This window comes from Burkholderia sp. APQ4-4ca (assembly GCF_057837105.1).
Genome location: NZ_JBYQCG010000061.1, coordinates 1 through 55,259, shown reverse-complemented (window position 1 = coordinate 55,259; position 55,259 = coordinate 1). Strand labels below are relative to the sequence as shown.

56 protein-coding genes, 1 tRNA gene, 1 rRNA gene and 1 pseudogene (1 of these 59 running past the window's edge) are annotated in these 55,259 nt (G+C 65.2%); 38 read left to right on the top strand and 21 right to left on the bottom strand.

Annotation, left to right across the window (positions count from 1 at the left end):
- From AC3IFE_RS03735 to AC3IFE_RS03690, 10 genes are all read right to left on the bottom strand, one after another.
- Positions 1-582, bottom strand: partial view of an SDR family oxidoreductase gene (locus AC3IFE_RS03735; RefSeq protein WP_489189627.1) — the 5' portion only. 180 nt of this gene lie to the left of the window's left edge; only the first 582 of its 762 coding nucleotides appear in the window; its start codon is at positions 580-582; the stop codon falls past the left edge of the window.
- Between the two features lie 22 nt (positions 583-604).
- Complete coding sequence (locus tag AC3IFE_RS03730; protein WP_089468035.1) at positions 605-1,186, bottom strand: LOG family protein; 582 nt, start codon at positions 1,184-1,186, stop codon at positions 605-607.
- A complete protein-coding gene (locus AC3IFE_RS03725) occupies positions 1,183-1,941 on the bottom strand; it encodes a TetR/AcrR family transcriptional regulator (RefSeq protein WP_050016436.1) in 759 nt (252 codons plus the stop codon). Before AC3IFE_RS03725 ends, AC3IFE_RS03730 begins: the two co-directional genes overlap by 4 nt.
- A 202-nt stretch (positions 1,942-2,143) precedes the next feature.
- Positions 2,144-2,680: a diacylglycerol kinase gene (locus AC3IFE_RS03720; protein WP_089468034.1), complete on the bottom strand. Its 537-nt coding sequence runs from the start codon at positions 2,678-2,680 to the stop codon at positions 2,144-2,146.
- A complete protein-coding gene (locus tag AC3IFE_RS03715; RefSeq protein WP_089468033.1) occupies positions 2,677-3,711 on the bottom strand; it encodes a glycosyltransferase family 4 protein in 1,035 nt (344 codons plus the stop codon). Before AC3IFE_RS03715 ends, AC3IFE_RS03720 begins: the two co-directional genes overlap by 4 nt.
- Before the next feature lie 28 nt (positions 3,712-3,739).
- Positions 3,740-4,678: a UDP-2,3-diacylglucosamine diphosphatase gene (locus tag AC3IFE_RS03710; protein WP_089468032.1), complete on the bottom strand. Its 939-nt coding sequence runs from the start codon at positions 4,676-4,678 to the stop codon at positions 3,740-3,742.
- 227 nt (positions 4,679-4,905) lie between these two features.
- Positions 4,906-5,412, bottom strand: coding sequence for an RDD family protein (locus AC3IFE_RS03705; protein ID WP_489189626.1), 507 nt, complete (start codon positions 5,410-5,412; stop codon positions 4,906-4,908).
- Between the two features lie 6 nt (positions 5,413-5,418).
- Positions 5,419-6,186, bottom strand: a complete 768-nt coding sequence (locus tag AC3IFE_RS03700) for a DUF3106 domain-containing protein (protein WP_489189625.1) — start codon at positions 6,184-6,186, stop codon at positions 5,419-5,421.
- A gap of 26 nt (positions 6,187-6,212) precedes the next feature.
- A complete protein-coding gene (locus AC3IFE_RS03695; protein ID WP_489189624.1) occupies positions 6,213-6,632 on the bottom strand; it encodes a DUF3619 family protein in 420 nt (139 codons plus the stop codon).
- A complete protein-coding gene (locus tag AC3IFE_RS03690) occupies positions 6,629-7,192 on the bottom strand; it encodes an RNA polymerase sigma factor (protein ID WP_027784998.1) in 564 nt (187 codons plus the stop codon). The genes AC3IFE_RS03695 and AC3IFE_RS03690 overlap by 4 nt, the downstream gene beginning before the upstream one ends.
- A gap of 355 nt (positions 7,193-7,547) precedes the next feature.
- Here AC3IFE_RS03690 and AC3IFE_RS03685 point away from each other — a divergent pair, with 355 nt between their 5' ends.
- The 6 genes from AC3IFE_RS03685 (at position 7,548) to AC3IFE_RS03660 (ending at position 14,581) form a co-directional block, all read left to right on the top strand.
- Positions 7,548-9,311 (top strand): acetolactate synthase 3 catalytic subunit, encoded by a 1,764-nt coding sequence (locus AC3IFE_RS03685; RefSeq protein ID WP_089468028.1) that lies wholly within the window; start codon positions 7,548-7,550, stop codon positions 9,309-9,311.
- Between the two features lie 111 nt (positions 9,312-9,422).
- The gene (ilvN, locus tag AC3IFE_RS03680) at positions 9,423-9,914 is read left to right on the top strand and encodes an acetolactate synthase small subunit (RefSeq protein WP_006398781.1); all 492 of its coding nucleotides are present in this window, start codon (positions 9,423-9,425) and stop codon (positions 9,912-9,914) included.
- Between the two features lie 106 nt (positions 9,915-10,020).
- A complete protein-coding gene (gene ilvC / locus AC3IFE_RS03675) occupies positions 10,021-11,037 on the top strand; it encodes a ketol-acid reductoisomerase (RefSeq protein WP_034190794.1) in 1,017 nt (338 codons plus the stop codon).
- 139 nt (positions 11,038-11,176) lie between these two features.
- Complete coding sequence (locus tag AC3IFE_RS03670) at positions 11,177-11,821, top strand: phosphatidylserine decarboxylase (RefSeq protein WP_006491035.1); 645 nt, start codon at positions 11,177-11,179, stop codon at positions 11,819-11,821.
- A 15-nt stretch (positions 11,822-11,836) separates the two neighbouring features.
- Positions 11,837-12,709, top strand: coding sequence for a CDP-diacylglycerol--serine O-phosphatidyltransferase (pssA, locus tag AC3IFE_RS03665; RefSeq protein ID WP_089468027.1), 873 nt, complete (start codon positions 11,837-11,839; stop codon positions 12,707-12,709).
- A gap of 327 nt (positions 12,710-13,036) precedes the next feature.
- Positions 13,037-14,581, top strand: a complete 1,545-nt coding sequence (locus AC3IFE_RS03660; protein WP_489189623.1) for a 2-isopropylmalate synthase — start codon at positions 13,037-13,039, stop codon at positions 14,579-14,581.
- Positions 14,582-14,668: 87 nt separating this feature from the next.
- On the opposite strand, the gene AC3IFE_RS03655 is transcribed toward AC3IFE_RS03660, so the two are convergent.
- From AC3IFE_RS03655 to AC3IFE_RS03645, 3 genes are all read right to left on the bottom strand, one after another.
- Complete coding sequence (locus AC3IFE_RS03655; protein ID WP_089468025.1) at positions 14,669-16,219, bottom strand: SulP family inorganic anion transporter; 1,551 nt, start codon at positions 16,217-16,219, stop codon at positions 14,669-14,671.
- Positions 16,220-16,257: 38 nt separating this feature from the next.
- Entirely contained in the window at positions 16,258-16,917 is a 660-nt protein-coding gene (locus AC3IFE_RS03650; RefSeq protein WP_301739754.1) for a carbonic anhydrase, read from the bottom strand.
- Positions 16,918-17,300: 383 nt separating this feature from the next.
- Positions 17,301-17,813, bottom strand: a complete 513-nt coding sequence (locus AC3IFE_RS03645; RefSeq protein ID WP_089468023.1) for a hypothetical protein — start codon at positions 17,811-17,813, stop codon at positions 17,301-17,303.
- A gap of 166 nt (positions 17,814-17,979) precedes the next feature.
- On the opposite strand from AC3IFE_RS03645, the gene AC3IFE_RS03640 reads away from it, so the two are divergent.
- From AC3IFE_RS03640 to AC3IFE_RS03505, 28 genes are all read left to right on the top strand, one after another.
- Positions 17,980-19,239: a branched-chain amino acid ABC transporter substrate-binding protein gene (locus AC3IFE_RS03640; RefSeq protein WP_301739755.1), complete on the top strand. Its 1,260-nt coding sequence runs from the start codon at positions 17,980-17,982 to the stop codon at positions 19,237-19,239.
- A gap of 107 nt (positions 19,240-19,346) precedes the next feature.
- Positions 19,347-19,616 carry a 30S ribosomal protein S15 gene (rpsO, locus tag AC3IFE_RS03635; RefSeq protein WP_006398792.1) on the top strand — a complete coding sequence of 90 codons (270 nt, stop codon included), beginning with the start codon at positions 19,347-19,349 and terminating at the stop codon, positions 19,614-19,616.
- Positions 19,617-19,906: 290 nt separating this feature from the next.
- Positions 19,907-22,054, top strand: coding sequence for a polyribonucleotide nucleotidyltransferase (pnp, locus tag AC3IFE_RS03630; protein ID WP_050016459.1), 2,148 nt, complete (start codon positions 19,907-19,909; stop codon positions 22,052-22,054).
- A gap of 149 nt (positions 22,055-22,203) precedes the next feature.
- Positions 22,204-23,223 (top strand): NAD(P)H-quinone oxidoreductase, encoded by a 1,020-nt coding sequence (locus tag AC3IFE_RS03625; protein WP_089468255.1) that lies wholly within the window; start codon positions 22,204-22,206, stop codon positions 23,221-23,223.
- A 140-nt stretch (positions 23,224-23,363) separates the two neighbouring features.
- On the top strand, positions 23,364-24,119 hold the full coding sequence (gene tpiA, locus AC3IFE_RS03620; protein ID WP_489189622.1) for a triose-phosphate isomerase: 756 nt from the start codon (positions 23,364-23,366) through the stop codon (positions 24,117-24,119).
- Positions 24,120-24,191: 72 nt separating this feature from the next.
- A complete protein-coding gene (gene secG / locus AC3IFE_RS03615) occupies positions 24,192-24,569 on the top strand; it encodes a preprotein translocase subunit SecG (RefSeq protein WP_089468018.1) in 378 nt (125 codons plus the stop codon).
- Between the two features lie 110 nt (positions 24,570-24,679).
- Positions 24,680-24,764, top strand: a tRNA-Leu gene (locus AC3IFE_RS03610).
- Between the two features lie 153 nt (positions 24,765-24,917).
- Positions 24,918-25,277, top strand: a complete 360-nt coding sequence (locus tag AC3IFE_RS03605) for an NADH-quinone oxidoreductase subunit A (protein ID WP_006398798.1) — start codon at positions 24,918-24,920, stop codon at positions 25,275-25,277.
- Between the two features lie 62 nt (positions 25,278-25,339).
- Positions 25,340-25,819, top strand: a complete 480-nt coding sequence (locus AC3IFE_RS03600) for a NuoB/complex I 20 kDa subunit family protein (protein WP_006398799.1) — start codon at positions 25,340-25,342, stop codon at positions 25,817-25,819.
- Positions 25,820-25,840: 21 nt separating this feature from the next.
- Positions 25,841-26,443, top strand: a complete 603-nt coding sequence (locus tag AC3IFE_RS03595; RefSeq protein WP_006478264.1) for an NADH-quinone oxidoreductase subunit C — start codon at positions 25,841-25,843, stop codon at positions 26,441-26,443.
- 9 nt (positions 26,444-26,452) lie between these two features.
- Positions 26,453-27,706 (top strand): NADH-quinone oxidoreductase subunit D, encoded by a 1,254-nt coding sequence (locus AC3IFE_RS03590; protein ID WP_489189621.1) that lies wholly within the window; start codon positions 26,453-26,455, stop codon positions 27,704-27,706.
- A 184-nt stretch (positions 27,707-27,890) separates the two neighbouring features.
- Complete coding sequence (gene nuoE, locus AC3IFE_RS03585) at positions 27,891-28,376, top strand: NADH-quinone oxidoreductase subunit NuoE (RefSeq protein ID WP_006478266.1); 486 nt, start codon at positions 27,891-27,893, stop codon at positions 28,374-28,376.
- Complete coding sequence (gene nuoF, locus AC3IFE_RS03580; RefSeq protein WP_017331620.1) at positions 28,373-29,695, top strand: NADH-quinone oxidoreductase subunit NuoF; 1,323 nt, start codon at positions 28,373-28,375, stop codon at positions 29,693-29,695. Before nuoE ends, nuoF begins: the two co-directional genes overlap by 4 nt.
- An 85-nt stretch (positions 29,696-29,780) precedes the next feature.
- On the top strand, positions 29,781-32,111 hold the full coding sequence (gene nuoG / locus AC3IFE_RS03575; protein ID WP_489189620.1) for an NADH-quinone oxidoreductase subunit NuoG: 2,331 nt from the start codon (positions 29,781-29,783) through the stop codon (positions 32,109-32,111).
- Positions 32,112-33,179, top strand: coding sequence for an NADH-quinone oxidoreductase subunit NuoH (gene nuoH, locus AC3IFE_RS03570; protein ID WP_089468016.1), 1,068 nt, complete (start codon positions 32,112-32,114; stop codon positions 33,177-33,179).
- Positions 33,180-33,189: 10 nt separating this feature from the next.
- Positions 33,190-33,678 (top strand): NADH-quinone oxidoreductase subunit NuoI, encoded by a 489-nt coding sequence (nuoI, locus tag AC3IFE_RS03565; protein WP_006484869.1) that lies wholly within the window; start codon positions 33,190-33,192, stop codon positions 33,676-33,678.
- A 112-nt stretch (positions 33,679-33,790) separates the two neighbouring features.
- Complete coding sequence (locus AC3IFE_RS03560; RefSeq protein WP_489189619.1) at positions 33,791-34,441, top strand: NADH-quinone oxidoreductase subunit J; 651 nt, start codon at positions 33,791-33,793, stop codon at positions 34,439-34,441.
- 18 nt (positions 34,442-34,459) lie between these two features.
- Complete coding sequence (gene nuoK / locus AC3IFE_RS03555; protein WP_006478272.1) at positions 34,460-34,765, top strand: NADH-quinone oxidoreductase subunit NuoK; 306 nt, start codon at positions 34,460-34,462, stop codon at positions 34,763-34,765.
- A gap of 17 nt (positions 34,766-34,782) precedes the next feature.
- On the top strand, positions 34,783-36,843 hold the full coding sequence (nuoL, locus tag AC3IFE_RS03550) for an NADH-quinone oxidoreductase subunit L (RefSeq protein ID WP_089468014.1): 2,061 nt from the start codon (positions 34,783-34,785) through the stop codon (positions 36,841-36,843).
- An 18-nt stretch (positions 36,844-36,861) separates the two neighbouring features.
- Positions 36,862-38,352, top strand: coding sequence for an NADH-quinone oxidoreductase subunit M (locus AC3IFE_RS03545; protein WP_050016477.1), 1,491 nt, complete (start codon positions 36,862-36,864; stop codon positions 38,350-38,352).
- Positions 38,353-38,391: 39 nt separating this feature from the next.
- On the top strand, positions 38,392-39,846 hold the full coding sequence (gene nuoN, locus AC3IFE_RS03540) for an NADH-quinone oxidoreductase subunit NuoN (RefSeq protein WP_179233427.1): 1,455 nt from the start codon (positions 38,392-38,394) through the stop codon (positions 39,844-39,846).
- Entirely contained in the window at positions 39,846-40,142 is a 297-nt protein-coding gene (locus tag AC3IFE_RS03535) for a DUF2818 family protein (protein ID WP_006484867.1), read from the top strand. Before nuoN ends, AC3IFE_RS03535 begins: the two co-directional genes overlap by 1 nt.
- Positions 40,143-40,181: 39 nt before the next feature.
- Positions 40,182-40,772 carry an NUDIX domain-containing protein gene (locus AC3IFE_RS03530; RefSeq protein ID WP_489189618.1) on the top strand — a complete coding sequence of 197 codons (591 nt, stop codon included), beginning with the start codon at positions 40,182-40,184 and terminating at the stop codon, positions 40,770-40,772.
- Positions 40,773-40,908: 136 nt separating this feature from the next.
- Positions 40,909-41,331, top strand: a complete 423-nt coding sequence (locus AC3IFE_RS03525) for a DUF1178 family protein (RefSeq protein WP_006750470.1) — start codon at positions 40,909-40,911, stop codon at positions 41,329-41,331.
- A 55-nt stretch (positions 41,332-41,386) separates the two neighbouring features.
- On the top strand, positions 41,387-42,583 hold the full coding sequence (locus AC3IFE_RS03520; RefSeq protein ID WP_489189617.1) for an acyl-CoA dehydrogenase family protein: 1,197 nt from the start codon (positions 41,387-41,389) through the stop codon (positions 42,581-42,583).
- A 19-nt stretch (positions 42,584-42,602) separates the two neighbouring features.
- Positions 42,603-43,736, top strand: coding sequence for an acyl-CoA dehydrogenase family protein (locus AC3IFE_RS03515; protein ID WP_489189616.1), 1,134 nt, complete (start codon positions 42,603-42,605; stop codon positions 43,734-43,736).
- 38 nt (positions 43,737-43,774) lie between these two features.
- Positions 43,775-44,236 (top strand): MaoC family dehydratase, encoded by a 462-nt coding sequence (locus AC3IFE_RS03510; RefSeq protein WP_089468009.1) that lies wholly within the window; start codon positions 43,775-43,777, stop codon positions 44,234-44,236.
- Positions 44,233-44,709: a MaoC family dehydratase gene (locus AC3IFE_RS03505; protein WP_489189615.1), complete on the top strand. Its 477-nt coding sequence runs from the start codon at positions 44,233-44,235 to the stop codon at positions 44,707-44,709. Before AC3IFE_RS03510 ends, AC3IFE_RS03505 begins: the two co-directional genes overlap by 4 nt.
- Positions 44,710-44,756: 47 nt before the next feature.
- Here AC3IFE_RS03505 and AC3IFE_RS03500 read toward each other — a convergent pair.
- Positions 44,757-44,999: pseudogene (locus tag AC3IFE_RS03500) on the bottom strand (glutathione binding-like protein); the annotation flags it as partial.
- 44 nt (positions 45,000-45,043) lie between these two features.
- On the bottom strand, positions 45,044-45,835 hold the full coding sequence (locus tag AC3IFE_RS03495; RefSeq protein WP_489189614.1) for an oxepin-CoA hydrolase, alternative type: 792 nt from the start codon (positions 45,833-45,835) through the stop codon (positions 45,044-45,046).
- A 202-nt stretch (positions 45,836-46,037) separates the two neighbouring features.
- On the opposite strand from AC3IFE_RS03495, the gene AC3IFE_RS03490 reads away from it, so the two are divergent.
- Positions 46,038-46,694 carry a glutathione S-transferase family protein gene (locus AC3IFE_RS03490; protein WP_489189613.1) on the top strand — a complete coding sequence of 219 codons (657 nt, stop codon included), beginning with the start codon at positions 46,038-46,040 and terminating at the stop codon, positions 46,692-46,694.
- A 39-nt stretch (positions 46,695-46,733) separates the two neighbouring features.
- Here AC3IFE_RS03490 and AC3IFE_RS03485 read toward each other — a convergent pair whose 3' ends face one another.
- Together AC3IFE_RS03485 and AC3IFE_RS03480 are read right to left on the bottom strand one after the other, a co-directional pair.
- Positions 46,734-47,906, bottom strand: a complete 1,173-nt coding sequence (locus tag AC3IFE_RS03485; protein ID WP_489189612.1) for a pyridoxal phosphate-dependent aminotransferase — start codon at positions 47,904-47,906, stop codon at positions 46,734-46,736.
- A 27-nt stretch (positions 47,907-47,933) separates the two neighbouring features.
- Positions 47,934-48,431 carry a putative toxin-antitoxin system toxin component, PIN family gene (locus AC3IFE_RS03480; protein WP_089468004.1) on the bottom strand — a complete coding sequence of 166 codons (498 nt, stop codon included), beginning with the start codon at positions 48,429-48,431 and terminating at the stop codon, positions 47,934-47,936.
- 57 nt (positions 48,432-48,488) lie between these two features.
- On the opposite strand from AC3IFE_RS03480, the gene yaaA reads away from it, so the two are divergent.
- Positions 48,489-49,271 carry a peroxide stress protein YaaA gene (yaaA, locus tag AC3IFE_RS03475; protein WP_489189611.1) on the top strand — a complete coding sequence of 261 codons (783 nt, stop codon included), beginning with the start codon at positions 48,489-48,491 and terminating at the stop codon, positions 49,269-49,271.
- 187 nt (positions 49,272-49,458) lie between these two features.
- Positions 49,459-50,613: a M14 family metallopeptidase gene (locus AC3IFE_RS03470; protein WP_489189610.1), complete on the top strand. Its 1,155-nt coding sequence runs from the start codon at positions 49,459-49,461 to the stop codon at positions 50,611-50,613.
- Between the two features lie 84 nt (positions 50,614-50,697).
- Here AC3IFE_RS03470 and AC3IFE_RS03465 read toward each other — a convergent pair whose 3' ends face one another.
- The 4 genes from AC3IFE_RS03465 to AC3IFE_RS03450 form a co-directional block, all read right to left on the bottom strand.
- On the bottom strand, positions 50,698-51,324 hold the full coding sequence (locus AC3IFE_RS03465) for a BspC domain-containing protein (protein WP_489189609.1): 627 nt from the start codon (positions 51,322-51,324) through the stop codon (positions 50,698-50,700).
- A gap of 169 nt (positions 51,325-51,493) precedes the next feature.
- Positions 51,494-52,168, bottom strand: a complete 675-nt coding sequence (locus AC3IFE_RS03460) for an energy-coupling factor ABC transporter permease (RefSeq protein WP_089468000.1) — start codon at positions 52,166-52,168, stop codon at positions 51,494-51,496.
- A 76-nt stretch (positions 52,169-52,244) separates the two neighbouring features.
- Positions 52,245-53,087 (bottom strand): response regulator transcription factor, encoded by an 843-nt coding sequence (locus AC3IFE_RS03455; protein WP_089467999.1) that lies wholly within the window; start codon positions 53,085-53,087, stop codon positions 52,245-52,247.
- Between the two features lie 210 nt (positions 53,088-53,297).
- Positions 53,298-54,515, bottom strand: coding sequence for a DUF2863 family protein (locus tag AC3IFE_RS03450; protein WP_489189608.1), 1,218 nt, complete (start codon positions 54,513-54,515; stop codon positions 53,298-53,300).
- Positions 54,516-55,082: 567 nt separating this feature from the next.
- On the opposite strand from AC3IFE_RS03450, the gene AC3IFE_RS03445 reads away from it, so the two are divergent.
- Positions 55,083-55,259, top strand: a 16S ribosomal RNA gene (locus AC3IFE_RS03445); the annotation flags it as partial.

Genomic DNA, 55,259 nt, shown 5'->3' with positions numbered 1-55,259 from the left:
CAGGCCGGGGCGCACCGCGTTGACGCGCACGCCGTGCGGGCCGAGTTCCTTGGCCAGGCCGATCGTCAGCGAATCGACCGCGCCTTTCGAGCCCGCGTAATCGACGTACTCGTTCGGCGAGCCGAGCCGCGACGCGATCGACGACACGTTGACGATCGCGCCGCCGCGGCCGCCGCGGTCGGTGGACAGCCGACGCGCGGCTTCGCGCGCGCACAGGTAGGCGCCGAGCACGTTGGTATCGAACATCCGCCGCAGGCGGTCGGCGGGCATGTCGGCGAGCGGCATCGACGGCGCGACGATGCCGGCATTGTTGACGAGCGCGTCGAGGCGCCCGAACGCGGCCGCAACGGTGTCGAACATCGCGACGACGTCCGCCTCGTTCGCGACATCCCCCGCGACGATGCACGCGCGGCCGCCCGCGTCGCGCACGGCCTGCGCGGTCAGTTCGGCCGCGGCTGCGTCGCGTGCATAGTTGATGCCGACGTCCCAGCCGCGTTCGGCCGCGAGCACGGCGGTCGCACGGCCGATGCCGCGGCTCGCGCCGGTGATGAGGACAGCCTTGCGGTCGGACGGTGCGGTCATCGCGTGCGGTTTCCGGCGACGGTTACTTCGCGGCGTCGGGCGCCCACTTGTCGCGGGCGGGCGGCTGGTAGCGGCGCAGCCGCTCGATCAGCGCGACGGGTTCCGGTTCGACGCACAGCGCGTCGAAATAGGCCGGCCGCATGAAGCCTTCGTCGACCGTATGACGCAGCAGCGCGATCAGCGGATCGTAGAACGAATCGATGTTGTAGAGCGCGACGGGCTTGCGGTGATAGCCGAGCTGGGCCCACGTGTAGACCTCGAAGAGCTCCTCGAGCGTGCCGGCGCCGCCGGGCATCGCGACGAACGCGTCGGAGAGGTCGGCCATCATTTTCTTGCGATGGTGCATGTCGGGCACGACGTGCAGTTCCGACAGCCCCGTATGGCCGACTTCCTTGTCGACCAGCAACTCGGGGATCACGCCGACCGCACGGCCGCCGGCGGCCATCACTTCGTCGGCGATCACGCCCATCAGGCCGACGCGGCCGCCGCCGTATACGAGCGTGAGGCCCGCATCGACGAGCGCGCGGCCGAACGCGCGCGCGGCGTCGGCATAGACGGGCCGCACGCCGGACGACGAGCCGCAGTAAACGCAGACCGCCTTCATTGCTTCGCGTCCTTGGCGGGGGCCTGGCCGGTGGCGACGGGGCCGCCCGCCGGGCGCGGCGAACCGTCGCGCGGCGGCAGGTAATCGGTGAACTGGCGCTTCGGCAGCTTGCCGGACACGAGATCGTCGAACAGCTGGCGCGAACGGCCGCGCAGGTACGGCGCCATGATCGAGATCACGTGCATGCTGACCTGGTGCAGCTCTTCGCGGATCGCGTCCTGATCGTTGTATTTGCGCGGATGCATCACGTACTGGTACGACAGCCAGTACGTCGAGATCACCGCCATGTTGGTGGCGATGACCTCGATCTCCGCGGGCGTCGCGACCATTTCGGCATCGGAGACGAGCAGCTCGCACATGTCGTGCGCGAAGCGCACCTTGTGGCTGATGATCTGCTTGAAGTGCGTTTCGAGCGTGCGGTTGCGGGCGAGCAGGTCGTTGAGGTCGCGATACAGGAACCGGTAGGTCCACATGAAATCGGCCATGTACTGCAGGTACGACCAGGTTTCGTCGATCGTCGGACGGTGATCTTCGGGAAAGCGCAGCCGCCGTTCGATCTGCTGCTCGAACTGCGCGAAGATGCTGTTGATGATGTCGTCCTTGTTGCGGAAATGGTAGTACAGGTTGCCTGGACTGATTTCCATTTCCTCGGCGATCGTCGTGGTGGTGACGTTCGGCTCGCCGATCTCGTTGAAGAGTTTCAACGACAACTCGAGAATCCGTTCGCGGGTGCGGCGGGGAGGTTTCGCTTCCATGTCGTCCGGCCCTGTGTGTGCCGGACTGGCGGGCGCTGCAATCGATGCTGCGTGATTCGTCCGGCGCGGGTTGCTGTTCTATGTCTGGCGGACGATTATAAACCGGGGTTTCGCCACGTCGGGGCATTTCGTGATCGCGGCCTCCGCGCGGCGCATGGTGCGGCGCCGCATGCAGGCGTGGCGAAAGGCGCCCGGCGCTTGCCTAGAAGCCGAGCCAGCGTGCGACGACCGGCCCGAGCACGAAGCCCCACGTCGTCACGCACGCGAACAGCGCGACCGTCACGGCCGCGCTGCCGAGGTCCTTCGCGCGCTTCGACAGTTCGTGGCGCTCGAGCGAGATGCGGTCGATCGCCGCTTCGACGCTCGAGTTCAGCAGCTCGACGATCAGCACCAGCAGCACCGAGCCGATCAGCAGCGCGCGCGACGCGGCCGGCACCGGCGCGAAGGCGCCGATCGGCAGCATCAGCGCGGCGAGCGTGAGTTCCTGGCGAAACGCGCTTTCCTCGCGGATCGCGACGCGAAAGCCGTTCAGCGAATGCTTGAGCGCGAACCACGCACGCGTGATGCCGCGGTGGCGCTTGTACGGATTCGGCGGCAGCGCCGCGAGCCGGTCGTCGGGGCCGAGCGGCTCGTGCGGTTGCACGTCCGCGTCGGCATGCGGCTCTTCCTCGTCGAACGGGCGGTGCCGCGACGGCGTCGCGGCGGGGGGCGGGATCTTGTCGTTCAGGTCTCGTTTCAAACGGCTGCACCTTCGGCTGGCGAGTACGCGGTCTTCGGCAGCGGCTTCAGATGCGACGCGAATTGCTCGGATGCGGCGCGCCACGAGAAGCGTTCCGCCCACGCGCGCGCAGTCGTGCGTTCGATCTTCAGCGCCTCGAGGCAGGCTTCCTGCAGGTCCTCGTGCATCGCGCCGGCATCGCCCCCGCCGAGCACGTCGATCGGGCCCGTGACGGGATACGCGGCCACCGGCGTGCCGCAGGCGAGGGCTTCGAGCAGCACGAGGCCGAACGTGTCGGTGCGACTCGGGAATACGAACACGTCGGCCGCAGCATACACCTTCGCGAGCTCCGTCTGTGACAGCACGCCGAGATAGTTCGCCTCCGGGTAGCGCGACTTCAGCTCCGCGAGGGCGGGGCCTTCGCCCGCGACCCACTTCGAGCCGGGCAGGTCGAGGCGCAGGAACGCCTCGACGTTCTTCTCGATCGCGACGCGGCCCACGTACAGGAAGATCGGCCGCGCCGTGTTGAGCACCTTCGACTCCATCGGCCGGAAGATGTCGAGGTCGACGCCGCGGGTCCACAGCACGACGTTCGTGAAGCCGAATTTCTCGAGGTCCTGCTTGACGACCGGCGTCGGCGCCATCACCGCGAGCGACGGGCCGTGGAACCAGTGCAGGAACTTGTAGGTCGCCGCCAGCGGAATGCCGAAGCGCGCCTGCACGTATTCCGGGAAGCGCGTGTGGTACGCGGTCGTGTACGGCAGCTTGCGGGCGCGCGCATAGCGCCGCGCGGCGAGGCCGAGCGGGCCTTCGGTCGCGATGTGCAGCGCGTCGGGTGCGAACGCATCGATCCGTGCGCGCAGCTTGCGGTACGGCAGGATCGACAGGCGGATTTCCGGGTAGGTCGGGCAGGGCACCGTGCGGAATTCCAGCGGCGTCAGCATTTCGACGCGGTGGCCGAGCGCGGTGAGTTCGCGGGAGGTGCTCTTCAGCGTGCGCACGACGCCGTTGACCTGCGGTTCCCACGCGTCGGTGACGATCATGATCTTCATCGCGGCATGTCCTGTAAGTAGGGTTGTGTCAGGCAGCGGCCTTGGCCTTGCGCGACGTGGTCTCCGACGGCGCGCTGCGCATCACCGTCCAGTAGACGATCTTCAATTCGCCTTCCATCGTTTCGACGAGCGCGGACAGGCTTTCGACCCAGTCGCCGTCGTTGCAGTACATCACGCCGTCGATGTCGCGAATCTCGGCCTTGTGGATGTGGCCGCACACGACGCCGTCGCAGCCGCGGCGGCGCGCCTCGTCGGTCATCACGGTCTCGAACTGCGAGATGAAGTTGACCGCGTTCTTGACCTGGTGCTTCAGGTACTGCGACAGCGACCAGTACTGGAAGCCGAGCCGGCTGCGGATCCGGTTGAACCAGCGGTTCAGCACGAGGATCAGCGTGTAGAGCGTGTCGCCGAGGTACGCGAGCCATTTCGCGTGCTGGATCACGCCGTCGAACAGGTCGCCGTGCACGATCCACAAACGTTTGCCCGCGAGTGTCGTGTGGAACGCCTCGCCGCGCACCTGGATGTCGCCGAACGCGAGATCGCAGAACTGCCGCGCGCCTTCGTCGTGGTTGCCGGGGATGTAGACGACCTGCGTGCCCTTGCGCGCCTTGCGCAGGATCTTCTGCACGACGTCGTTGTGCGCCTGCGGCCAGTACCAGCCTTTTTTCAGTTGCCAGCCGTCGATGATGTCGCCGACGAGGTACAGGTATTCCGAGTCGTTGTGACGCAGGAAATCCAGCAGGTACGGCGCCTGACAGCCGCTCGAGCCGAGGTGGATGTCGGACAGCCAGATGGTGCGGTAGCGATGGGCCGACGGCTCGGGGTCGTCGTGCTGCGTGGTGTGCGCGACCGGCGGCTGGTGCGACACCACGCCGTCGGTTGCCCCCGAACCGGACAGGAACGCGGTGGCGGCGCGGGCGCCGATGGGATGACGAAACAATGAAGTCGCGGACGTTTTCTGGCCCATGCATGACTCGCGCCGGTTGACATTACCCGGCATTCCGCCATGCGGGCGTGACTGTGCCGTGACAGTCACGAGACGTTCTTATTACGACCGTTGAAGGGTGTTTAGCCGTGAACGAGCGGGCGTTGCGTTAGCTGCCGCACCGAACGGCCGGCGCTTGTCCGGCAAGGCCGTCCGGCTCGATCGGGGGCGGGATGGATGACCGGCTTTCGTCTGGCGAATGCGGCGCGTCAGCGCGGTATCGCGACGACGCGGGTGCGTGCGAGCCGGTCGTGCGGGAACTGGCGGCCGGCGTGCAAGCGGGCGGCGCCGGCCCACACGACGATCCATGCGGCGGCGAGCGCGAGCGTGACGGGTACCGACAGGCCGAGCAGCGGGTGCAGCGCGAGCGGCGGCAGGAACCACAGCCAGCCGAGCGCGTAGCGGACGATCGCGTGGCCGGCGCTCAGCGGCCGGCCGCTCGACGATTCGAGCCGCAGCCGCCAGGTTTTCATCGGCAGCGTCTGGCCGCCGTGCGTCCAGAACCACACGAAATACGCGCCGACGACGAGCGCGATCCACGCGGCAAGCAGATTGTGATGAACGAGGCCGTTGCGTTGTTGCGTCGCCAGGCTGAACGCGAGCCCGGCGAAGAACACGACGCCGAACAGCAGCACGCCTTCGTAGAGCAGCGCGGCGAGGCGCCGCCGTACGGACGGCGCGGCGGCCGGGGTCTCGGGCGCGCGGGCGTTCGCCACGGCCGCTCAGGAGCCCTTGAACAGCGAAGGCGCGTCGGCGGGCGACACCGGCACGACCGCGGCCGGTGCCGATGCGGTGCCGGACGTCGACGATGCCGGCACCGGCTGCGCGGCGGCACCGGCCGACGCGGGCGCCGGGGCGGCAGCCGCGCCGCTCGCCGGGTGTTCGTGGGAGTTGACGAGGCGGCGGACGTCACGGTCGGCGACGGTCGGCGGCGCGCTGACGACGCTCGGCCGGCGGCGGCGCTCGGCGGCGGCAAGCCGTTCCTTCTGCTCCTCGGGGAGTTGCTGGTAGGCCTTCCACGCGCGCTCGCGCGCCTGCGCGGACAGCTCCTTCGCGCTCTGGTAGTTCTCGCGCGCGACGCGGCGCTGTTCGGGCGTCATCTTCGCCCATTCGGTCATCCGCTCCTGCAGGCGCTTCTGGTTATCCACCGACAACTTCGCGAAACGCGATGCGATCTTCAGCCATTTACGCTTGCGGGCGTCGCTGAAGCCGTCCCACTGGTCGGCGAACGGCGCGAGGGCCGCGTGCTGCGCCGGCGTGAGGCGTGCCCACGACAGCGGGCCGGTGGCGGCCGGCAACGGCAGCGGAAGGGGCAGCGGCGGGAGTTCGGCGGTCAGCCCGGTCGCGGTCGACGCGGGCGCGGCGGGGCTGGTGGTCGCGACGGGCGCCGTCGCGGGGGCCGGGTGGAATCGGGGATACGTGGCGACGTAGGAAACGGCGATCGCGATCACGCATCCGAAAAATACGGCCAGGCCGCGCTTCTGACTCACCCGTGCGATCCCCTCGTTATTGTCTGTTAGTGAGCGCGCGAAAGATACGCGTTGAACCCGTGATCGAGATACGCATTGAGCGGCAGGTCGTCGCTGAGCATCGCCGCGTCGATGTCGGCGAGTTCGGCGGTGCGCTGCATGTCTTCCCAGTACGCGATGCCGACGAGCCCCGCGAGCAGCAACGCGAGCGGCCACGCGCGCAGCAGGCGGCGGGCGAACGACGTCGGCACGCGGTTCGCGGGCGTCGGGCCGTAGGCGCCGGCCGCGCCGGCGAAGGCCGGCACGAACACCGGCGCGCTCGCGGGTTCGGGCTTCTTGCGCGCGAGCGCGGCCCGGCGGGCCACGGCCAGCCGATCGGTGGTCGCGGCAGGCAGCGCGGCCGCGCGCTCGTCCAGCGCGCGACGCACCTTCAGCGCGAATTCGTGTTCTCGGTTTGCGGAGCTCATAGCGTGATTCCTTTGGCCTTGAGCGCTTGCGCCAGGGTGTGAGTGGCTCGCGAGCAGTGCGTCTTCACGCTGCCCTCGGAGCACCCCATTGCGGCGGCAGTCTCGGCGACATCCATATCTTCCCAATAACGCATCAGGAACGCTTCCCGTTGACGCGTCGGAAGCTTCTGGATTTCTTCGTCGATCAGGGCCAGGACCTGCTCTCTTTCGAGGCGGTGCTCGCTGCTCTCGACGCCCGCGTTGTCGTCCGCGGATTCAAGCGTTTCGAGCGGGTCGAAGTCGTCGTCGTCGGTGTTGTTCAGCGACGAGAAGAGCGTCACCCACGTGTTGCGGACCTTCTGCCGGCGGAACCAGTCGTGGATCGCGTTCTGCAGGATCCGCTGAAAAAGCAGCGGCAGCTCGGCCGCTGGCCGGTCGCCGTACTTTTCCGCGAGCTTGATCATCGCGTCCTGCACGATGTCGAGCGATGCATCGTCGTCACGTACGGCGTACGCAGCCTGCTTGAACGCGCGCCTTTCGACGCCCGCCAGAAAGTCGGCGAGTTCCTTGTCTGATGCCATTCCGTGAAGGTATGCGCTGCGGCCCGCTGCGTGGTGTAAAAGGTCGAAAAATTTCGTAAAACCCGCGGATGCTATCAAATTTTCGCGCGGCTTGGCACCGGGTCGGGCGCCGCACGTTGCGCGCGAGCCGCGCCGGGCGGGCGCCGGGCGGCGCGCATGATGCGCTGCGGGATATTTTGCTTGACGGCCCCATCGCGACCGGCTATCGTCAGCGATTCGCAACATGAAGTGATGGTCTCATTTGAGGCTGGCCCAAGAAGCCCGCCCTTCAAACTGGACGCGCCGCTTGAACCCGAGCCACAAGCCCGGCAGAGAGCACCCGATCAATTTTTTGCCGAAAATTCGAAAGGTCAAAATGAACATGCCCAGCGCGGAATTCTCCACGTCGGAACCCCTTTCCCCTCCCGATAGCGACTCCATCGGCGGCACCGTGCTCATGAAGGCACTGGCCGACGAAAACGTCGAATTCATCTGGGGCTACCCCGGCGGCTCGGTTCTCTACATCTACGACGAGCTGTACAAGCAGGACAAGATTCAGCACGTGCTGGTGCGCCATGAACAGGCGGCCGTGCACGCAGCCGATGCGTATGCGCGCTCCACCGGCAACGTCGGCGTCTGTCTCGTGACGTCCGGCCCCGGTGTCACCAACGCGGTGACCGGCATCGCAACGGCATACATGGATTCGATCCCGATGGTCGTGATCAGCGGCCAGGTGCCGACTGCCGCGATCGGTCAGGATGCGTTCCAGGAATGCGACACCGTCGGCATCACGCGTCCGTGCGTGAAGCACAACTTCCTCGTGAAGGACGTGCGCGACCTCGCGGCAACCGTCAAGAAGGCGTTCTACATCGCCCGCACCGGCCGTCCGGGCCCGGTGCTGATCGACATCCCGAAAGACATCTCGAAGACGCCGTGCCAGTACGAGCCGATCAAGAGCGTGTCGCTGCGTTCGTACAACCCCGTCACGAAGGGCCATTCGGGCCAGATCCGCAAGGCCGTGTCGCTGCTGCTGACGGCCAAGCGTCCGTACATCTACACGGGTGGCGGCATCATCCTCGCCGATGCGTCGCGTGAACTGAATCAGTTCGCGGATCTGCTCGGCTACCCGGTCACGAACACGCTGATGGGCCTCGGCGGCTATCGTGCGTCGGACAGGAAATTCCTCGGCATGCTCGGCATGCACGGCACCTACGAAGCGAACATGGCGATGCAGCACTGCGACGTGCTGATCGCGATCGGCGCGCGCTTCGACGACCGCGTGATCGGCGACCCGGCGCACTTCGCGTCGCGCCCGCGCAAGATCATTCACATCGACATCGACCCGTCGTCGATCTCGAAGCGCGTGAAGGTCGACATTCCGATCGTCGGCGACGTGAAGGAGGTGCTGAAGGAACTGATCGAGCAGCTGCAGACGGCCGAGCATGGCCCCGACACCGAGGCGCTCGCGCAATGGTGGAAGGACATCGAGGGCTGGCGCGCGAAGGACTGTCTGAAGTTCGACCGCGAAAGCGAGATCATCAAGCCGCAGTACGTGGTCGAGAAGGCGTGGGAGCTGACGGACGGCAATGCGTTCGTGTGCTCGGACGTCGGCCAGCACCAGATGTGGGCCGCGCAGTTCTACCGTTTCAACAAGCCGCGTCGCTGGATCAACTCTGGCGGCCTCGGCACGATGGGCTTCGGCCTGCCGGCGGCGATGGGCGTGAAGATGGCCCATCCGGACGACGACGTGCTGTGCATCACGGGCGAAGGCTCGATCCAGATGTGCATCCAGGAACTGTCGACCTGCCTGCAGTACGACACGCCCGTGAAGATCATTTCGCTGAACAACCGCTATCTCGGCATGGTCCGCCAGTGGCAGCAGATCGAATACAGCAAGCGCTATTCGCATTCGTACATGGATGCGCTGCCCGATTTCGTGAAGCTCGCCGAAGCGTACGGCCACGTCGGCATGCGGATCGAAAAGACTTCGGATGTGGAGCCGGCGCTGAAGGAAGCATTGCGCCTGAAGGACCGCACCGTGTTTCTCGACTTCCAGACCGATCCGACCGAAAACGTCTGGCCGATGGTACAGGCCGGCAAGGGCATCACCGAGATGCTGCTCGGATCGGAAGATCTGTAACGGCGCGACGCGCGCCCGGCCCGATGCGGCCGCCTTCACGAAGGGCGGTGCGGCACGCGGCGGCGCGCGGCGCGAGTGAATCGACACGGACACATTCTGGAAGAAGCGAACATGAGACACATCATTTCCGTCCTGCTGGAGAACGAACCGGGCGCGCTGTCGCGCGTGGTCGGCCTGTTCTCCGCACGCGGCTACAACATCGAAACCTTGACGGTGGCGCCGACCGAAGACCAATCGCTGTCGCGGCTCACCATCGTTTCCATTGGCTCCGACGACGTGATCGAACAGATCACGAAGCATCTGAACCGCCTGATCGAGGTGGTGAAAGTGGTGGACCTGACCGACGGTGCACACATCGAACGCGAGCTGATGCTGATCAAGGTACGTGCAGTGGGCAAGGAGCGCGAAGAAATGAAGCGGATGTCGGATATTTTCCGCGGCCGCATCATCGACGTGACCGAAAAGACCTACACGATCGAATTGACGGGCGCGAGCGACAAGCTCGACGCATTCATTCAGGGGCTGGACGCGGGCGCGATCCTCGAGACCGTGCGCACCGGCAGCTCCGGCATCGGACGCGGCGAGCGCATCCTGAAGGTGTGATGCCGACATAGCCAAAAATGGCACGCCGGGTGCGCCGTCATGTCCCGGCCCGCAGTACTCCATCCGAACGAATTATTGAATTTTTTGAATTAGCGAAGGAACCATCATGAACGTTTTCTACGACAAAGACGCCGACCTCTCCCTCATCAAGGGCAAGCAAGTCACGATCATCGGCTACGGCTCGCAAGGCCATGCACACGCGCTGAACCTGAAGGAAAGCGGCGTGAACGTGACGGTCGGCCTGCGCAAGGACGGCGCGTCGTGGAGCAAGGCCGAAAACGCCGGCCTGTCGGTCAAGGAAGTCGCGGAAGCGGTGAAGGGCGCGGACGTCGTCATGATGCTGCTGCCGGACGAGCAGATCGCCGACGTGTACGCGAAGGAAGTGCACGCGAACATCAAGCAAGGCGCGGCGCTCGCGTTCGCGCACGGTTTCAACGTCCACTACGGCCAGGTGATTCCGCGCGCCGACCTCGACGTGATCATGATCGCGCCGAAGGCGCCGGGCCACACCGTGCGCGGCACGTACTCGCAAGGTGGCGGCGTGCCGCACCTGATCGCTGTGGCACAGAACAAGTCGGGCGCGGCACGCGACATCGCGTTGTCGTACGCGGCGGCGAACGGCGGCGGCCGTGCCGGCATCATCGAGACGAACTTCCGTGAAGAAACCGAAACCGACCTGTTCGGCGAGCAGGCCGTGCTGTGCGGCGGTACCGTCGAGCTGATCAAGGCAGGTTTCGAGACGCTGGTCGAAGCCGGCTACGCGCCGGAAATGGCGTACTTCGAGTGCCTGCATGAACTGAAGCTGATCGTCGACCTGATCTACGAAGGCGGCATCGCGAACATGAACTACTCGATCTCGAACAACGCCGAGTACGGCGAATACGTGACCGGGCCGCGCGTCGTCACGGAAGAGACGAAGAAGGCGATGAAGCAGTGCCTGACCGACATCCAGACGGGCGAGTACGCGAAGAGCTTCATTCTCGAGAACAAGGCAGGCGCGCCGACGCTGCAGTCGCGCCGCCGCCTGACGGCCGAGCACCAGATCGAGCAGGTCGGCGCGAAGCTGCGCGCGATGATGCCGTGGATCGCGAAGAACAAGCTCGTCGACCAGACGAAGAACTAAACACCGTCAGCAGCAAAAGGTGCTGTTCCGGCCCTTCAAGCGAAGGGCCGGCATCAAAAAGCCGTCCGAAGGCAGCAGTGCCCCGGGCGGCTTTTGTTATGCTACGGGCTTTGCAATTCACCGAACACAGAACGAATCCATGAACTATCCTCATCCGATCATCGCGCGCGAAGGCTGGCCGTTCATCGCGATTGCAGCCGTCATCGCGCTGTTGATCCATGCCGTCGGGGGCTTCGGCTTCGCGTGGCCGTTCTGGCTGCTGCTCGTCTTCGTCGTCCAGTTCTTCCGCGATCCGCAGCGCCCGATCCCGGCGCAGCCGAACGCGGTGCTGTGCCCGGCGGACGGCCGCATCGTCGCGGTCGAGACCGCGCAGGATCCGTACGCGAACCGCGAAGCGCTGAAGATCAGCGTGTTCATGAATGTCTTCAATGTCCATTCGCAGCGTTCGCCGGTCGATGGCGCAATCTCGAAGGTCGAGTACTTCCCCGGCGCGTTCCTGAACGCGGCGATCGACAAGGCGTCGACCGAGAACGAGCGCAACGCGGTCGTGATCCAGACGGCGAGCGGCAAGACCGTCACGTCCGTGCAGATCGCCGGCCTGATCGCGCGCCGGATCCTCTGCTACGTGCGCGCCGGCGAGCCGCTGTCGCGCGGCCAGCGCTACGGTTTCATCCGCTTCGGTTCGCGCGTCGACGTGTACCTGCCGCTCGGCAGCCGCGCGAAGGTGTCGATCGGCGAGAAGGTCTACGCGTCGTCGACGATCCTCGCCGAGCTCGAACAGTAAGGGGCGGGGCGCACGATGGCCGCATTCAAACCGCGTCGGCCGCGCAACGGCTCCGGCCAGACGCCACGCCCGTTCCGCCGCAACAAGGTGATGGCGCCCGATGCGGCGCCGCTCGAAAGCCGCCGCGCCGCGCGCCAGCGGTTCCTGAAGACGCGCGGCATCTATCTGCTGCCGAACGCGTTCACGACCGCCGCGCTGTTCTGCGGCTTCTTCGCGGTCGTGCAGGCGATGAACGTGCGCTTCGAGATCGCCGCGATCGCGATTTTCGTCGCAATGGTGCTCGACGGGATGGACGGGCGCGTCGCGCGCATGACGCATACGCAGAGCGCGTTCGGCGAGCAGTTCGACAGCCTGTCGGACATGGTGTCGTTCGGCGTCGCGCCCGCGCTCGTGATGTACGAGTGGGTGCTGAAGGATCTCGGCCGCTGGGGCTGGCTCGCCGCGTTCGTCTATTGCTCGGGCGCCGCGCTGCGCCTCGCGCGCTTCAACACGAACATCGGCAGCGTCGACAAGCGCTTCTTCCAGGGGCTGCCGAGCCCGGCCGCCGCCGCGCTGATCGCGGGCTTCGTGTGGCTCGCGACCGACAACCGCGTGCCGATGAAGCTCGGCTGGCTGCCGTGGGTCGCGTTCGCACTGACGATCTACGCGGGCGTGACGATGGTGTCGAACGCGCCGTTCTACAGCGGCAAGGCGCTCGACGTGCGGCACCGCGTGCCGTTCGCGGCGATCCTGCTCGTCGTCGTCGCGTTCGTGCTCGTGTCGTCGGATCCGCCGCTGATGCTGTTCTGCCTGTTCGTGTTGTACGGGCTGTCCGGCTACGTGTTCTGGGCCTACATGGCCATTCGTGGGCGGGCGAATCCGGCGCGGTCGTCGCAGCGCGATCACTGACGCCGCGCACGATCGTTGATCTGCCCGGAAACGGCGGCCTCGGAGCCGCCGTTTTCATTTGCCCCTTTTTCGAGCCGGGCCGCGTCGATTCCCGGGTGCCGTCCGATTGCGCGGCCAGCGGAATGTCGCTATAGTCTCCGCCATGACCGCATTTCCCCGCTTCTCCCTCCTTCTAGCCGGTGCGCCGCTACGCGCGCTAGCTTTGGCGCGCCTGCCGCGCTGACCGTTCTCGCCCCCCGTCTCAAGCCTCGTCTGTTGTTGAGCGTCGCCAGCGGTGGCGCGATCTCATTACGTTTGACTTCCGTATAAAGAGCCCTGGAGCCCCCCATGACAGACAAGCTGATCATTTTCGATACGACGTTGCGTGACGGCGAGCAATCGCCCGGTGCGTCGATGACGAAGGAAGAGAAAATCCGCATTGCGAAGCACCTCGAGCGGATGAAGGTCGACGTGATCGAGGCCGGCTTCGCGGCCAGCTCGAACGGCGATTTCGACGCGATCCACACGATCGCCGGTCTCGTGAAGGACAGCACGATCTGCTCGCTGGCGCGGGCCAACGACAAGGACATCCAGCGCGCCGCCGACGCACTGAAGCCGGCCAACAGCGCGCGGATCCACACGTTCATCGCGACGTCGTCGCTGCACATGGAGAAGAAGCTGCGGATGACGCCGGACCAGGTGTTCGAGCAGGCGCGTCTCGCGGTGCGTTTCGCGCGCAAGTTCACCGACAACGTCGAATTCTCGCCGGAAGACGGCAGCCGCTCGGATCTCGACTTCCTGTGCCGCGTGCTGGAAGCCGTGATCGCCGAAGGCGCGACGACGATCAACATCGCCGACACGGTCGGCTACGGCGTGCCGGAACTCTACGGCAACCTCGTGAAGACGCTGCGCGAGCGCATTCCGAACTCGGACAAGGCGATCTTCTCGGTGCATTGCCACAACGACCTCGGGATGGCGGTCGCGAACTCGCTCGCCGGCGTGAAGATCGGCGGTGCGCGCCAGATCGAGTGCACGATCAACGGCCTCGGCGAGCGCGCGGGCAACACGTCGCTCGAAGAGATCGTGATGGCCGTGAAGACGCGCAGGGACTACTTCGGCCTCGATGTCGGCATCGACACCACGCAGATCGTGCCGACGTCGAAGCTCGTGTCGCAGATCACCGGCTTCGTCGTGCAGCCGAACAAGGCGGTGGTCGGCGCGAACGCGTTCGCGCACGCGTCGGGCATCCACCAGGACGGCGTGCTGAAGGCGCGCGACACCTACGAGATCATGCGCGCGGAAGACGTGGGCTGGACCGCGAACAAGATCGTGCTCGGCAAGCTGTCGGGCCGCAACGCGTTCAAACAGCGCCTGCAGGAACTCGGCGTATCGCTCGACAGCGAAGCCGAATTGAATGCCGCGTTCATGCGCTTCAAGGATCTGGCCGACCGCAAGGCGGAGATCTTCGACGAGGACATCATCGCGATCGTGTCCGAGGAATCGGCGCTCGCGCAGGAGCAGGAGCACTTCAAGTTCGTGTCGCTGTCGCAGCGTTCGGAAACGGGCGAGCAGCCGCAGGCGAAGGTCGTGTTCGCGGTCGAGGGCAAGGAAGTGACCGGCGAGGCGCGCGGCAACGGCCCGGTCGACGCGACGTTCAATGCGATCGAGGGCGAAGTCGGTAGCGGCTCCGAGCTGCTGTTGTACTCGGTGAACGCGATCACGACCGGCACGCAGGCGCAGGGCGAGGTGACGGTCCGGCTGTCGAAGAGCGGGCGGATCGTCAACGGCGTCGGCACCGATCCGGACATCGTCGCCGCATCCGCGAAGGCGTACATTTCCGCGCTGAACAAGCTGCACTCGAAGGACGACAAGGTCAACCCGCAGCGCTCGTAAGCGTCGCGCGCCGCCGCGCGCGCGTTACACGGCTCCGAAACGCCCCGTGCGGCCCTGCGCCGCCCGGGGCGTTTTTTCATTGGCCGCTCATTCGGCGGCCGGCGCGCGGAACAGCCAGCGGCGCGCAGCCGTGCGTGCCGCCGGCTGACGCCGGCGGAACTCGACCGCGATCCCGCGCCGCGGCGCATCGGCGACGAACCCATCGAGCAGTTCGAGCACGTCGTGGTCGATGTAGTCGGCACGCGTCGCGTCGATGATCACCGCCGCCCGGTCCGGAATGTGCCGCAGGTGGTGCTTGACCTGCACCTTGCCCAGAAACGACACGTCCTTGCGGAACGACAGCAGGAAGTGGTCGTCATGCTGCGCGAGCGTGACGGGGCTCTTCAGATTCGCGACGGCGACGGCCAGCACGCTGCACGCAAGGCCGAGCGCGATGCCGAACAGCAGGTCCACTGCGAGCACGCCGACGATCGTCGCGGCGAACGGCGCGAACGCGGCCGGGCCTTGCTTCATCACCGAGCGGAACAGCGCCGGTTTCGCGAGCTTCATACCGGTGTGGATCAGGATCGCGGCCAGGCTCGCGAGCGGGATCAGGTTGATCAGGCCGGTGAGCGCGAATACGCTCGCGAGCAGCAGGATCCCGTGCACGATCGCGGACATCCGGCTTTGCGCGCCGGCGTTGACGTTGGCCGAACTGCGCACGATCACCGACGTGATCGGCAGGCCGCCGACCGCGCCCGCGACCAGATTGCCGACGCCCTGGGCCTTCAGCTCCCGATCGGGTTGCGTCGGCCGCCGCTTCGGATCGATCTGTTCGACCGCTTCGAGGCACAGCAGCGTCTCGAGGCTCGCGACGACCGCGAGCGTGATCGCAACCCGCCAGACGTCCGGATTGACCAGGTGCGCGAAGTTCGGGCCGAGTTCCGCATGCTTGAGCGATGCCGCGAGCGCCGCGAACGAGTCGAATTCGGGCAGCGTGACGCGATGCGCGGCGCCCGGCGCGGCTGCCGGTGCGACCATGCCGAGCACGAGCGTCGCGCCGATGCCGAGCACGACGACCGCGAGCGGAGCCGGTACCGAACGCACCCACGCGAAGCGCTTGAGTGCCGGCGTGTCCCATGCGATCAGCAGCGCCAGCGACGCAAGCGCGATCGCCGTGGCGGCCCATGCGGTCGGCAGCGCCAGCCAGCTCGCAAACGATTGCGCGGGCTGGCCGCCGATGCCGAATGCGAACGGAATCTGCTTCACGATCAGCAGCAGGCCGATCGCGGCGAGCATGCCCTTGATGACGGGCGACGGCACGTAGGCGGCGAAACGGCCGGCGCGCAACATGCCGAAGCCGAACTGCAGCACGCCGGACAGCAGCACCGCGAGCAGGAACGCGGAGAAGCTGCCGAGTTGCGCGATGCCTTCGACGACGATCACGACGAGGCCGGCGGCCGGCCCGCTGACGGACAGCGACGAGCCGCTCAGCAGCGCGACGACGATGCCGCCGACGATGCCGGACACGAGCCCGGCGAACGGTTCGACGCCGGAGGCATTGGCGATGCCGAGACAGAGCGGCAGCGCGACGAGAAAAACGACGATGCCGGCGACGATGTCGCGCGGCAGGGTGGACAGGCGCTCGTTCAGTTTCATGGTTGGGGTGGTGTCGTTGGCGTGGAGGGCGGCGCGGGTCAACCGAGCGCGGCGGCGGTCGCAACAGGCTCGGGCTCGGCTTCGGCTTCGGCGTCGGCTTCGGCCGGCGGTGCTGCATAGCCGGAATCGAGCTCCTTCAGGCGGCCGTCGGCGAGCGAAAAGATCCAGCCGTGCACGAGCGGCGGCCGTTCGCGGCCGCGCACGATCGGCGACGCGCGCAGCAGCCGCACCTGTTCGAGCACGTTCAGCTCGGCGAGGCGATCGGCGGCGGCCAGGTCGTCGAGCCCGTCGAGCGCGTCGCGATGGCGCCGCGCGAGCGCGCAGAGCGGCGCGATGCGGCGCGCGACGTGCGGCAGGTCGGCGGGTGGCGGCAGCAGCGATGCGCGCACGCCGCCGCACCCGTAGTGACCGCACACGATCACGTGGTCGACCTTCAGCACCCGCACCGCGTACTCGAGCACGCTGGCGGAATTGTCGTCGTCCGGCTGGAACAGGTTCGCGATGTTGCGATGGACGAACAGCTCGCCGGGCGCGCAGTGCGTGATGGTTTCGGCCGGCACGCGGCTGTCGGCGCAGCCGATCCACAGGACGCGCGGGTTCTGGCCGCGCGCGAGCGCGTCGAAGAAGCCCGGCGTGTGTTCGCGCGTCTCGCGGGCCCAGGCAATGTTGGCAACCAGCATGCTCTTGGGGCGGTTCATGAGGACTCCTTTGTGATCAAGGCGAATAAATATCGCTCGAAACGACGGAACGACATTCTTTCTAAGTTGAAAGGTTCGATTTCGACTGATATTAGGGGTATGCCCTAGCAGTCCGGGTGGGTTGAAACAAATTGTTTCAAATTGATTGGGCGTAGTGCATTGCATGCACCAGTGAGACGCATGATATGCGTCAGATATGCCTGTTTATGCGCGGGCGCCCGCATGACGGGGCGTTCAGCGTATTGTCATCGAAATGTTAACGATCGGAAAAGTTTTCCGTGTAATTCGCGAAATTAAATAAGGCAGCGGAAAAAAAGAAATGGCCATTCACGCAATCATTCGTAAATGGCCATTGCGACAATTGCGCGTCAATGCGCAATCGATCAGAACAGAGTGCGGCGATCGGGATCGTGCAGCGGGTCCGGCGTTTTCTGCGTGGTGCGCAGGATGCCCTGCGGATCGAAGTAGAAGCTGTACATCATGTACCAGACGTTGTCCTCGAGATACCGGTACGTCCACACCTCGCGCTTCATCAGCGGGAAGTAGGACGTCTCGACCGGGCGTCCGAAATTGACGAGGACGTCGGTCTTCGTCCACTTGCCGATCTCCGCGCGATAGAACTCGCTCGGCTGCAGCACCTGGCGCACGTTGACGATCCGGTGGGCCGCGTCGACGTCGGCCGCGACCGTGATCTCGCCCATCGGCTGGGTCGGCCACATCAGGCGCTTGCCGCCGCCCGGCAGGTCGTAGATCTCGCGCGGCGGCCCCATGCGCGCGACGATCGCCGACTCGTCCTGGCCGGCCTGGTATTGCTGCCACGGTTGCGCGCAACCGGCCAGCAGCGCGGCCGTGCAAGCGACCAGTACCGGCAGGCGCACGGGAATGCGAGAGCGCATCGGATTCTCCTGAACACGGAAACAAGTCCCGTTTTATCACGGACGGCGCGCGATCGCGCATCGCGCGGAAAAAATCGGTGCGGATCGCCGCCCGTCGCGCTTGCGGGCGGCGGGCGCCGCGGCCTATGATCCGCGCTTCTCGGGCAGATTGAAGGGCAGGTGGCCGATGCAGGGATGGAAGCGGTGCGCGCTCGCGTGGGGCGCGGGGTGGATGCTGGCGGCGTCCGCGTTTGCCGGCGGGGAGCCGGTGCGGATCGCGCTGATCGAAGGGATGTCGGGCCCGTTCGCGAACGCGGGCGCGGCGGTCGAGCGCAACCTGCGTTTCGGCGTCGAGCAGGTCAACGCGGCGGGCGGCGTGAAGCTGCGCGATGGCGCGCACCCGCTCGAGCTCGTCGTGCTCGACAGCAAGGGCAGCCCCGAGGAGGCGCTCGTGCAGTTGCGCGCGGCCGCCGATCGCCATGTCGGCTTCGTCGCGCAGGGCAACAGCTCCGCCGTCGCGGCCGCGCTCGTCGCGGCGCTCGACAAGCTGAACGCACGCGATCCGGACAACCGGATGCTGTTCCTGAACTACTCGGCCGACGATCCCGCGCTGACCGGCGCGCGCTGCAGTTTCTGGCATTTCCGCTTCGATGCGCATGCCGGCATGCGGATGGCGGCGCTCGCGGACGTGATGGCGCGCGATCGTGCGCTGCGCAAGGTCTATCTGTTGAACCAGGACTACAGCTTCGGCCACGACGTCAGCACCCTCGCGCGGCAGGCGCTGGCCGCGCGGCGCCCGGACGTGACGATCGCCGGCGACGAATTCCATCCGATCGGCCGGATCAAGGATTTCTCGCCGTATATCGCGAAGATCCGCGCGAGCGGCGCGGACGCCGTCGTGACCGGCAACTGGGGCAACGACCTCACGCTGCTCGTGAAGGCGGCGCGCGAACAGGGGCTGAACGCGAAGTTCTATACGTTCTACGGCAACAGCCTCGGCGCGCCGGCGGCCCTCGGCGACGCGGGTGTCGGCCGCGTCGTGGCGGTGGCCGACTGGCACCCGAACGCGGGCGGCGCTGCGTCCGATGCGTTCTACCGCGCGTTCCGGACCCGTTTCCCGGCCGCCCAGGACGATTACCCGGTACGACGGATGAGCCAGATGATCCAGATCCTGGCCGCCGCGATGACCCGCGCGGGTTCGGCCGACCCCGTCGCGGTCGCGCACGCGCTCGAGGGGCTGTCGTTCGACGACGGCTTCCACGCGTCGCGGATGCGCGCGCAGGATCACCAGTTGATCCAGCCCCTTTACGTGATGGAAATGGACAAGGCGGGCACGCCGGGCGTGCGCTTCGACAACGAGGGGTCGGGCTATGGCTTCCGGACGGTGCTCGCGGTGCCGGCGCAACGCACGGAGATGCCGTCGACGTGTTCAATGACGCGCCCGTGACGGGAAGCGGTAAGAACGGCACCGAGTTGTGCTACAATGCGCGCCGGTTGTAAGTCACGGCACGGCCATTCTTCCGTGTCCGCCTGTTCAGTTAGAAAGGAAATCACATGTCTGTTGCAGATATCAAGAAGTCGGAAGTCGTTGCTCAGTTCGCCCGCGGTACCAACGACACGGGGTCGCCCGAAGTCCAGGTCGCACTGCTGACCGCACGTATCGTCGAACTGACGGGTCACTTCAAGACCCACGCGAAGGATCACCACAGCCGCCGCGGCCTGCTGCGCATGGTGAGCCGCCGCCGCAAGCTGCTCGACTACCTCAAGGGCAAGGATGCCGACCGTTACCGCGCACTGATCGAGAAGCTGGGTCTGCGTAAGTAATCGAGGCGATTGCCGCCAGCAAGATGCCTGTGTCAGTCCGCTGATGCAGGCATTTTGTTTTTGCGCGGTGCGTAGCGTCACACGCATCGCAGGCTGTCCCGTACGTTCGTGCGGGGCCGCCGCCGCGATCGATACCGGGGCAGGATTTGTGTCATTCCAGCGCGTCGCTGCCTGAGCGCCGCGCTGGAATGGCATAAAAAACACACCTTGCTCCGGGTGATTCGGTCGGGACGCCGCCGCGCGGGATGGCCGGCGCGGCGAATGAAATGCATGAATACAAAGGAGCAACCATGTCCATGTTCAACAAGGTCGTGAAGGAATTCCAATGGGGCCAGCACAAGGTGCGCCTCGAAACCGGTGAAGTCGCCCGCCAGGCGAGCGGCGCCGTGATCGTCGACGTCGAGGACACCGTCGTGCTGGCAACCGTCGTCGGCGCGAAGTCGGCGAAGCCGGGCCAGGATTTCTTCCCGCTGACCGTCGACTACCTCGAGAAGACCTACTCGGCCGGCAAGATCCCGGGTGGCTTCTTCCGCCGCGAAGGCCGTCCGTCGGAGCATGAAACGCTGACGTCGCGCCTGATCGACCGTCCGCTGCGCCCGCTGTTCCCGGAAGGCTTCTACAACGAAGTCCAGGTCGTGATCCACGTGCTGTCCGTGAACCCGGAAATCCCGGCGGACATCCCCGCGCTGATCGGCGCATCGGCCGCGCTCGCCGTGTCGGGCCTGCCGTTCAACGGCCCGGTCGGCGCCGCGCGCGTCGCGTACATCGACAACGCGTACGTGCTGAACCCGACGCGCGACCAGCTCAAGGCATCGAGCCTCGACCTCGTCGTCGCGGGTACCGAGCGCGCCGTGCTGATGGTCGAGTCGGAAGCCGATCAACTGTCGGAAGAAGTGATGCTGGGCGCCGTGGTGTTCGGCCACGAGCAGATGCAGATCGCGATCGACGCGATCCACGAACTGGTGCGCGACGGCGGCAAGCCCGAGTGGGACTGGCAGCCGGCGCCGAAGAACGAGGCGCTGATCGCACGCGTGACCGAGCTGGCGCAGAACGATCTGCTCGCCGCTTATCAGTTGCGCGACAAGCAGGCGCGTTCGGCGAAGCTGAAGGAAGTCTACGCGGCGACGTCGGCGAAGCTCGAGGAAGACGCGCTGGCGGCCGGTACGGTCGCGGCCGACAAGGCAACGGTCGGCAACGTGCTGTTCGACATCGAGGCGAAGATCGTCCGTTCGCAGATCCTGAACGGCGAGCCGCGCATCGACGGCCGCGACACGCGCACCGTGCGCCCGATCGAGATCCGCACCGGCGTGCTGCCGCGTACCCACGGCTCGGCGCTGTTCACGCGCGGCGAGACGCAGGCGCTGGTCGTCGCGACGCTCGGCACGAAGGGTGACGAGCAGATCATCGATGCGCTCGAAGGCGAATACCGCGAGCGCTTCATGCTCCACTACAACATGCCCCCGTTCGCGACCGGCGAAACGGGCCGCGTCGGCTCGCCGAAGCGCCGCGAAATCGGCCACGGCCGTCTGGCTAAGCGCGCGCTGGTCAAGTGCCTGCCGAGCGCCGACGAATTCGGCTACTCGATCCGCGTCGTGTCGGAAATCACCGAATCGAACGGTTCGTCGTCGATGGCGTCGGTGTGCGGCGGCTGCCTCGCGCTGATGGACGCCGGCGTGCCGATGAAGGCGCACGTCGCGGGTATCGCGATGGGCCTGATCCTCGAAGGCAACAAGTTCGCGGTGCTGACCGACATCCTCGGCGACGAAGATCACCTCGGCGACATGGACTTCAAGGTCGCGGGCACGGAGCAAGGCGTCACCGCGCTGCAGATGGACATCAAGATCCAGGGCATCACGAAGGAAATCATGCAGGTCGCGCTCGCGCAGGCGAAGGAAGGCCGCATGCACATCCTCGGCAAGATGACGTCGGCGGTGTCCGGCGCGAACACGCAATTGTCGGAATTCGCGCCGCGCATGATCACGGTCAAGATCAACCCGGAAAAGATCCGCGACGTGATCGGCAAGGGCGGTTCGGTGATCCGCGCGCTGACCGAGGAAACGGGCACGACGATCGACATCTCGGACGACGGCGTCGTGACGATCGCGAGCACGAGCAGCGAAGGCATGGCCGAAGCGAAGAAGCGCATCGAGCAGATCACGGCCGAAATCGAAGTCGGCCAGGTGTACGAAGGCACGGTGCTCAAGCTGCTCGATTTCGGTGCGATCGTGAACCTGCTGCCGGGCAAGGACGGCCTGCTGCACATCTCGGAAATCGTCAACGAGCGCGTGAAGGACATCAACGACTACCTGAAGGAAGGCCAGCAGGTGAAGGTCAAGGTGATCCAGACGGACGAGAAGGGGCGCGTGCGTCTGTCGGCCAAGGCGCTGCTGAATGAAGCAGCGGCGGCAGCGCAGTCGGATACGCCGCCGCAGCAGTAAGCGGACAGGCGGATCAACGGCCGGCAGTGCGAAAGCGTGCCGGCCGTTTTTTCTGTAGCATCGTTGTGCGGCGCAGCAGCGCCGGCGAGGCGCCCGCCGCCGTGCGCGCGGGCGTGCCATCCGATTCCGATCCTGGAGCGATTCTCACCATGAAAGCCATCGAAATCACCGAATTCGGCGCCCCCGACGTGCTGAAGCTCGCGGAGCGTCCGCGCCCCGAACCGAAGCGCGGCGAGGTGCTGATCAAGGTGGCGGCTTCCGGCGTGAACCGGCCCGACGTGTTCCAGCGCAAGGGCGCCTATGCGCCGCCGCCGGGGGCGTCGGATCTGCCGGGCCTCGAGGTCGCGGGCGAGATCGTCGGCGGGGACGTGTCCGATGCGGCGCTGAATCCGTTCGGCCTGAAGCTCGGCGATCGTGTGTGCGCGCTGCTCGCGGGCGGCGGCTATGCCGAATATGCGGTCGCGCCGCTGCCGCAGTGCCTGCCGGTGCCGGACGGCCTCACCGATATCGAGGCCGCCTCGCTGCCCGAAACGTTTTTCACCGTGTGGAGCAACGTGTTCGACCGTGCGCAGCTCGGCGCGGGCGAGGGCGGCGATCAGGAGACGCTGCTCGTGCAGGGCGGCTCGAGCGGCATCGGCGTGACGGCGATCCAGATCGCGCATGCGCTCGGCTTTCGCGTGTTCGCGACGGCCGGCACCGCCGACAAGTGCCGCGCGTGCGAGGCGCTCGGCGCCGAGCGTGCGATCGACTACAAGACCGAAGACTTCGTCGAGGTCGTGAAGTCGCTGACGCACGATCGCGGCGTCGACGTGATCCTCGACATGGTGGCGGGCTCGTACGTGCCGCGCGAGCTGTCCGCGCTCGCGGACGGCGGTCGTCTCGTGCTGATCGCGCTGCTCGGCGGCGCGAAGGCCGAGGTCAACCTGAACGAGATCCTGCGCCGCCGGCTGACGGTGACGGGCTCGACGCTGCGCCCGCGCCCGGTCGAGTTCAAGGCCCGCATCGCCGCGCAGCTGAAGGCGCGCGTATGGCCGCTGCTCGCCGACGGGCGCATCAAACCCGTGATCTACCGTGTGCTGCCGGCCGGCGAGGCCGCGCAGGCGCATGCGCTGATGGAGAGCGGCGAGCACATCGGCAAGATCGTGCTCGATTGGGGCGCGAACGCATGACGGCCCGCGCGGCGGACTTGACATACGCGGTTTGACCGGTTCAAGCCGCGCGCAGTAAAATCGCGGGTTTGCTTCGCCAGATCCAACCTGACGGCCGGGTTCCGGCACGTTAATGACAAGATAGTGACGAGACGGACACGATGTCGAAACAACGAACAAAGCGAGTGATCGGCAACTGGAAGATGCACGGCCGGCTGGCCGGCAACCAGGCGCTGCTGAACGAAGTGGTGCAGGGTGCGGGCGCGGTGGCGGCTGAAACGTCCATCGGCGTGTGTGTTCCGTTCCCGTATCTCGCGCAGGTTCAGGCGCAGCTCGGCGGTGGCCGTGTCGCGTTCGGTGCGCAGGACGTGTCCGCGCACGAGCAAGGCGCGTTTACCGGCGAGGTGGCGGCCGCGATGGTGGCGGAGTTCGGCGCGCAGTATGCGATCGTCGGCCATTCGGAGCGTCGCGCGTATCACGGCGAAAGCAGCGAGACGGTCGCCGCGAAAGCGCAACGCGCGCTCGCTACGGGCCTCACGCCGGTCGTGTGCGTCGGCGAGACGCTCGACGAGCGCGAGTCGGGTGCGACGGCGCAGGTCGTCGGTGCGCAGCTCGACGCGGTGCTGGCCGTGCTGACGGCCGACGAAGCCGCGCGCATCGTCGTCGCGTACGAGCCGGTCTGGGCGATCGGTACGGGCAAGAGCGCGACGTCGGCGCAGGCGCAGGACGTGCACGCGTTCCTGCGTACGCGTCTCGCGGCGAAGGGGGCGGCGGACGTGTCCGTGCTGTACGGCGGCAGCGTGAAGCCGGACAACGCGGAAGAGCTGTTCGCGCAGCCGGACATCGACGGCGGCCTGATCGGCGGCGCGTCGCTGAAGGCGGAAGATTTCCTGGCGATCTGCCGGGCCGCGCATTGAGCGGTCCGAGATCGAATTGAACCATGACGGCGGCCGGTCGGTCCGGTCGCCCGATCCAATCGGGTGGGTGTGATGCTGTTATTCAAGACGTTGATTATTGTGGTGCAGGTGCTGTCTGCACTCGGTGTGATCGGGCTGGTGCTGCTGCAGCACGGCAAGGGCGCCGACATGGGCGCCGCGTTCGGCAGCGGCGCGTCGGGCAGCCTGTTCGGTGCGACGGGCTCGGCGAACTTCCTGTCGCGCACGACGGGCATTCTCGCGGCGATCTTCTTCGTCTCGACGCTTGCGCTGACGTACCTCGGTTCGTACAAGTCGACGCCGTCGGCAGGCGTGCTCGGCACGGCCGCGACCGCGCCGGCATCGGCGCCCGCGGCATCGGCGCCGGCCGTCGCGGCGTCCGCTGCAGCCGGTTCGGCCGCGAGCGCGCCGGGCCAGGATGTCCCGAAATAAAAAGTTAATTTTTTTGCGGTTGTGCGTTGAACAAATCTGGAACTCGGGTTAGAATTTAATTCTTGAAGCGATTCGCGGGAACAAGCAGCACAACCCGAGTTGCATGCAGTGCCGACGTGGTGAAATTGGTAGACACGCTATCTTGAGGGGGTAGTGGCGAAAGCTGTGCGAGTTCGAGTCTCGCCGTCGGCACCAAAGTTACTCAATGCCAGCCGCTTCTAGTGGCTGGCATTTTTCATTTCTGGGGTGTGCTTGCGGTTGTCTTGCGATCGCCTGTACTCCGAAATGATTCCTTCCGCCGGAAGTGGTATTCTCCGGACGCTCAGAACCAACCGATAGAGGATTGCCTTGAACCTCGCAGCCTATTACCCCGTCTTGTTGTTCCTCCTCGTGGGCACTGGTTTAGGTATAGCGCTGGTCAGCATCGGCAAGCTCCTTGGTCCCAACAAGCCGGACGTCGAGAAGAACGCACCGTACGAGTGCGGCTTCGAAGCCTTTGAAGACGCCCGGATGAAGTTCGACGTTCGGTATTACCTCGTCGCCATCCTGTTCATCATCTTCGATCTCGAAACCGCATTCCTGTTCCCGTGGGGCGTCGCGCTCCGGGACATCGGCTGGCCGGGTTTCATCGCAATGATGATTTTTCTGCTCGAATTCCTGCTGGGCTTTGCCTATATCTGGAAGAAAGGCGGCCTCGACTGGGAGTGATGGGTTAATCGCCGGTTTGCATGGGCGGCCACGCTCGGTCGCTCGTCTGGAGTGGAAAGCAAATGAGTATCGAAGGGGTCTTGAAGGAAGGGTTTGTCACCACGACGGCTGACAAGCTGATCAACTGGACGCGTACCGGCTCGCTGTGGCCGATGACGTTCGGGCTCGCGTGTTGCGCCGTCGAGATGATGCATGCGGGCGCGGCCCGTTACGATCTGGACCGGTTCGGGGTCGTGTTCCGTCCGAGCCCGCGTCAGTCGGACGTGATGATCGTCGCCGGCACGCTGTGCAACAAGATGGCGCCCGCGCTGCGCCGCGTGTACGACCAGATGGCCGAGCCGCGCTGGGTGATCTCGATGGGGTCGTGCGCGAACGGCGGTGGTTATTACCACTACTCGTACTCGGTGGTCCGCGGCTGCGACCGGATCGTGCCGGTCGACGTCTACGTGCCGGGCTGTCCGCCCACGGCCGAGGCGCTGGTCTACGGCGTGATCCAGCTTCAGGCGAAGATCCGCCGCACCAATACCATCGCCCGTCAATAAAGCCCCGAGCGTCCCCTCAATATGGCAAGCAAAATCGAGACTCTCAAGGCAAACCTCGAAGCCGCGCTCGGCGCGCGCGTGGTGAGCCTCACCGAAGCGATCGGTGAACTGACGCTCGTCGTGAAGGCGAGCGATTACCTCGAAGTCGCAAAGACGCTGCGCGACGATCCGAAGCTCCGTTTCGAGCAGCTGATCGACCTCTGCGGCGTCGACTACCAGACCTTCGGCGACGGCGCCTACGACGGCCCGCGCTTCGCGGCCGTGTCGCACCTGCTGTCGGTCACGAACAACTGGCGTCTGCGCCTGCGCGCGTTCGCGCCGGACGACGATCTGCCGATCGTGGCGTCGCTGGTCGACATCTGGACCTCGGCGAACTGGTACGAGCGCGAAGCGTTCGACCTGTACGGCATCGTGTTCGAAGGCCACCCCGACCTGCGCCGCATCCTCACCGACTACGGCTTCATCGGTCACCCGTTCCGCAAGGACTTCCCGGTGTCGGGCTACGTCGAAATGCGTTACGACCCGGAAGAGAAGCGGGTCGTGTACCAGCCGGTGACGATCGAGCCGCGCGAAATCACGCCGCGCGTGATCCGCGAGGATCGCTATGGCGGTCTGAAACATTAAGGGGGCGTCATGGCAGAAATCAAGAACTACACGCTCAACTTCGGCCCGCAGCACCCGGCAGCGCACGGCGTGCTGCGCCTCGTGCTCGAGCTCGACGGCGAAGTCATCCAGCGTGCCGATCCGCACATCGGCCTGCTGCACCGCGCGACGGAAAAGCTCGCGGAATCCAAAACCTTCATCCAGTCCGTGCCGTACATGGACCGTCTCGACTACGTGTCGATGATGGTCAACGAGCACGGCTACGTGCTCGCGATCGAAAAGCTGCTCGGCATCGAAGTGCCGGAGCGCGCGCAGTACATCCGCGTGCTGTTCGACGAAATCACGCGCGTGCTGAACCACCTGATGTGGATCGGCGCGCACGCGCTCGACGTCGGCGCGATGGCGGTGTTCCTGTACGCGTTCCGCGAACGCGAAGACCTGATGGACGTGTACGAAGCGGTGTCCGGCGCCCGGATGCACGCGGCCTACTATCGTCCGGGCGGCGTCTATCGCGATCTGCCTGACGCAATGCCGCAATACAAGGCGTCGAAGATTCGCAACGAGAAGGCGCTCGCGAAGATGAACGAAGCGCGCAGCGGCTCGGTGCTCGACTTCATCGACGATTTCTTCACGCGCTTCCCGAAGTGCGTCGACGAATACGAAACGCTGCTGACCGACAACCGGATCTGGAAACAGCGTCTGGTCGGGATCGGTGTGGTGAGCCCGGAACGTGCGCTGCAGATGGGCCTGACGGGCCCGATGCTGCGCGGCTCGGGCATCGCGCGGGACCTGCGCAAGAAGCAGCCCTACGAAGTGTACGATCGGATGGATTTCGACGTGCCGGTCGGCGTGAATGGCGATTGCTACGACCGCTATCTGGTGCGCGTCGAAGAAATGCGCCAGTCGATCCGCATCGCGAAACAGTGTATTGAGTGGCTCCGCAAGAATCCGGGCCCGGTGATGACGGACAATCACAAGGTTGCGCCGCCGTCGCGCGTCGGCATGAAGACCAACATGGAAGACTTGATTCACCACTTCAAGCTCTTCACCGAAGGTTTCCATGTGCCGGAAGGCGAAGCGTACGCGGCGGTCGAGCATCCGAAGGGCGAGTTCGGCATCTATCTCGTGTCGGACGGCGCCAACAAGCCGTATCGCCTCAAGATTCGCGCGCCGGGTTTCGCGCACCTGGCGTCGCTCGACGAAATGGCGCGCGGTCACATGATCGCCGACGCCGTCACGATCATCGGTACGCAGGACATCGTGTTCGGCGAAATCGATCGCTAAGGGTTGCGCCGCCCGCGCGCGCGGGCGGCGAGCAGTCAGTCACACGTGAAGTCACAAGCGGTATGCGCCGAACCGGCGCGGCTTCGCAAGCTGTCAACAGAGTGAGCGCCAGGTCTGCCGTCCATGCACCCCAGTGTGCGGCAGGTTGTTCGTTCGGTAGGAATTGAAAGAGTCGTGTCTGAAAATGATCTCAGCTGAAGGCCTGAAGGAAATCGATCGAGCGTTGACGAAGTATCCCGCCGATCAGAAACAGTCCGCCGTGATGTCGGCGTTGGCCGTGGCTCAGGAAGAGCATGGCTGGCTGTCGCCCGAACTGATGCAGTTCGTCGCGGACTATCTCGGCATGCCGGCCGTCGCCGTGCAGGAAGTCGCGACGTTCTACACGATGTACGAGCTCAAACCGGTCGGCAAGCACAAGATCACGCTCTGCACGAACCTGCCGTGCCAGCTCGGCCCGCATGGCGGCGCGGAAGCGACTGCCGACTACCTGAAACAGAAGCTGGGCATCGGCTTCGGCGAGACCACGCCCGACGGCAAGTTCACGCTGAAGGAAGGCGAATGCATGGGCTCGTGCGGCGATGCGCCGGTGCTGCTGGTGAACAATCACAGAATGTGCAGCTTCATGAGCCGCGAGAAGATCGACCAGCTGCTTGAGGAGCTCTCGAAATGACGTCCCTCCACGATCGTCACATCAAACCGCTGATCCTCGCTGGTCTGAACGGCGAGAACTGGCATCTCGAAGACTACGTTGCGCGCGGCGGCTACAAGCAGCTGCGCCGCATTCTCGAAGAAAAGATTCCGCCCGAGCAGGTGATCGCCGACGTGAAGGCGTCGGGCCTGCGCGGCCGCGGCGGTGCGGGCTTCCCGACCGGCCTGAAGTGGAGCTTCATGCCGCGTCAGTTCCCGGGGCAGAAGTACCTCGTCTGCAACTCGGACGAAGGCGAGCCGGGCACGTTCAAGGATCGCGACATCCTGCGCTGGAACCCGCACGCGCTGATCGAAGGCATGGCCATCGGCGCATACGCGATGGGCATCACCGTCGGCTACAACTACATCCACGGCGAGATCTTCGAAGTGTATCGACGCTTCGAAGCCGCGCTGGATGAAGCGCGCGCGGCCGGGTTCCTCGGCGACAACATCATGGGCTCGGAATTCTCGTTCCAGCTGCACGCGCACCACGGTTACGGCGCGTACATCTGCGGCGAGGAAACGGCGCTGCTCGAGTCGCTCGAAGGCAAGAAGGGCCAGCCGCGCTTCAAGCCGCCGTTCCCGGCGAGCTTCGGCGTGTACGGCAAGCCGACCACGATCAACAATACCGAGACGTTCGCCGCGGTGCCGTTCCTGCTGTCCATCGGGCCGCAGAATTACCTCGAGATCGGCAAGCCGAACAACGGCGGCACGAAGATTTTCTCGGTGTCGGGCGACGTCGAGCGTCCGGGCAACTACGAAGTGCCGCTCGGCACGCCGTTCGCGACGCTGATGGAGCTCGCCGGCGGGATGCGCGGCGGCAAGAAGATCAAGGCCGTGATTCCGGGCGGTTCGTCGGCGCCGGTGATTCCGGGCGACATCATGATGCAGACGGATCTCGACTACGATTCGATCGCGAAGGCGGGCTCGATGCTCGGTTCCGGCGCGGTGATCGTGATGGACGAGACGCGCTGCATGGTGCGCTCGCTGCTGCGCCTGTCGTACTTCTACTACGAGGAATCGTGCGGCCAGTGCACGCCGTGCCGTGAAGGCACCGGCTGGCTGTATCGCGTCGTGAACCGTATCGAGCACGGCGAAGGGCGCCAGGAAGATCTGGACCTGCTGAACTCGGTGGCCGAGAACATCATGGGCCGCACGATCTGCGCGCTCGGCGATGCGGCGGCGATGCCGGTGCGCGGGATGCTCAAGCACTACTGGGACGAATTCGCGTACCACGTCGAGCACAAGCATTGCATGGTCGGCGGCCACGCGCCGCATGTGGCTTCGGCTGCGGCGGCCTGAAGCGAAATACCCGGTTGCGGAATTTGAGCGCACGGTCGGGCAAACGCGCGAACGGGCGGAAATAGGTTAAGGACCATTCACCATCATGGTTGAACTTGAAATAGACGGCAAGAAGGTCGAGGTGCCCGAAGGCAGCATGGTGATCCAGGCTGCGCACAAGGCGGACACGTACATCCCTCACTTCTGCTATCACAAGAAACTGTCGGTCGCGGCCAACTGCCGGATGTGTCTCGTCGAAGTCGAGAAGATGCCGAAGGCCGTGCCGGCCTGCGCGACCCCCGTGTCGGCCGGCATGATCGTCCATACGCGATCCGACAAGGCCGTGAAGGCGCAGCAGTCGGTGATGGAATTCCTCCTCATCAACCATCCGCTCGACTGCCCGATCTGCGATCAGGGCGGCGAATGCCAGTTGCAGGATCTGGCGGTCGGCTACGGCAAGTCGTCGTCGCGCTACTCGGAAGAAAAGCGCGTGGTGTTCCACAAGAACGTGGGCCCGCTGATCTCGATGGAAGAAATGTCGCGCTGCATCCACTGCACGCGCTGCGTCCGCTTCGGCCAGGAAGTCGCCGGCGTGATGGAGTTCGGCATGCTGGGCCGCGGCGAGCATTCGGAAATCACGACGTTCGTCGGCAAGACGGTCGACTCCGAAATGTCGGGCAACATGATCGACCTGTGCCCGGTCGGCGCGCTGACCAGCAAGCCGTTCCGCTACAGCGCCCGTACGTGGGAACTGTCGCGCCGCAAGTCGGTGAGCCCGCACGATTCCGTCGGCGCGAACCTCGTCGTGCAGGTAAAGAACAACCGCGTGATGCGTGTGCTGCCGTTCGAGAACGAAGCCATCAACGAATGCTGGATCTCGGACAAGGACCGCTTCTCGTATGAAGGCCTCAACGGCGAAGAGCGCCTGACGAAGCCGATGCTGAAGCAGGGCGGCCAGTGGATCGAAACCGACTGGCAGACCGCGCTCGAATACGTCGCGAAGGGCCTGAAGGGCATCGCCGCGGATCACGGCGCGAACGCGCTGGCGATGCTCGCGAGCGCGCACAGCACCGCGGAAGAGCTGTTCCTCGTGAAGCAGCTCGCCAGCGAACTGAAGACGCCGAACGTCGACTTCCGTCTGCGTCAGCAGGATTTCTCGGCGCCGGTTCAGGGCGCACCGTGGCTCGGCATGCCGATCGCCGATCTGTCGAACGTCGACGCCGCGTTCGTCGTCGGTTCGTTCCTGCGCCGCGACCATCCGCTGTTCGCATCGCGCCTGCGTCAGGCGGCGAAGAACGGCGCGAAGCTGCACTTCCTGCACGCGACCGGTGACGATTCGCTGATCCCGACCGCGCAACGCATCGTCGCCGCGCCGTCCGCATGGCTCGACGAGCTGGCCGGCATCGCCGCGGCCGTCGCGCAACTGCGCGGCGTCGCGCTGCCCGACGCGCTGGCTGGCGTCACCGCATCGCCGGCCGCGCAAGCCGTCGCGCAGTCGCTCGCGAACGGCGAACGCCGCGCGGTGCTGCTCGGCAACGTGGCGGTCCGTCATCCGCAATTCGCGAAGCTGCACGCCGTCGCGCAGTGGATCGCCGAGAACACCGGCGCCACGTTCGGCTTCCTGACGGAAGCGGCGAACACGGTCGGCGCACACGTCGTCGGCGCACTGCCGGGCGAAGGCGGCCTGAACGCACGCGAGGCGTTCGCGCAGCCGCGCAAGGGCTACGTGCTGCTGAACGTCGAACCGGAATTCGATACCGCCGATCCGGCGCAGGCACTGGTCGCGCTGAACCAGGCGGAAATGGTCGTCGTGATGTCGCCGTTCAAGCACGGCCTCGACTACGCCGACGTGCTGCTGCCGGTTGCGCCGTTCACCGAAACGGCCGGGACGTTCGTCAACGCGGAAGGCACCGTGCAGAGCTTCAACGGCGTCGTGCGCCCGCTCGGCGACACGCGTCCGGCCTGGAAGGTGCTGCGCGTGCTCGGCAGCCTGCTCGGCCTGCCGAACTTCGAATACGAGACCGCGGAAGAAGTGCGTGTCGCCGCGCTCGGCGAAGCCGGCGTCGCGGGCCGCCTGTCGAACCAGACGTCGGTCGCGCCGGCCCGTGCCGCGGCGAATGCCGCGAACGGCGGTTTCGAGCGCCTGGCCGACGTGCCGATCTATCACGCCGACGCACTCGTGCGCCGCGCAGGTGCGCTGCACCTGACGGCCGCCGCGAAGGCGGCGAACGCCGCGGCCCTGCCGGCCGCGCTGTTCGACAAGCTGGGCTTGAAGGAAGGCGACGCCGTGCGCGTGCGCCAGGGCGAGCGTGCGGTGCAGTTGCCGGCCGTGCGCGACGCGAATCTTGCGGAGACGGTCGTTCGCGTGTCGGCGGCGACGCCTGCCGGCGCGGCGCTCGGCAGCCTGTCCGGTGAACTGGTGGTGGAGAAGGCGTAAATGAGCTTGTTCGATACGATCAACGCGGGCGGGGCCGAGCTTCTCGGCTTCGCGTGGCCGACGGTGTGGGCAGTCGTGCGCATCCTCGTCGTCTCCGTCGTCATCCTGCTGTGCGTCGCGTACCTGATTCTGTGGGAACGCAAGCTGATCGGCTGGATGCACGTGCGTCTCGGCCCGAACCGCGTCGGCCCCGGCGGCCTGCTGCAGCCGATCGCCGACGTGCTGAAGCTGCTGCTGAAGGAAGTCATTCAGCCGAGCGCCGCCAGCCGCTGGCTGTACCTGATCGCACCGGTGATGACCGTCGTGCCGGCGTTCGCCGTGTGGGCCGTGATCCCGTTCCAGGCGGAAGCCGTGCTCGCGAACGTGAACGCGGGCCTGCTGTACGCGATGGCGATCTCGTCGATCGGCGTGTACGCGGTGATTCTCGCCGGCTGGGCGTCGAACTCGAAGTACGCGTTCCTCGGCGCGATGCGCGCCGCGGCGCAGATGGTGTCGTACGAAATCTCGATGGGCTTCGCGCTGGTGCTCGTGCTGATGACGGCCGGCAGCCTGAACCTGTCGGAAATCGTCGGTTCGCAACAGCACGGCTTCTTCGCCGGCCACGGCGTGAACTTCCTGTCGTGGAACTGGCTGCCGCTGCTGCCGGCGTTCGTCGTCTACTTCATCTCGGGCATCGCCGAAACGAACCGTCACCCGTTCGACGTGGTGGAAGGGGAGTCGGAGATCGTCGCGGGTCACATGATCGATTACTCGGGCATGGCGTTCGCGCTGTTCTTCCTCGCCGAGTACATCAACATGATCGTGATCTCGGCGCTGGCTGCGACGCTGTTCCTCGGCGGCTGGGATGCACCGTTCGAATTCCTGTCGTTCATCCCGGGCATCTTCTGGCTCGTGCTGAAGGTCTTCGCGCTGCTGTCGGTGTTCATCTGGGTGCGCGCGACGTTCCCGCGCTACCGTTACGACCAGATCATGCGTCTGGGCTGGAAGGTGTTCCTGCCCGTCACGGTGGTCTGGGTGATCGTGGTCGGCTTCTGGATGATGTCGCCGCTGAACATCTGGGCGAAGTAAGGACGAAATCATGACGGCTATCCAACACTTCTTTAAGACCTTCTTCCTGACCGAGCTGCTGAAGGGGCTCGCGCTGACCGGTCGTTACACGTTCAAGCGCAAGTTCACCGTGCAGTTCCCGGAAGAGAAGACCCCGATTTCGCCGCGTTTCCGCGGGCTGCATGCACTGCGCCGCTATGAAAACGGCGAAGAGCGCTGCATCGCATGCAAGCTGTGCGAGGCCGTGTGCCCCGCGCTCGCGATCACGATCGAATCGGAAACGCGCGCCGACAACACGCGCCGCACGACGCGCTACGACATCGACCTGACGAAGTGCATCTTCTGCGGTTTCTGCGAAGAGAGCTGCCCGGTCGATTCGATCGTCGAGACGCAGATTCTCGAGTACCACGGCGAAAAGCGCGGCGACCTGTATTTCACGAAGGATATGCTGCTCGCGGTGGGCGATCGCTACGAGAAGGACATCGCAGCGGCGAAGGCTGCCGACGCGCCGTATCGTTGATTGTGTTTGCAGTGCCGGCCCGGCATGAACGACGAACGGGCCGAGCCGCCGCGACGGGTGCGGGCGTTCCGCAAGCCGCGCCTGACTATGGCCTAACGATGAACCGGTAATCATGGAATTCACGACCGTACTGTTCTACATCTTCGCGCTGCTCCTGGTGGTATCAGGGCTGAAGGTGATCACTTCGCGCAACCCGGTGGCGTCTGCGCTTTTCCTTGTGCTGGCGTTCTTCAACGCCGCTGCGATCTGGATGCTGCTGGAAGCGGAATTCCTCGCGATCCTGCTGGTTCTGGTCTATGTGGGCGCGGTGATGGTGCTGTTCCTGTTCGTCGTGATGATGCTGGACATCAACATCGACTACCTGCGCCGCGACTTCAAGCGCTTCGTGCCGATGGCGACCGTGGTCGGCGCGATCATCGTGATCGAAACCGCGCTGATCCTGTGGCGCGGCTACGGCGACACGCACACCGTGCATGCGATGGCGACGGGCGAGATGGCCACCTGGTCCAATACGCGCCTGATCGGCAAGGTGATCTACACCGACTACATCTTCGCGTTCGAAATCGCCGGCCTCGTGCTGCTGGTCGCGATCATCGCCGCGATCGGGCTGACCGAGCGCAAGGGCAAGGACAGCAAGCGCCAGCGCGTGTCGGATCAGGTCAAGGTGCGCCGCAACGACCGCGTGCGCCTCGTGAAGATGGAAGCGGACAAGCCGCTGCCGGAAACGGCGCAGAGCGAAGCCGGTTCGAGCACCAACGGCTAAGCGGAGGAAAAGAAAACCATGCTGACCCTTGCTCACTACCTTGTGCTCGGCGCGATCCTGTTCGCGATCGCGATCGTCGGGATCTTCCTGAACCGCCGCAACGTCATCATCATCCTGATGTCGATCGAACTGATGCTGCTGGCGGTGAACACCAACTTCGTCGCGTTTTCGCATTACCTCGGCGACGTGCACGGCCAGATCTTCGTGTTCTTCGTGCTGACCGTCGCCGCAGCGGAAGCGGCGATCGGTCTTGCGATTCTGGTGACCCTGTTCCGTAAGCTCGACACGATCAATGTCGAGGATCTCGATCAGCTCAAAGGTTAATTTCAGGCAACGCTGTTATGTCAACGACACTCAATGAAAACCTGCTGCTGGCGATTCCGCTCGCTCCGCTGGCCGGCTCGCTGATTGCGGGGCTGTTCGGGAACGCAGTCGGGCGCAAGGGCGCACACCGGATCACGATCCTCGGCGTATTGATCGCGTTCCTCCTGTCGGCGAAAGTCTTCTTCGACGTGATGGGCGGCGCAAGCTTCAACGCGACCGTCTACGAATGGATGAACGTCGGTTCGCTGAAGCTCGAAGTCGGCTTCCTCGTCGATTCGCTGACCGCGATGATGATGGTCGTCGTGACCTTCGTCTCGCTGATGGTGCACGTGTACACGATCGGCTACATGGCGGAAGAAGACGGTTACCAGCGCTTCTTCTCGTACATCTCGCTGTTCACGTTCTCGATGCTGATGCTCGTGATGAGCAACAACTTCCTGCAGCTGTTCTTCGGCTGGGAAGCGGTGGGTCTGGTGTCGTACCTGCTGATCGGCTTCTACTTCACGCGTGAGAGCGCGATCTACGCGAACATGAAGGCGTTCCTCGTGAACCGCGTGGGCGACTTCGGCTTCCTGCTCGGCATCGGCCTGCTGCTCGCGTTCGCCGGCTCGATGAACTACGGCGAAGTGTTCGCGAAGCGCGCGGAACTCGCGAGCCTGCACTTCCCGGGCACCGACTGGGGCCTGCTGACCGTCGCCTGTATCTGCCTGTTCATCGGCGCGATGGGTAAATCGGCGCAGTTCCCGCTGCACGTGTGGCTGCCGGACTCGATGGAAGGCCCGACCCCAATCTCGGCGCTGATTCACGCGGCGACGATGGTCACGGCCGGCATCTTCATGGTGTCGCGCATGTCGCCGCTGTTCGAGCTGTCGGATACCGCGCTGTCGTTCATCACGGTGATCGGCGCGATCACGGCGCTCTTCATGGGCTTCCTCGGCATCGTCCAGAACGACATCAAGCGCGTGGTCGCGTATTCGACGCTGTCGCAGCTCGGTTACATGACCGTCGCGCTCGGCGTGTCCGCTTACCCGGTCGCCGTGTTCCACCTGATGACGCACGCGTTCTTCAAGGCGCTGCTGTTCCTCGGCGCCGGCTCGGTCATCATGGGCATGCACCACGACCAGGACATGCGCAACATGGGCGGTCTGCGCAAGTACATGCCGATCACGTGGATCACGTCGCTCGTCGGTTCGCTCGCGCTGATCGGCACGCCGTTCTTCTCGGGCTTCTACTCGAAGGACTCGATCATCGACGCGGTGAAGCTGTCGCACCTGCCGGGTTCGGGTTTCGCGTACTTCGCGGTCGTCGCGAGCGTGTTCGTCACGGCGCTGTACTCGTTCCGCATGTACTTCCTGGTGTTCCACGGCGAAGAGCGTTTCCGTCAGCCGAAGCATCCGGAATCGCCGATGGGCATGGCCGCCGCACATGGCCACGACGATCACGGCCATGGCCACGACCACGGTCATGACGACCACGCGCACGAGCCGCACGAGACCCCGTGGGTCGTGTGGGTGCCGCTGGTCCTGCTGGCGATCCCGTCGGTGATCATCGGCGCGATCGCGATCAGCCCGATGCTGTTCGGCGATTTCTTCCAGCACGGCGTCGCATTCGACAAGGTGATCTTCATCGGCGAAAACCACCCGGCGCTGGCCGAGATGGCCGAAGAATTCCACGGCTGGGTCGGCATGGGCCTGCACTCGGTGTCGGGCCTGCCGGTGTGGCTCGCGCTCGCCGGTGTGGTCGTCGCGTGGTTCTTGTACCTGAAGCGTCCGGAGCTGCCGGCATCGATCCGCCGCGCGTTCGGCCCGATCTACACGCTGCTGGACAACAAGTACTACCTGGACAAGATCAACGAAGTGGTGTTCGCCCGCGGTTCGGTGGCGATCGGCCGCGGCCTGTGGAAGGAGGGCGACGTCGTGGTGATCGACGGCCTCGTCAACGGCAGCGCCCGGTTCATCGGCTGGTTTGCCGGCGTGATCCGCTTCCTCCAATCCGGTTACATCTATCACTACGCGTTCGCCATGATCATCGGCATGCTGGGGCTCCTGACCCTGTTTGTAACGCTCGGCGGCAAATAAGGCGGGGAGACAACACTAATGCACGCTTTTCCGATTCTCAGTACCGCGATCTGGCTGCCGATCGTTTTCGGCCTCCTCGTGCTGGCGGTGGGTAACGACAAAAATCCGGGGACGGCCCGCTGGGTCGCGCTGATCGGCGCGCTGCTCGGCCTCGCGGTCACGATCCCGCTGATCACGGGCTTCGACTCGAGCACGGCTGCGCTGCAGTTCGTCGAGAAGTCGACCTGGATCGAACGCTTCGACATCGCGTATCACCTCGGCGTCGACGGCATCTCGATGTGGTTCGTCGTGCTGACCGCGCTGATCACGGTGATCGTCGTGATTGCCGCGTGGGAGGTGATCACCGAAAACGTCGCGCAGTACCTCGCGGCGTTCCTGATCCTGTCCGGGATCATGATCGGCGTGTTCTCGGCGGCCGACGGCCTGCTGTTCTACGTGTTCTTCGAGGCGACCCTGATCCCGATGTACATCATCATCGGCGTGTGGGGCGGCCCGAACCGCGTGTATGCGGCGTTCAAGTTTTTCCTGTACACGCTGGCCGGCTCGCTGCTGATGCTGGTCGCGCTGATCTACCTGTACACGCAGACGCACTCGTTCGACCTCGCGACGTGGCAGAACGCGAAGATCGCGATGACGCCGCAGATCCTGCTGTTCATTGCATTCTTCCTCGCGTTCGCGGTGAAGGTGCCGATGTGGCCGGTGCACACGTGGCTGCCGGACGCGCACGTGGAAGCGCCGACGGGCGGCTCGGTCGTGCTGGCGGCGATCATGCTGAAGCTCGGCGCCTACGGTTTCCTGCGCTTCTCGCTGCCGATCACGCCTGACGCGAGCCACTTCCTGGCGCCCGTCGTGATCACGCTGTCGCTGATCGCGGTGATCTACATCGGCCTCGTCGCTATGGTGCAGGCCGACATGAAGAAGCTGGTCGCGTATTCGTCGATCGCGCACATGGGCTTCGTCACGCTCGGCTTCTTCATCTTCAACCAGCTCGGCGTCGAAGGCGCGATCATCCAGATGATCTCGCACGGCTTCGTGTCGGGCGCGATGTTCCTCTGCATCGGCGTGCTGTACGACCGCGTGCACTCGCGCCAGATCGCCGATTACGGCGGCGTCGTGAACGTGATGCCGAAGTTCGCGGCATTCGCGATGCTGTTCTCGATGGCCAACTGCGGCCTGCCGGGTACGTCGGGTTTCGTCGGCGAGTTCATGGTGATTCTCGCGGCCGTCCAGTACAACTTCTGGATCGCCTTCGGGGCGGCGTTCACGCTGATCCTCGGCGCGGCCTACACGCTGTGGATGTACAAGCGCGTGTACTTCGGCGCGGTCGCGAACGATCACGTCGCCAAGCTGAAGGACATCGGCCGTCGCGAATTCCTGATGCTGGCCGTGCTTGCCGCGTTCACGCTGCTGATGGGCCTGTATCCGAAGCCTTTCACCGACGTGATGCACGTTTCCGTGGAAAACCTCCTCTCCCACGTCGCGCAGTCGAAGCTGCCGCTGGCCCAGTAATCGCGAGCGGAGGAACTCAAGATCATGCAAAACGCCTCTATGAATGTTCTGTTGCCTGACGCGCTGGTGATGGCCGCCATCGTCGTCGCATGGCTGAACGACACCTTTACCGGTGCTTCCGGCCGCCGCCTGACCTATCTGATCGCGGTCGTCTCGTCGGTCGTCGCCGGCGTGTGGTTCTCGGTCCAGGCGCTCGACCCGCAGCAGTACTACTTCTTCTCGAAGATGGTCGTCGTCGACTCGTTCGCGAGCACGATGAAGGCTGTCGTGTCGTTCGGTTTCGCGGTCTCGCTCGTCTATTCGCGCAAGTACCTCGAGGATCGCGACATGTTCCGCGGCGACGTGTTCCTGCTCGGCATGTTCTCGCTGCTCGGTCAACTGGTCATGGTGTCGGGCAATAACTTCCTGACGCTGTACCTCGGCCTCGAACTGATGTCGCTGTCGCTGTACGCGGTCATCGCGCTGCGTCGCGATGCCGCGCAGTCGAGCGAAGCGGCGATGAAGTACTACGTGCTGGGCGCGCTCGCGTCGGGCTTCGTGCTGTACGGCATCTCGATGCTGTATGGCGCGACCGGCTCGCTCGAGCTGGGCGAGGTGTACAAGGCGGTTAGCGGCAACACCGACGCCGCCGTGCTGATGTTCGGCGTGGTCTTCATCGTCGCCGGTATCGCGTTCAAGCTCGGCGCCGTGCCGTTCCACATGTGGGTGCCGGACGTCTACCAGGGCGCACCGACCGCGATGACGCTGTTCGTCGGCGGCGGCCCGAAGGTTGCCGCGTTCGCATGGGGCCTGCGCTTCCTGGTGATGGGCCTGCTGCCGCTCGCGCAGAACTGGCAGACCGCGCTCGTGATCCTCGCCGCGCTGTCGCTGATCGTCGGCAACATCACCGGTATCGTCCAGCGCAACATCAAGCGGATGCTCGCGTACTCGGCGATTTCGAACATGGGCTTCGTGCTGCTCGGCCTGCTCGCGGGCATCGTGAAGGGCGACGCGGCGGCACCGGCGAATGCGTACAGCTCTGCGATGTTCTATGCGATCGTCTACCTGATCACGACGCTCGGCTCGTTCGGCGTGGTGATGCTGCTCGCGCGCCGCGATTTCGAAGCGGAAACGATCGACGACTTCAAGGGCCTCAATAAACGCAGCCCGGTGTTCGCGTTCGTGATGATGGTCATGATGTTCTCGCTGGCCGGCATCCCGCCGACCGTCGGCTTCTACGCGAAGCTCGCCGTGCTCGAGGCGACCGTCAACGCGGGTCTCACGTGGCTGGCCGTGCTGGCCGTGATCACGTCGCTGTTCGGCGCGTTCTACTACCTGCGCATCGTGAAGCTGATGTACTTCGATGCCCCGCAGGATTCGACGCCGATCTCGGGCGATTTCTGCAAGCGCACGATCCTCGTGCTGAACGGCCTGGCGGTCGTCGTGCTCGGCCTGATTCCGAGCCCGCTGCTGACCGCCTGCCTGCAGGCAATCCGTCACACGCTGCCGCTGTAATGTCGGCAGCCGGCTGGTTCATCGTGCTGTTGGCGCTCGTCTGCGCCAACCTGCCGTTCCTGAACCAACGCCTCTTCGCCGTCGTGCCGTTCGGCGCGACGAAGAAGAACGCGTGGGTGCGGATCGGCGAGCTGATCGTGCTGTACTTCATCGTCGGCGCGCTCGGCTTCTGGCTCGAGTCGCGCGCCGGCAACCGCTTCGAACAGGGCTGGCAGTTTTACGCGATCACGTTCAGTCTCTTCGTCGTGTTCGCGTTTCCCGGCTTCACGTTCCAGTATCTCGTCAAACGACGCTGACGGCTTCGGCCGTCCGTCGTGCTCATTCAGGAGCCGCCGATGGCCGAACTACCCAATCACGACGCCGCACTGACCGAAATCTGCCTCGAGAGCGAGGCGATCTTCGAAGGCGCGTTCCTCAAGCTCAAGCGCGACACCGTCCGCCTGCCGGACGGCAAGAAGGCCACGCGCGAATACGTGCAGCACCCGGGCGCGGTGATGGTGATTCCGCTGTTCGACGACGGCCGCGTGCTGATGGAGAGCCAGTTCCGCTATCCGATCGGCAAGGTGATGGCCGAATTCCCGGCCGGCAAGCTCGATCCGAACGAAGGTGCGCTCGCGTGCGCGGCGCGCGAACTGCGCGAGGAGACGGGCTACACGGCGCGCGAATACGTGTTTCTGGCCCGCATTCATCCGATCATTTCCTATTCGACCGAATTCATCGATCTGTACCTCGCGCGCGGGCTCACGGCCGGCGAGCGCAAGCTCGACGAAGGCGAATTTCTCGAAACCTTCACCGCGACGCTGGCCGACCTGCAGGAATGGGTGCGCACCGGCCAGATCTCCGACGTCAAGACGATCATCGGCACGATGTGGCTCGACAAGGTGTTGTCCGGCACTTGGCCGCTCGGGCCGGTCGTCACGCCCTGAGCACGGCGTCAGCGGCGGGCGGGGCGCCGCGTTACAATCCGGTGACGCGGCGCGTTCGTGCTGCGCGATCGGGATTTAGCACGACCGTTCACAAAACCGCTTTTTGCGCTACACTCGTCACACGCCCTGATTCAGCATGAAGGTCCTCGATTTACAGTGCCCGCACGGTCATCGGTTCGAAGGCTGGTTCGCTTCCGCCGATGAATTCGAAGCGCAGTTGTCCCGCAAGCTGGTCGAATGCCCGGTGTGCGGAACGACGGAGATCAACCGGATGCCGTCCGCGCCGCGCCTGAACCTGTCGGGCGCGACGCAGGCGCAGCCGGCCGATCCCCGTGCGCTGCAGGCGCAGGTGATGCGCGCGCTGCGCGAGGTGCTGGAGAAGACCGAGAACGTGGGCGAGCGCTTCGCCGAGGAAGCGCGGCGCATCCATTACAACGAGGCGCCCGCACGCAGCATTCGCGGCGTCACGACGCCGGAGGATGCGCAGTCCTTGGTCGAAGAAGGCATCGACGTGATGCCGCTGCCGATTCCTGCCGCGCTGAAAGAACCGCTGCAATGACGTACGCAGTGTGTCCTTGGCCGGGCCGGACGGCCGCGGCGAGGAGACACTGCGCATGGATCTGGATTATTCCCCCGCCGACGACGCGTTCCGCGCCGACGTTCGCGCCTGGCTCGAGGCCAACCTGCCTCATGCACTGCGCGCCAAGGTACTCGATCACAAACGACTCGACCGCGAGGATTTTGCGAGCTGGCACCGGATTCTGGGCCAGCGCGGCTGGTCCGCGCCCGCCTGGCCGGTCGAATACGGCGGCCCGGGCTGGAACGCGACGCAGCGGCACATCTGGGACGAGGAGTGCGCGCGGATCGGTGCGCCGACCGTGCTGCCGTTCGGGGTGTCGATGGTCGCGCCGGTCCTGATGAAATACGGCAGCGAAGCGCAGAAGCGCCACTATCTTCCGCGTATTCTCGACGGCTCGGACTGGTGGTGCCAGGGTTACTCGGAGCCGGGTTCCGGGTCCGACCTCGCGTCGCTGCGCACGCGCGCCGAGCGCCACGGCGATCACTACGTCGTGAACGGCCAGAAGACCTGGACCACGCTCGGCCAGTACGCCGACATGATGTTCTGTCTCGTGCGCACCGATCCGGCCGCGAAGAAGCAGGAGGGCATCTCGTTCCTGCTGATCGACATGAAGTCGCCCGGCATCACGGTGCGTCCGATCGTGATGCTCGACGAGGACCACGAGGTCAACGAGGTGTTCTTCGAGGACGTGAAGGTGCCGGTGGAGAACCTCGTCGGCGACGAGAACCGCGGCTGGACCTACGCGAAATACCTGCTCGGCCACGAGCGCACCGGCATCGCGCGCGTCGGCGCGTCGAAGCGGGAGCTCGCATTCCTGAAGCGCGTCGCATCGAACCAGCGCAAGAACGGCAAGCCGTTGCTCGCCGATCCCGTGTTCGCCGCGAAGGTCGCGGCGCTCGAAGTCGAGCTGATGGCGCTGGAAGTGACGGTGCTGCGCGTCGTCAGCCGCGAGACGAGCGGCAAGGGGCCCGGCCCCGAGGCGTCGATGCTGAAGATCAAGGGCACCGAGGTGCAGCAGGCGCTCACCGAGCTGATGGTCGAAGCGATCGGCCCGCTGGCCGCCCCGTTCGACGTGCCGTTCCTCGACGGCGAGCGCGAGCACAGCATCGCGGGCGACGACGATGCGGCGCCGCTTGCCGCGTACTACTTCAATTACCGGAAGACGTCGATCTACGGCGGTTCGAACGAGATCCAGAAGAACATCATCGCGCAGATGATTCTGGGGCTGTGATCAGGGAACGGAGACAACCATGGATTTCAGCTTTACCGATGAGCAGCAGCAGTTCGCCGACGCGCTGCGCCGGTATCTCGGCGAGCAATACGGCTTCGAAGCGCGTCAGGCGATCGTGCACAGCGATACCGGTGTGTCGGACGCGCAGTGGAGCGCATTCACCGAACTGGGCTTGACCGCGTTGCCCGTGCCGGACGCACAGGGCGGCTTCGGCGGTGGGCCGGTCGACATGCTGGTCGTGATGCAGGCGCTCGGCCGCGCGCTAGTGATCGAGCCGTACTGGGCCACGGCGGTTGGCGTCGAGGCGTTGCGGATCGCCGGCTCCGGCACGGGTGACGATGCCGCGCTGCTGGAGGCGGTCGCGCAGGGGCACAAGCGCGTGGCGGTCGCGTTCCACGAACCGCACGCGCGCTACGATCTGTACGAACTCGACACGCACGCGCGCGAGCAGGGCGGCACGTACCGGCTGACCGGCACCAAGTCGGTGGTGCAGCACGGCGCGCAAGCGCATGTGTGGATCGTACCCGCACGCGTCGACGGCGGCGGCATCGGCCTCTTCGTCGTCGAACGCGATGCGGCCAATGCGAAGGTAGTCGACTACCGGACCATCGACGGCCAGCGTGCCGCGACGATCACGTTCGACGACACGCCGGGCCGACTGCTGACGGGCGGGGCGCGCGACGCCGCGGCACTCGAGCAGATCGCCGATTACGCGACCTTCCTGCTGTGCGCGGAAGCGGTCGGCGCGCTCGACGAACTGAATCGCGCGACGGTCGAATACACGAAGACGCGCGAGCAGTTCGGTGTGCCGATCGCGCGTTTCCAGGCGCTGCAGCACCGGATGGTCGACATGCTGATTCATGCAGAGCAGGCGCGTTCGCTGACTTATCTCGCGGCGGTGCGCTACGCGAACGGCGACGCCGACGCGCGGCGCAAGGCCGTGTCGGCCGCGAAGGCGCGGGTCGGTGCGGCCGCGCGCTTCGTCGGCCAGCAGGCGGTCCAGCTGCACGGCGGCATGGGCGTGACCAACGAGGTGGCCGCCGCGCACCTGTTCAAGCGGCTGTCGATCATCGAGACGACGCTCGGCGATACCGATCATCATCTCGCCCGCATTGCGGCGCTGCCCGATTTCGTGCAGACCGACGTAGCATGACGGCGACGCGCGAGCGCGCCAGACAAGGAGACTCATCAGTGGGCATCAGTTACGAAGATCTGGTGGTCGGCAGCACCACCGAAGTGGGCCGCTACACGTTCGAGGCCGACGACATCAAGACGTTCGCGAGGCGCTATGATCCGCAGCCGTTCCATGTCGACGAGGAAGCGGGGAAGGCCTCGCATTTCGGCGGACTCGTCGCGAGCGGCTGGCATACGTGCTCGGTATTCATGAGCCTGCTGGTCCAGAAGCTCGGGCCGGATTCGACCAGCATGGGCTCGCCGGGCATCGATTCGATCCGCTGGCTGAAGCCGGTGCGCGCCGGCGACACGATCACGATGTACCAGAAGGTGCACGACAAACGCGTGTCGGAAAGCAAGCCCGACCGCGGCATCGTGTCGACGGAATGGATCGGCGTGAACGAAGCCGGCGAGACGGTGATCTCCGTGCACACCAAGGTGATTTTCGGGCTGCGCCATCCGGGGGGCGCGAATCCATGATCGACGTGACCTTGCCGCTGATTGCCTCCGCGCAGGCGCTGCAGGCGCGGATCGGCGCGGAGCCGCTCGCGAGCGGCTGGATCGAGATCGACCAGCCGCGCGTCGATGGTTTCGCCGACGCGACCGGCGATCATCAATGGATTCACGTCGACCCCGAACGCGCGCGGCGCGAGTCGCCGTTCGGCGGGCCGATCGCGCACGGGTTCCTGACGCTGTCGCTGATTCCGGCGTTGATGACCGACGCGATGCGCTTCGAGCAGAAGATGGGCGTGAACTACGGGCTGAACCGCGTGCGGTTCTTGAAGCCGGTGCCGGTCGGGGCGCGCGCGCGTGCGCTGTTCGCGGTGAAGGAAATCGCGGACGCCGCGCGCGGCGGCATCCAGGTGACGTGGTCGGTATCGGTGCAGGTCGAGCACCCCGACGCGCCGCTGCCGGTATGCGCGGCGGAGTTCATCACGCTGCATTACTTCTGAAGCACGGAGCGGCATGCACGGATGCCGCTCCGTCCACCACGTGCGGGTCAGTGCTTCGCATATTGCGTTGCGCCGAACAGCACCTCGCGTGCCTTGTCGTCCTGCAGCGCCTTGCGCATCGACGCAAGCACCTTGACGCCGCGCTGCACGGCCGGTCGCGCGGCGATCGCCTCGTGCCAGCGCTTCACGTTCGGCAACTCGTCCGGCACGATGCCCTGGTTTTACCACGAGCGCGTCCACGGGAACGTTGCGATGTCCGCGATCGTGTACGTGTGGCCCGCGAGATACTCGGATTCCGGATGGAGGCGCGTGGCGTGGCGTGCGACGCGGCGGATCAGCGTTTGTAGCGCGGCTGGCGCTTCTCCAGGAACGCGGTGATGCCTTCGAGCCCGTCCGCATGATGCAGCGACGCGACGAAATGATCGCGCTCGGTGACGAGGTGCACGTCCAGCGGTTGCGCGGTGGCGTCGTCGAGCAGCGACTTGATGCGCGTGAGCGCATTCGGCGAGATGCCGGCGAGCGCGTCGGCCCAGGCCAGTGCGTCGCTGAGCGCCGTGCCGGGCGCGGCGAGCCGATTGACCACGCCGAGTGCATGCAGGCGTTCCGCGGAAACCGGCTTGCCTTCGAACAGGATCTCGGCCGCGATCGCACGCGGCAGCGCGCAGGCGAGAAACCACGAGCCGCCGCCGTCGGGCGTCAGGCCGACGCGCGCATACGACATCACGAATTTCGCATCGTGTGCGGCGACGATCAGGTCGCACGCGAGCGCGAGCGAGAAGCCCGCGCCGGCCGCCGCGCCTTCGACGGCCGCGACCACCGGCTTCGTCGACGCGCGGATCGCCGTGACCCATGCCGCGAGCTGATCGATGCTGTCGGCCTGGAAGGACGGATCCTTCGAGCGATTCTCGAGCAGCCGGTTCAGGTTGCCGCCCGCGCAGAAGAAACGATCGGCACCCGTCAGCACGACGGCGCGAATCGCCGGATCGCGCTCGGCGGTGGCGAGCGCTTCGATGCCGGCCGCGTACATGTCGGGATGCAGCGCGTTGCGCGCGCCGGGATTGGACAGCGTGAGGACGAGCGTCGAATCGCTCTCGGGCGGACGCGAGGCCAGCAGTTCAGCACTCATGCGAGCGTGTCTCCATCGGATGGCGCGGCGGCGACGCCGCGTGTGTCGCGCGGGCAGGCGTGGCCGACGCCGCAGCGGAGGTAATGTTGTCGTGACGAACGCACGACTTGCTTTAGACTAGCACGGACGTGCTTTTCAGCGCGATGAATCCCGATGCGGCCGGTTTCGATGCGGCCGCGTTTCAGCAAGGAAGGAGACACCGATGCTACAGCTGTGCGGTATTCCGTTGTCCAACTATTACAACAAGGTGAAGTTCGTCCTGCTCGAGCATGACATTCCGTTCGAGGAAGCGATGTGCGGTTTCCCGATCAGCGATCCGGCGCAGCTTGCCGATTCGCCGCTCGGCAAGATTCCTTTCCTGAAGACGGAAGAAGGCGCGCTGTTCGAGTCGCAGGTGATCATCGAATACCTCGCGGCGCGCTATCCGGAGAAAGGCATTTTCCCCGCGAGCCCGTTCGCGGCGGCGAAGGTGCGCGAACTCGTCGAGACGCTCGAGCTGTATCTCGAATGGATGGCGCGCGAGGTGTACACGGAAGCGTTTTTCGGCGGCAAGGTGAGCGACGGGACGAAGGCGCACGTCGAGAAGCGCCTGCCGCGCGCGATTGACGCATTCAAGCAGATGACGCGGTTTTCGCCGTATGTGCTCGGCGAATCGTTCGGCTTGGCGGACATCGCCGCGTGGGTTCATCTGCCGGTCGTCGGCATGGCGACGAAGGCCGTTTTCGGGCGCGACTTCCTGCTCGATACCGGCATCGACTGGAAGGCGCATGCAAAGACGGTGGGAGAACGCCCGGCCGCGCAACGCGTGGCAGCCGAGCGCAAGGCATATGTCGAAGCGGCGAACGTCGTGCGTTCGTAAGCGTTTCTGACAGGCGGCGTACGGCCGCCCGTCCGGGTCTTACAGGCGGGCGAGCCGTTCGAGCGCGGATGCGAGCGTGCTTTCCTGCTTCGCGAAGCAGAAGCGCACGACGCCCGATTCGTGCGGCTCGTGATAGAACGCCGACACCGGAATGGCGGCCACGCCGATCTCCGACGTGAGCCATTTCGAGAATTCCGCTTCGGGTAGGTCGCTGATCGCCGAGTAATCGACGCACTGGAAGTACGTGCCCGTGCACGGCAGCAACTTGAAGCGCGTGCGCTCGAGGCCGGCCCGGAAGAAGTCGCGCTTGCGCTGATAGAAGCCCGCGAGCGACAGGTACGGCGCCGGGTCGCGCAGGTAGTCGGCGAGCCCGATCTGCATCGGCGTGTTCACAGTGAACACGTTGAACTGGTGGACCTTGCGGAATTCCGCGGTCAGCGCCGCAGGCGCTGCGACGTAACCGACCTTCCAGCCCGTCACGTGATAGGTCTTGCCGAAGCTCGACACGATGAAGCTGCGCGCGGCGAGCTCCGGGTAGCGCGCGACGCTCTCGTGGCGCGCGCCGTCGTAGACCATGTGCTCGTAGACCTCGTCGGACAGGATCAGCACGTTTGTGCCGCGCACGATGTCCTCGAGCTTGCGCATGTCGGCCTCGCGCCACACGGTGCCCGTCGGGTTGTGCGGCGTGTTGATCAGGATCATCCGCGTCTTCGGCGTGATCGCGGCCGCGAGACGGTCGAACGGGATCGTATAGTCGGGCGCGTCCAGCGTGACGAACACGGGCTTGCCGCCGGCAAGCTCGATCGACGGTAGGTAGCTGTCGTAGGTCGGCTCGACGACGATTACTTCATCGCCCGGATGCACCGCGCAGAGGATCGCCGTCAGCAGCGCCTGCGTCGCGCCGGCCGTCACGGTGATTTCGGTGCCCGGATCGTAGCGTCGGCCGTACACCTGCGCGATCTTGTCGGCGATCGCGTCGCGCAGCGGCGCGACGCCGGCCATCGGCGGGTACTGGTTGTGCCCGTTGCGCATCGCGGTGGCGACCGCATCGACGATGCGCGGATCGCAATCGAAATCGGGGAAACCCTGGCCGAGGTTCACCGCGCCTTTTTCGGCGGCAAGCGCGCTCATGACCGTGAAGATCGTCGTGCCGACATTCGGCAGGCGCGACGGGAAAACGGGAGTCGTTGGCATATCTGAAGGAGCGTTCATCGAGACGGTCGAATTCGGGTGGGGGCGTCAGGCCGGCGTCGCCGTCGCGGGCGGCGCGGCGTCGAGCGCGCAGGCTTCCACGAACGGCGCGGGTTGCGCGATCCGGAAACCGAAGTCGCGTGCGGTGCGCTTCGCGAGCTTCAGCAGCGCGCGGTCTTTCGACACGAGCCACTCGGCCTGCGCGGCGTGGGCGAGTTCGAGAAATTTCTGGTCGTCGCGGTCCTTGCACTTCGGCAGCGGCGGCGCGTCGGCGTCGACGGGCGACGGTTCGACGAGGCTCGCGAGCCGGGCGACGGTCGCGAGCGCGGCAGCCTTGTCGATCGCGCGCGACTGGAACTGCGGATAGTCGAGCACGTATTCGAGTTCGGTCAGGCAGCGGCCGTCGATCACGGCGGCCAGCGTGCCGCGCTCCAGCGCGGCACGGATCGGGCGCGTAGCGGGGTCGTCGAAGACGAGGATGTCGATCCAGACGTTCGAGTCGAGCACGACGCGGCGTGCGGCGTGCGGGGCGAGAGAGCGGGTCATTCGTTACAATCGGTGGTTTTCGTCTGACCGCAAGGCACGGCGTGCCAGCGAGCCTCTATGATAATCGTTCTCTCTCCCGCCAAATCCCTCGACTACGAGACGCCCGCGCACGTCCAGTCTTACACGAAGCCTGCATTCGTCGACGACGCGTCGGAACTGATCGACGGCCTGCGCAAGCTGTCGCCGCAGGACATCGCGGCGCTGATGGATATTTCCGATCCGCTCGCGCGTCTGAACTTCCAGCGCTACGCCGATTGGTCGCCGACCTTCACGCCGGCCAACGCGAAGCAGGCCGTGCTGGCGTTCAACGGCGACGTCTACGAGGGTTTCGACGCGAAATCGCTGTCGCCGACCGATCTCGACTATGCGCAGCAGCACGTGCGCGTGCTGTCGGGCCTGTACGGGCTGCTGCGTCCGCTCGACCTGCTGCAGCCGTACCGGCTGGAGATGGGCACGCGTTTCGCGAACGCGCGCGGCAAGGATCTGTATGCGTTCTGGGGCGACCGCATCACGCGGGCGCTGAACGAGCAGCTCGAGACGCGTAGCGGCGCGGCGCGCGTGCTCGTCAATTGCGCGTCGACCGAATACTTCAAGTCGGTCAATCCGAAGCTGCTGGCCGCACCGGTCATCACGCCGGTATTCGAGGACTGGAAGGGCGGCCGCTACAAGATCATCAGTTTCCATGCGAAACGCGCGCGCGGGCTGATGGCGCGTTTTGTCGTCGAGAACCGTATCGCCGACCCGAAGGCGCTGAAGGCATTCGCGGCCGAAGGCTATGCGTTCGAGGCGGCGGCGTCGAACGATTCGACTTACGTATATCGCCGGCGCATCGGCGAGTGACCCAGCCGGCCGTTCACGAGACGGCCGGTGCATGCATGAGGCCGGACAGGCGGTACGTGCCTGCTTCGGTCGGCAGTTTTGCATGGGACCGGCGTAAGCGCTGAAGCGCTAACGCTGGTCGACCGCTTTGCATGGGACCAGCATAAGCGCTGAAGCGCTAACGCTGGTCGACAAAGGAGATAGACAGATGGCTGTTTCGATCACCAGTAATTTCGACGCAGGCGCAATCGACGTCGTGTCGTGCGACAGCCCCGACGCAATCCGGCTGCGCGTGCGCGGCGACAATCGTTCGGAATTCGCGCAATGGTTTTACTACCGCTTGACGGGGGCGCGCGGCGAACGATGCGTGATGACGTTCGAGAACGCAGCCGAATGCGCGTATCCGTCGGGCTGGCGCAACTACCACGCGGTGGCGAGCTATGACCGCGTCGACTGGTTTCGCGTGCCGACGACGTTCGACGGCAAGACGATGACCATCGACCATACGCCCGAGTTCGACAGCATCTACTACGCGTATTTCGAACCGTACTCGGAAGAGCGTCACGCGGCGTTTCTCGGCGCGGTCCAGCAGTTGCCGCAGGCGAGCGTCGTCGAGCTCGGCCGCACGGTCGAAGGCCGTCCGATGTCGCTGCTGACGCTCGGCACGCCGGAAGCCGAGGGCGCGCCGAAGAAGAAGGTGTGGATCATCGCGCGCCAGCATCCGGGCGAATCGATGGCCGAGTGGTTCGTCGAAGGCCTGGTCAAGCGGCTGGCCGGATGGGGCGATTGGGCCGGCGATCCGGTCGCGCGCAAGCTGTACGATCGCGTGACGTTCTACATCGTCCCGAACATGAACCCGGACGGCAGCGTGCACGGTAACCTGCGCACCAATGCGGCCGGCGCGAACCTGAATCGCGAATGGATGGCGCCCGATGCGGAACGCAGCCCCGAAGTGCTGGCCGTGCGCGATGCGATCCATGCGATCGGTTGCGACATGTTCTTCGACATTCACGGCGACGAGGATTTGCCGTACGTGTTCGTCGCCGGCTCGGAGATGCTGCCGAGCTTCACCGAGCAGCAGGGCAAGGAGCAGGCCGCGTTCATCGACGCGTTCAAGGTCGCCAGTCCCGACTTCCAGACCGAGCACGGCTACGCGGCGAGCAAGTACAAGGAAGATGCGCTGAAGCTCGCGTCCAAGTACATTGGCCACCAGTTCGGTTGCCTGTCGCTGACGCTCGAAATGCCGTTCAAGGACAACGCGAACCTGCCCGACGAGCGCGTTGGCTGGAACGGCGAGCGTAGCGCGGCACTCGGCGCGGCGATGCTGGCCGCGATCCTCGTACACGTCGACACGTTCGCGTAAGCGCAGCCGTCGTTGCATGAAAAAGGCCGGCGCATCTTGCGATGCACCGGCCTTTTTTGCTGCTGTCGTTGCCGCTCCGCCGTATCAGGACTTCTTCGCGGTTTTTTTCTTCACGGCTTTCTTCTGGCCGCTTGATTTCTTCGTCGCGACGGCCTTCTTGCTGCCGGCGCGGCCCGATGCCTTCGCCTTGGCTTTGCCGCGGTGCGACTTGCCCTTGAACTTCTTCGTCGAAGACGACGAGCGCTCGACGCGCGGCTTCAGCGGCGGAACCGGGTCGTTCCAGCTGAACGCGAGCATTTGCTGACCGACATAGCCGCAACGGAATTTCAGCGGCGTCGGATCGCGGCCGTCGCTGTGGATGCCGAGCCCGTCGACGGTAACGATGTTGTCGACTTTCACGCGCTGCTTGCCCTGGTCGAACGAGTCGTTCCACGGCGTGATCGTCGCGTTGCCGCTGTCGAATGCGTTCGGCGCGAAATCGACGCGATCGAACGCCGTCGACGTGCTGGCGATGAAGCTGCCGTGCGCTGCACAATCGGCGGCGAGCGGATCGGCATGCATCTCGTTGACGAATTTGTTGATCAGTTCGGAACGCTGGTCGAGCAGGTCGGCGAATACCGGTGCGGGAAGCGCAAGCGACAGGCCCGCGATACAGGCTGCCAGCTTGCCGAGCGCCCGGAAAATCCGGAGCGAGGCAGGTGAGCTGTCCATCTGGTTATTGGTGAGGAGCGAAGAAGACGTCGGGCACGTATAGATGCCCGATGAAGAACAGGAGTTCAATCTTAGCGTAAAAAAGTTGTGCGGCAGTAGGTGGCGTATTCGGCGCGCGCCGCGCAAGCGCCGCCGATACGCGTGTGCGCCGGGCCGATGCGGTGGAAATTCAGGCGCGCGGGCCGCCGAGGCGGTAGCGCCGGACGTCGAAGGTCGTGACCCACGCGGGGCGATAGACGGCGATGAGTGCCGTTGCCATGCCGGTGAACCAGGCTTCGCCGAGCGCGAGCAGCGCGGTGTTCAGCAGATAGCCGGCTGGAATCACGACGGGCACGCCGTCCGCGAGCGCGAGCTGGACACCGGCCGCCGCGGCAGCGACCGCAACGATTGCGATCGCGGGCGACAGGAAGCCCTGCCCGGTGATGAACGACGCGAGGTTGTGCGGCAGCCAGGCGAGCGCGGCGCGTTGCAGCAACGCCGACACGCCGACAGGCAGCGCACCGTAGATCAGATAGGTCAGGCCGATGCCTTGCCACGGCGCGTCGAAGATGATCGCGGCAATCGCGGTGACGGCGCCCATCGCGACCAGGGCGAGTGTCCAGTCGAACAGCGTGACGAGCAACGTTGCGCCGAGCAGATGCATGACGATGCCATCTTCGAGCCATGCGTTCGAGGCCCACAGGACCGCGATCGCTGTGACGAGCGCGAGCCACACGTGCTGGAGCGTGGCGTCTTGCAGGCGTACGAAGGGGCGATTCCAGATCGCGAGCGCGAGCAGGGCCACGGCGGCGATCCAGCCACCGATGCCAACCCAGAGCGGAAGCGGTGTGAAAAGAAAACCCATGCGTCCATATTACTCGTTGAGCATCAAAGGTGGGAGCCTCCACATGCCCGACCGTCGCAATATCGAGACTGTTTGCCTAGCGTCCGCGCCGGAATCGTGCCGGCGGCTCGGCGGCGAGCGGCAGGTCCTGCGTGCCGGCATTCGCGGTGGGCAACGGGTAAGGACGGTCATGCCGTTGTGTCCGCAGCGGAGCCGGGCCGTGTTCCCCGATGACCGGTTTACGGGCGCGGTTGCGGTTCGCCAGCAGCACCTCGAGATGGGGCGACAGCCAGCCGTTGTAGATCGCGACCGCGGCGGCGCGGTTTGCGGCGCCGAGCTGCTGGAAGATGCTCGCGAGGTGGATCTTCACCGTGCCTTCGCTGATGCCGAGCGTACGGGCGATCATCTTGTTCGTGCTGCCCATGTGGACGAACCGCATGATCTGCGCTTGCCGCGGCGACAGGAGGCCGGTCGGCGGGCGCCGGGGCAGCGAGCCGGCGAGCGTCTGGAAATGGGCGTCGTGGCGGGCCGTCGTCGTTGCCGTGGACGGCAACAGGCTGAGGGCGATCGGCGGAATGTAATGTCCGCCCAAGAGGACGATCTCGAGCGCACGCACGATCAGGTGCGGCCGCGTGGAATGCGGGATCACGCCCGCGACGCCGTAATTGAAGAAGCGCTGGATGGCTTCTGGCGAGATGTCGTCGACCAGAACGGCGACCGGTGTGGGCGAGCACGCATTGCCGAGTGCCTGAAGCTCGCTGATCCGGCCGACGTCCAGCCAGTCGATCGCGACGAGGTCGAAACGCTGGGTGCGCAGCAGCCGGCGTGCCTGGAAACCGTCAGGCGCATCGTTGATGCTGGCGTGCCGGTCGATCTGCCGCAACAGGGTCTTCAGTCCGTCACGCCGTTCGGCGTCTGAGTTAAGTACCAAGAACCGCATATTCAACCTCCGTGAAGTGAGTCATTGACTGCCGTCGGGGATAAGCTGGCCCCGATAATGACAAAGACCTTACACGATGTCTGCTTGGCTGAAAGGCTTAGGAAAAGTTCGAAATTTTGAGCGATCGGGCGTCGGACAAGAAAAAAGCCGCTTCGGCAGGAACCGAAAGCGGCTTTGGGCGGCTCAGGTTTTCTGAGCCTGCGGGGCGGGTCAGTGGAAGTGCGGCTGGGCGGGCGACGCGTCTTCCGGCATTTCCGCATGGACGATTTCGCCGAGCGGATCGGCGTAAAGCGGCACGCCGCAGTCGTCGCAGTATTCGGGTTCGAAGCGGCCCGCGTGCCGCCGGACGTCGGTTACGCCGCATTCCTTCAGCAGGCTCACGATTTCCTCGAGCGGCCCCTCGATCGGCGCTTCGCCTTCGAGCGTCGCGTTGTCGACCGATACGTCGCCGTTTTCCCGGCCGTAGAGCGGCCACACGACACCGTAGATCACGTCGTTGCTCGCACGTCGCGTGAAGCCGACGCGATACTCGTCGATACGACGTTCGCCGAAGCCGGCGACCACCGCGCGCAGCTCTTGCGGCGCTGCACCAAGTGTGTCGAATAGATAACGAATGGCCGTTCGGACGGTGTGCGGGCGTACGCGTTCGTCCGCATCGCGACAGGCCGAGTAGTACGCGTCCGGAAGCAGGCATTCGAACTCGCAGCCGGGCAGCGCGATCGACAGGTTCGGGCCGCCTTGAGCCGTCCATTGTTCGAGGCACTGGCCGCGCTCGATCCGGCTACCGTTTTCCTCTTCCTGCCAGCGGAACAGCGGCGCGCCGGCCGGCGCGGCGACGACCGCCAGCAGGAAGCGCGGATCGGCCAGGATCGGCGAAGTTTCCGGCAGGTCGCCGAAGCTCAGCTTCGGGGCCTGCTGGCCGATTGCCGCATGGGCGAGTTGCTGGGCCAGCCGGTAGGTTTCGACATGGTGCCGCGGCAACTGGTCGATGCTGTAGAGGAACGGGGCGAGCCCGACGAGGGTGCCGTTCGCGAGCACGTGCGCCTGCAGGTGCGTTCGCAGCGCGTCGGCAACGTCGCCCTTGAGCGGTCCCGACGGAATCATGTAGCGTGTCCAGGCGAGAACCGGGACGGCGACCAGCAGTGCATCGTACGGTTGGCCGTCGTGTTCGATCACCATCGACTCGCTGTGCGTCTCGGCCATGTCGGCGAGCGCGCCGTAGGCGTCGGGATGATTCTGTTGAAGATGGTCGAGCGCGGCGTCGAGCGTGGTCTGATTGCCGTTGCGGACAATCTTGGCGAGCAGCGTATCGAGCTTCGCTTCCCAGAAGCGATCCTCGATGCGACTGCCCGACGCGAAGAGCGCAAGTGACAGACCGACCAATTTGTCGGCATCGGGGGGGAGGCGTTTGGCGATTCGCTGGCGCATATTAAAGACGTATATAGAAAGAGGCGAAGAACCTCACATTCTAGTCCGTTCTTTGCACCATAAGCGGTCTCGTGGCCAGGCATGGCCGGACGGCCGAACTGCGGCGTGTGTGAAAAAGTTGCTGCGAGCCCCTTGCGCTCACGACGTGAGCTGCTTAGAATCACGCCTCTTTCGCGCTAACGCAAACACGGCTCGAGAGGAAGGGAAGCGGTGCTGTCGGGGTTCGGAGGTAGCGAGCCTTGGCGGCGCAGGAAGTTGAGCCCCGCAGTCGCAACGAAGTCGTGTAGAAAGATGTTGACGAGCTGCGAAACACGGTTCATAATCTCGCTTCTCTGCTGCTGAAAACGCAGCGCTGCTGAGGGGTTCAAGATTCCTCGCAGAAATGCTCTTTAAAAATTAACAGCCGATAAGTGTGGGCGCTTGATGGCAGCGAGCTGATCCTCGGATCAGATAGCAAAAGTATCAAGAGTCTCACACTAAAGTAAGTCAGGTTTATGAAGTGATTCATATTCCTGTCAGCTTTGAGTGAGCGACCGGTTCGCAAGAACCGAAAACAGTAACAGGTTTGAACTGAAGAGTTTGATCCTGGCTCAGATTGAACGCTGGCGGCATGCCTTACACATGCAAGTCGAACGGCAGCACGGGTGCTTGCACCTGGTGGCGAGTGGCGAACGGGTGAGTAATACATCGGAACATGTCCTGTAGTGGGGGATAGCCCGGCGAAAGCCGGATTAATACCGCATA

What these genes read in the sequence shown, in the direction of transcription:
- AC3IFE_RS03730 (WP_089468035.1), bottom strand. Translation starts at nt 1,186, where the DNA reads ATGAAGGCGGTCTGCGTTTACTGCGGCTCGTCGTCCGGCGTGCGGCCC.
- AC3IFE_RS03725 (WP_050016436.1), bottom strand. Translation starts at nt 1,941, where the DNA reads ATGGAAGCGAAACCTCCCCGCCGCACCCGCGAACGGATTCTCGAGTTG.
- AC3IFE_RS03715 (WP_089468033.1), bottom strand. Translation starts at nt 3,711, where the DNA reads ATGAAGATCATGATCGTCACCGACGCGTGGGAACCGCAGGTCAACGGC.
- AC3IFE_RS03710 (WP_089468032.1), bottom strand. Translation starts at nt 4,678, where the DNA reads ATGGGCCAGAAAACGTCCGCGACTTCATTGTTTCGTCATCCCATCGGC.
- AC3IFE_RS03695 (WP_489189624.1), bottom strand. Translation starts at nt 6,632, where the DNA reads ATGAGCTCCGCAAACCGAGAACACGAATTCGCGCTGAAGGTGCGTCGC.
- AC3IFE_RS03690 (WP_027784998.1), bottom strand. Translation starts at nt 7,192, where the DNA reads ATGGCATCAGACAAGGAACTCGCCGACTTTCTGGCGGGCGTCGAAAGG.
- AC3IFE_RS03685 (WP_089468028.1), top strand. Translation starts at nt 7,548, where the DNA reads ATGAACATGCCCAGCGCGGAATTCTCCACGTCGGAACCCCTTTCCCCT.
- ilvN (WP_006398781.1), top strand. Translation starts at nt 9,423, where the DNA reads ATGAGACACATCATTTCCGTCCTGCTGGAGAACGAACCGGGCGCGCTG.
- ilvC (WP_034190794.1), top strand. Translation starts at nt 10,021, where the DNA reads ATGAACGTTTTCTACGACAAAGACGCCGACCTCTCCCTCATCAAGGGC.
- AC3IFE_RS03670 (WP_006491035.1), top strand. Translation starts at nt 11,177, where the DNA reads ATGAACTATCCTCATCCGATCATCGCGCGCGAAGGCTGGCCGTTCATC.
- pssA (WP_089468027.1), top strand. Translation starts at nt 11,837, where the DNA reads ATGGCCGCATTCAAACCGCGTCGGCCGCGCAACGGCTCCGGCCAGACG.
- AC3IFE_RS03660 (WP_489189623.1), top strand. Translation starts at nt 13,037, where the DNA reads ATGACAGACAAGCTGATCATTTTCGATACGACGTTGCGTGACGGCGAG.
- AC3IFE_RS03655 (WP_089468025.1), bottom strand. Translation starts at nt 16,219, where the DNA reads ATGAAACTGAACGAGCGCCTGTCCACCCTGCCGCGCGACATCGTCGCC.
- AC3IFE_RS03650 (WP_301739754.1), bottom strand. Translation starts at nt 16,917, where the DNA reads ATGAACCGCCCCAAGAGCATGCTGGTTGCCAACATTGCCTGGGCCCGC.
- AC3IFE_RS03645 (WP_089468023.1), bottom strand. Translation starts at nt 17,813, where the DNA reads ATGCGCTCTCGCATTCCCGTGCGCCTGCCGGTACTGGTCGCTTGCACG.
- AC3IFE_RS03640 (WP_301739755.1), top strand. Translation starts at nt 17,980, where the DNA reads ATGCAGGGATGGAAGCGGTGCGCGCTCGCGTGGGGCGCGGGGTGGATG.
- rpsO (WP_006398792.1), top strand. Translation starts at nt 19,347, where the DNA reads ATGTCTGTTGCAGATATCAAGAAGTCGGAAGTCGTTGCTCAGTTCGCC.
- pnp (WP_050016459.1), top strand. Translation starts at nt 19,907, where the DNA reads ATGTCCATGTTCAACAAGGTCGTGAAGGAATTCCAATGGGGCCAGCAC.
- AC3IFE_RS03625 (WP_089468255.1), top strand. Translation starts at nt 22,204, where the DNA reads ATGAAAGCCATCGAAATCACCGAATTCGGCGCCCCCGACGTGCTGAAG.
- tpiA (WP_489189622.1), top strand. Translation starts at nt 23,364, where the DNA reads ATGTCGAAACAACGAACAAAGCGAGTGATCGGCAACTGGAAGATGCAC.
- secG (WP_089468018.1), top strand. Translation starts at nt 24,192, where the DNA reads ATGCTGTTATTCAAGACGTTGATTATTGTGGTGCAGGTGCTGTCTGCA.
- AC3IFE_RS03600 (WP_006398799.1), top strand. Translation starts at nt 25,340, where the DNA reads ATGAGTATCGAAGGGGTCTTGAAGGAAGGGTTTGTCACCACGACGGCT.
- AC3IFE_RS03595 (WP_006478264.1), top strand. Translation starts at nt 25,841, where the DNA reads ATGGCAAGCAAAATCGAGACTCTCAAGGCAAACCTCGAAGCCGCGCTC.
- AC3IFE_RS03590 (WP_489189621.1), top strand. Translation starts at nt 26,453, where the DNA reads ATGGCAGAAATCAAGAACTACACGCTCAACTTCGGCCCGCAGCACCCG.
- nuoE (WP_006478266.1), top strand. Translation starts at nt 27,891, where the DNA reads ATGATCTCAGCTGAAGGCCTGAAGGAAATCGATCGAGCGTTGACGAAG.
- nuoF (WP_017331620.1), top strand. Translation starts at nt 28,373, where the DNA reads ATGACGTCCCTCCACGATCGTCACATCAAACCGCTGATCCTCGCTGGT.
- nuoG (WP_489189620.1), top strand. Translation starts at nt 29,781, where the DNA reads ATGGTTGAACTTGAAATAGACGGCAAGAAGGTCGAGGTGCCCGAAGGC.
- nuoH (WP_089468016.1), top strand. Translation starts at nt 32,112, where the DNA reads ATGAGCTTGTTCGATACGATCAACGCGGGCGGGGCCGAGCTTCTCGGC.
- nuoI (WP_006484869.1), top strand. Translation starts at nt 33,190, where the DNA reads ATGACGGCTATCCAACACTTCTTTAAGACCTTCTTCCTGACCGAGCTG.
- AC3IFE_RS03560 (WP_489189619.1), top strand. Translation starts at nt 33,791, where the DNA reads ATGGAATTCACGACCGTACTGTTCTACATCTTCGCGCTGCTCCTGGTG.
- nuoK (WP_006478272.1), top strand. Translation starts at nt 34,460, where the DNA reads ATGCTGACCCTTGCTCACTACCTTGTGCTCGGCGCGATCCTGTTCGCG.
- nuoL (WP_089468014.1), top strand. Translation starts at nt 34,783, where the DNA reads ATGTCAACGACACTCAATGAAAACCTGCTGCTGGCGATTCCGCTCGCT.
- AC3IFE_RS03545 (WP_050016477.1), top strand. Translation starts at nt 36,862, where the DNA reads ATGCACGCTTTTCCGATTCTCAGTACCGCGATCTGGCTGCCGATCGTT.
- nuoN (WP_179233427.1), top strand. Translation starts at nt 38,392, where the DNA reads ATGAATGTTCTGTTGCCTGACGCGCTGGTGATGGCCGCCATCGTCGTC.
- AC3IFE_RS03535 (WP_006484867.1), top strand. Translation starts at nt 39,846, where the DNA reads ATGTCGGCAGCCGGCTGGTTCATCGTGCTGTTGGCGCTCGTCTGCGCC.
- AC3IFE_RS03530 (WP_489189618.1), top strand. Translation starts at nt 40,182, where the DNA reads ATGGCCGAACTACCCAATCACGACGCCGCACTGACCGAAATCTGCCTC.
- AC3IFE_RS03525 (WP_006750470.1), top strand. Translation starts at nt 40,909, where the DNA reads ATGAAGGTCCTCGATTTACAGTGCCCGCACGGTCATCGGTTCGAAGGC.
- AC3IFE_RS03520 (WP_489189617.1), top strand. Translation starts at nt 41,387, where the DNA reads ATGGATCTGGATTATTCCCCCGCCGACGACGCGTTCCGCGCCGACGTT.
- AC3IFE_RS03515 (WP_489189616.1), top strand. Translation starts at nt 42,603, where the DNA reads ATGGATTTCAGCTTTACCGATGAGCAGCAGCAGTTCGCCGACGCGCTG.
- AC3IFE_RS03505 (WP_489189615.1), top strand. Translation starts at nt 44,233, where the DNA reads ATGATCGACGTGACCTTGCCGCTGATTGCCTCCGCGCAGGCGCTGCAG.
- AC3IFE_RS03495 (WP_489189614.1), bottom strand. Translation starts at nt 45,835, where the DNA reads ATGAGTGCTGAACTGCTGGCCTCGCGTCCGCCCGAGAGCGATTCGACG.
- AC3IFE_RS03490 (WP_489189613.1), top strand. Translation starts at nt 46,038, where the DNA reads ATGCTACAGCTGTGCGGTATTCCGTTGTCCAACTATTACAACAAGGTG.
- AC3IFE_RS03485 (WP_489189612.1), bottom strand. Translation starts at nt 47,906, where the DNA reads ATGAACGCTCCTTCAGATATGCCAACGACTCCCGTTTTCCCGTCGCGC.
- AC3IFE_RS03480 (WP_089468004.1), bottom strand. Translation starts at nt 48,431, where the DNA reads ATGACCCGCTCTCTCGCCCCGCACGCCGCACGCCGCGTCGTGCTCGAC.
- yaaA (WP_489189611.1), top strand. Translation starts at nt 48,489, where the DNA reads ATGATAATCGTTCTCTCTCCCGCCAAATCCCTCGACTACGAGACGCCC.
- AC3IFE_RS03470 (WP_489189610.1), top strand. Translation starts at nt 49,459, where the DNA reads ATGGCTGTTTCGATCACCAGTAATTTCGACGCAGGCGCAATCGACGTC.
- AC3IFE_RS03465 (WP_489189609.1), bottom strand. Translation starts at nt 51,324, where the DNA reads ATGGACAGCTCACCTGCCTCGCTCCGGATTTTCCGGGCGCTCGGCAAG.
- AC3IFE_RS03460 (WP_089468000.1), bottom strand. Translation starts at nt 52,168, where the DNA reads ATGGGTTTTCTTTTCACACCGCTTCCGCTCTGGGTTGGCATCGGTGGC.
- AC3IFE_RS03455 (WP_089467999.1), bottom strand. Translation starts at nt 53,087, where the DNA reads ATGCGGTTCTTGGTACTTAACTCAGACGCCGAACGGCGTGACGGACTG.
- AC3IFE_RS03450 (WP_489189608.1), bottom strand. Translation starts at nt 54,515, where the DNA reads ATGCGCCAGCGAATCGCCAAACGCCTCCCCCCCGATGCCGACAAATTG.